The sequence below is a fragment of the Streptomyces sp. NPDC002054 genome, from assembly GCF_040296685.1.
Classification (GTDB): Bacteria; Actinomycetota; Actinomycetes; order Streptomycetales; family Streptomycetaceae; genus Streptomyces.
Map to the genome: position 1 here is coordinate 168,339 of NZ_JBEOXT010000005.1, position 55,188 is coordinate 223,526.

The 55,188-nt window shown below is 70.0% G+C and carries 56 protein-coding genes, 1 tRNA gene and 1 pseudogene (2 of these 58 running past the window's edge); 33 read left to right on the top strand and 25 right to left on the bottom strand.

Annotated elements, in window-relative coordinates; translation table 11 throughout:
* Positions 1-504, bottom strand: partial view of an aspartate aminotransferase family protein gene (locus tag ABT123_RS06550; RefSeq protein WP_351310423.1) — the start only. The gene continues 837 nt to the left of window position 1, outside the view; 504 of the gene's 1,341 nt are visible here — the first part of the coding sequence; its start codon is at positions 502-504; its stop codon lies off the left edge, out of view.
* Positions 505-621: 117 nt separating this feature from the next.
* Here ABT123_RS06550 and ABT123_RS06555 point away from each other — a divergent pair, with 117 nt between their 5' ends.
* The 3 genes from ABT123_RS06555 to ABT123_RS06565 all read left to right on the top strand — a co-directional run bounded on the left by ABT123_RS06555 (position 622) and on the right by ABT123_RS06565 (position 1,905).
* The gene (locus ABT123_RS06555; RefSeq protein WP_351310424.1) at positions 622-978 is read left to right on the top strand and encodes a PRC-barrel domain containing protein; all 357 of its coding nucleotides are present in this window, start codon (positions 622-624) and stop codon (positions 976-978) included.
* Positions 979-997: 19 nt separating this feature from the next.
* Complete coding sequence (locus ABT123_RS06560) at positions 998-1,375, top strand: STAS domain-containing protein (protein ID WP_351310425.1); 378 nt, start codon at positions 998-1,000, stop codon at positions 1,373-1,375.
* A gap of 203 nt (positions 1,376-1,578) precedes the next feature.
* On the top strand, positions 1,579-1,905 hold the full coding sequence (locus tag ABT123_RS06565; RefSeq protein WP_502970891.1) for an ATP-binding protein: 327 nt from the start codon (positions 1,579-1,581) through the stop codon (positions 1,903-1,905).
* On the opposite strand, the pseudogene ABT123_RS06570 reads toward ABT123_RS06565, so the two are convergent.
* From ABT123_RS06570 to ABT123_RS06580, 3 genes and pseudogenes are all read right to left on the bottom strand, one after another.
* A pseudogene (locus ABT123_RS06570) lies at positions 1,862-2,704 on the bottom strand (SigB/SigF/SigG family RNA polymerase sigma factor); the annotation flags it as partial. The gene ABT123_RS06565 and the pseudogene ABT123_RS06570 sit on opposite strands and share 44 nt — an antisense overlap.
* A gap of 189 nt (positions 2,705-2,893) precedes the next feature.
* Positions 2,894-3,490, bottom strand: a complete 597-nt coding sequence (locus tag ABT123_RS06575; protein ID WP_351310426.1) for a hydrolase — start codon at positions 3,488-3,490, stop codon at positions 2,894-2,896.
* Between the two features lie 33 nt (positions 3,491-3,523).
* Positions 3,524-4,039 carry a hypothetical protein gene (locus ABT123_RS06580; protein ID WP_351310428.1) on the bottom strand — a complete coding sequence of 172 codons (516 nt, stop codon included), beginning with the start codon at positions 4,037-4,039 and terminating at the stop codon, positions 3,524-3,526.
* A gap of 130 nt (positions 4,040-4,169) precedes the next feature.
* Between ABT123_RS06580 and ABT123_RS06585 the strand changes: the two genes are divergently transcribed.
* Entirely contained in the window at positions 4,170-4,886 is a 717-nt protein-coding gene (locus ABT123_RS06585) for a TetR/AcrR family transcriptional regulator C-terminal domain-containing protein (protein WP_351310429.1), read from the top strand.
* A gap of 16 nt (positions 4,887-4,902) precedes the next feature.
* Here the strand turns inward: ABT123_RS06585 and ABT123_RS06590 are convergent, their stop codons facing one another.
* On the bottom strand, positions 4,903-5,643 hold the full coding sequence (locus tag ABT123_RS06590) for a PP2C family protein-serine/threonine phosphatase (protein ID WP_351310431.1): 741 nt from the start codon (positions 5,641-5,643) through the stop codon (positions 4,903-4,905).
* A 183-nt stretch (positions 5,644-5,826) separates the two neighbouring features.
* Here ABT123_RS06590 and ABT123_RS06595 point away from each other — a divergent pair, with 183 nt between their 5' ends.
* Together ABT123_RS06595 and ABT123_RS06600 are read left to right on the top strand one after the other, a co-directional pair.
* Complete coding sequence (locus ABT123_RS06595; protein WP_351310432.1) at positions 5,827-6,132, top strand: hypothetical protein; 306 nt, start codon at positions 5,827-5,829, stop codon at positions 6,130-6,132.
* 91 nt (positions 6,133-6,223) lie between these two features.
* The gene (locus ABT123_RS06600) at positions 6,224-6,442 is read left to right on the top strand and encodes a DUF4287 domain-containing protein (RefSeq protein ID WP_351310434.1); all 219 of its coding nucleotides are present in this window, start codon (positions 6,224-6,226) and stop codon (positions 6,440-6,442) included.
* A gap of 35 nt (positions 6,443-6,477) precedes the next feature.
* Here the strand turns inward: ABT123_RS06600 and ABT123_RS06605 are convergent, their stop codons facing one another.
* Genes ABT123_RS06605 through ABT123_RS06615 form a run of 3 tightly spaced genes read right to left on the bottom strand, consistent with a single transcriptional unit; the run spans position 6,478 to position 8,479 of the window.
* A complete protein-coding gene (locus ABT123_RS06605; protein WP_351310435.1) occupies positions 6,478-6,864 on the bottom strand; it encodes a VOC family protein in 387 nt (128 codons plus the stop codon).
* Positions 6,861-7,433, bottom strand: a complete 573-nt coding sequence (locus ABT123_RS06610; RefSeq protein ID WP_351310437.1) for a dihydrofolate reductase family protein — start codon at positions 7,431-7,433, stop codon at positions 6,861-6,863. Before ABT123_RS06610 ends, ABT123_RS06605 begins: the two co-directional genes overlap by 4 nt.
* Positions 7,434-7,471: 38 nt before the next feature.
* A complete protein-coding gene (locus ABT123_RS06615; RefSeq protein ID WP_351310439.1) occupies positions 7,472-8,479 on the bottom strand; it encodes a GNAT family N-acetyltransferase in 1,008 nt (335 codons plus the stop codon).
* A 128-nt stretch (positions 8,480-8,607) separates the two neighbouring features.
* On the opposite strand from ABT123_RS06615, the gene ABT123_RS06620 reads away from it, so the two are divergent.
* Positions 8,608-11,352: an AAA family ATPase gene (locus ABT123_RS06620; protein WP_351310441.1), complete on the top strand. Its 2,745-nt coding sequence runs from the start codon at positions 8,608-8,610 to the stop codon at positions 11,350-11,352.
* 100 nt (positions 11,353-11,452) lie between these two features.
* On the opposite strand, the gene ABT123_RS06625 is transcribed toward ABT123_RS06620, so the two are convergent.
* Positions 11,453-11,677, bottom strand: coding sequence for a hypothetical protein (locus tag ABT123_RS06625; RefSeq protein WP_351310442.1), 225 nt, complete (start codon positions 11,675-11,677; stop codon positions 11,453-11,455).
* 77 nt (positions 11,678-11,754) lie between these two features.
* Positions 11,755-12,729 carry an RNA polymerase sigma factor SigJ gene (gene sigJ, locus ABT123_RS06630; RefSeq protein WP_351310444.1) on the bottom strand — a complete coding sequence of 325 codons (975 nt, stop codon included), beginning with the start codon at positions 12,727-12,729 and terminating at the stop codon, positions 11,755-11,757.
* 126 nt (positions 12,730-12,855) lie between these two features.
* Between sigJ and ABT123_RS06635 the strand changes: the two genes are divergently transcribed.
* The 3 genes from ABT123_RS06635 to ABT123_RS06645 all read left to right on the top strand — a co-directional run bounded on the left by ABT123_RS06635 (position 12,856) and on the right by ABT123_RS06645 (position 14,722).
* Complete coding sequence (locus tag ABT123_RS06635) at positions 12,856-13,242, top strand: hypothetical protein (protein WP_351310446.1); 387 nt, start codon at positions 12,856-12,858, stop codon at positions 13,240-13,242.
* Between the two features lie 106 nt (positions 13,243-13,348).
* Entirely contained in the window at positions 13,349-14,476 is a 1,128-nt protein-coding gene (locus ABT123_RS06640) for a methyltransferase (protein WP_351310448.1), read from the top strand.
* Positions 14,477-14,563: 87 nt separating this feature from the next.
* Positions 14,564-14,722 carry a hypothetical protein gene (locus tag ABT123_RS06645; RefSeq protein WP_351310450.1) on the top strand — a complete coding sequence of 53 codons (159 nt, stop codon included), beginning with the start codon at positions 14,564-14,566 and terminating at the stop codon, positions 14,720-14,722.
* A gap of 29 nt (positions 14,723-14,751) precedes the next feature.
* Here the strand turns inward: ABT123_RS06645 and ABT123_RS06650 are convergent, their stop codons facing one another.
* Positions 14,752-15,186: a hypothetical protein gene (locus ABT123_RS06650; protein WP_351310451.1), complete on the bottom strand. Its 435-nt coding sequence runs from the start codon at positions 15,184-15,186 to the stop codon at positions 14,752-14,754.
* A 155-nt stretch (positions 15,187-15,341) separates the two neighbouring features.
* Here ABT123_RS06650 and ABT123_RS06655 point away from each other — a divergent pair, with 155 nt between their 5' ends.
* Positions 15,342-17,435 carry an NB-ARC domain-containing protein gene (locus ABT123_RS06655; protein ID WP_351310453.1) on the top strand — a complete coding sequence of 698 codons (2,094 nt, stop codon included), beginning with the start codon at positions 15,342-15,344 and terminating at the stop codon, positions 17,433-17,435.
* Here ABT123_RS06655 and ABT123_RS06660 read toward each other — a convergent pair.
* From ABT123_RS06660 to ABT123_RS06670, 3 genes are all read right to left on the bottom strand, one after another.
* Positions 17,423-19,033, bottom strand: coding sequence for a translation initiation factor 2 (locus ABT123_RS06660; RefSeq protein ID WP_351310454.1), 1,611 nt, complete (start codon positions 19,031-19,033; stop codon positions 17,423-17,425). The genes ABT123_RS06655 and ABT123_RS06660 overlap by 13 nt on opposite strands.
* Before the next feature lie 343 nt (positions 19,034-19,376).
* Entirely contained in the window at positions 19,377-20,678 is a 1,302-nt protein-coding gene (locus tag ABT123_RS06665) for an NAD(P)/FAD-dependent oxidoreductase (RefSeq protein ID WP_351310456.1), read from the bottom strand.
* Positions 20,679-20,777: 99 nt separating this feature from the next.
* Positions 20,778-21,302, bottom strand: a complete 525-nt coding sequence (locus ABT123_RS06670; RefSeq protein ID WP_351310457.1) for an EF-hand domain-containing protein — start codon at positions 21,300-21,302, stop codon at positions 20,778-20,780.
* A gap of 438 nt (positions 21,303-21,740) precedes the next feature.
* Between ABT123_RS06670 and ABT123_RS06675 the strand changes: the two genes are divergently transcribed.
* On the top strand, positions 21,741-23,243 hold the full coding sequence (locus ABT123_RS06675) for a hypothetical protein (RefSeq protein WP_351310459.1): 1,503 nt from the start codon (positions 21,741-21,743) through the stop codon (positions 23,241-23,243).
* 283 nt (positions 23,244-23,526) lie between these two features.
* Entirely contained in the window at positions 23,527-24,672 is a 1,146-nt protein-coding gene (locus tag ABT123_RS06680) for a magnesium and cobalt transport protein CorA (RefSeq protein ID WP_351310461.1), read from the top strand.
* A 13-nt stretch (positions 24,673-24,685) separates the two neighbouring features.
* On the opposite strand, the gene ABT123_RS06685 is transcribed toward ABT123_RS06680, so the two are convergent.
* Positions 24,686-26,656, bottom strand: a complete 1,971-nt coding sequence (locus ABT123_RS06685; protein ID WP_351310463.1) for a potassium transporter Kup — start codon at positions 26,654-26,656, stop codon at positions 24,686-24,688.
* A 177-nt stretch (positions 26,657-26,833) separates the two neighbouring features.
* Between ABT123_RS06685 and ABT123_RS06690 the strand changes: the two genes are divergently transcribed.
* From ABT123_RS06690 to ABT123_RS06715, 6 genes are all read left to right on the top strand, one after another.
* The gene (locus ABT123_RS06690) at positions 26,834-27,271 is read left to right on the top strand and encodes a hypothetical protein (RefSeq protein ID WP_351310465.1); all 438 of its coding nucleotides are present in this window, start codon (positions 26,834-26,836) and stop codon (positions 27,269-27,271) included.
* Positions 27,272-27,441: 170 nt separating this feature from the next.
* Entirely contained in the window at positions 27,442-27,672 is a 231-nt protein-coding gene (locus ABT123_RS06695; RefSeq protein WP_351310467.1) for an anti-sigma factor family protein, read from the top strand.
* A 124-nt stretch (positions 27,673-27,796) separates the two neighbouring features.
* Positions 27,797-28,471 (top strand): RNA polymerase sigma factor, encoded by a 675-nt coding sequence (locus ABT123_RS06700; protein ID WP_351310469.1) that lies wholly within the window; start codon positions 27,797-27,799, stop codon positions 28,469-28,471.
* The gene (locus tag ABT123_RS06705) at positions 28,468-28,701 is read left to right on the top strand and encodes an anti-sigma factor family protein (protein ID WP_351310470.1); all 234 of its coding nucleotides are present in this window, start codon (positions 28,468-28,470) and stop codon (positions 28,699-28,701) included. Before ABT123_RS06700 ends, ABT123_RS06705 begins: the two co-directional genes overlap by 4 nt.
* Positions 28,702-28,732: 31 nt before the next feature.
* Positions 28,733-30,430, top strand: coding sequence for an NAD(P)/FAD-dependent oxidoreductase (locus tag ABT123_RS06710; protein ID WP_351310472.1), 1,698 nt, complete (start codon positions 28,733-28,735; stop codon positions 30,428-30,430).
* Complete coding sequence (locus ABT123_RS06715; protein WP_351310474.1) at positions 30,423-31,766, top strand: hypothetical protein; 1,344 nt, start codon at positions 30,423-30,425, stop codon at positions 31,764-31,766. The genes ABT123_RS06710 and ABT123_RS06715 overlap by 8 nt, the downstream gene beginning before the upstream one ends.
* A 98-nt stretch (positions 31,767-31,864) precedes the next feature.
* Here ABT123_RS06715 and ABT123_RS06720 read toward each other — a convergent pair whose 3' ends face one another.
* Complete coding sequence (locus ABT123_RS06720; protein WP_351310475.1) at positions 31,865-32,374, bottom strand: DM13 domain-containing protein; 510 nt, start codon at positions 32,372-32,374, stop codon at positions 31,865-31,867.
* Between the two features lie 146 nt (positions 32,375-32,520).
* Positions 32,521-33,447, bottom strand: coding sequence for a hypothetical protein (locus ABT123_RS06725; protein ID WP_351310477.1), 927 nt, complete (start codon positions 33,445-33,447; stop codon positions 32,521-32,523).
* 399 nt (positions 33,448-33,846) lie between these two features.
* On the opposite strand from ABT123_RS06725, the gene ABT123_RS06730 reads away from it, so the two are divergent.
* Positions 33,847-34,323, top strand: a complete 477-nt coding sequence (locus ABT123_RS06730; protein WP_351310479.1) for a cupin domain-containing protein — start codon at positions 33,847-33,849, stop codon at positions 34,321-34,323.
* 101 nt (positions 34,324-34,424) lie between these two features.
* On the opposite strand, the gene ABT123_RS06735 is transcribed toward ABT123_RS06730, so the two are convergent.
* Positions 34,425-35,690 (bottom strand): Vps62-related protein, encoded by a 1,266-nt coding sequence (locus ABT123_RS06735; RefSeq protein WP_351310480.1) that lies wholly within the window; start codon positions 35,688-35,690, stop codon positions 34,425-34,427.
* 443 nt (positions 35,691-36,133) lie between these two features.
* On the opposite strand from ABT123_RS06735, the gene ABT123_RS06740 reads away from it, so the two are divergent.
* Together ABT123_RS06740 and ABT123_RS06745 are read left to right on the top strand one after the other, a co-directional pair.
* A complete protein-coding gene (locus ABT123_RS06740) occupies positions 36,134-36,454 on the top strand; it encodes an SDR family oxidoreductase (RefSeq protein WP_351310481.1) in 321 nt (106 codons plus the stop codon).
* Between the two features lie 30 nt (positions 36,455-36,484).
* Positions 36,485-36,922, top strand: coding sequence for an NUDIX hydrolase (locus tag ABT123_RS06745; protein ID WP_351310483.1), 438 nt, complete (start codon positions 36,485-36,487; stop codon positions 36,920-36,922).
* A 171-nt stretch (positions 36,923-37,093) separates the two neighbouring features.
* Here ABT123_RS06745 and ABT123_RS06750 read toward each other — a convergent pair.
* Positions 37,094-37,164: transfer RNA gene (locus ABT123_RS06750), tRNA-Gly, on the bottom strand.
* A 460-nt stretch (positions 37,165-37,624) separates the two neighbouring features.
* Here ABT123_RS06750 and dcd point away from each other — a divergent pair.
* From dcd to ABT123_RS06765, 3 genes are read left to right on the top strand one after another with little or no spacing between them, the layout of a single operon-like run.
* Positions 37,625-38,215 (top strand): dCTP deaminase, encoded by a 591-nt coding sequence (gene dcd, locus ABT123_RS06755; RefSeq protein WP_351310485.1) that lies wholly within the window; start codon positions 37,625-37,627, stop codon positions 38,213-38,215.
* The gene (locus tag ABT123_RS06760; protein ID WP_150208889.1) at positions 38,208-38,720 is read left to right on the top strand and encodes a phosphoribosyltransferase; all 513 of its coding nucleotides are present in this window, start codon (positions 38,208-38,210) and stop codon (positions 38,718-38,720) included. The genes dcd and ABT123_RS06760 overlap by 8 nt, the downstream gene beginning before the upstream one ends.
* A 57-nt stretch (positions 38,721-38,777) precedes the next feature.
* Positions 38,778-40,409 carry an MFS transporter gene (locus ABT123_RS06765; protein ID WP_351310487.1) on the top strand — a complete coding sequence of 544 codons (1,632 nt, stop codon included), beginning with the start codon at positions 38,778-38,780 and terminating at the stop codon, positions 40,407-40,409.
* A 56-nt stretch (positions 40,410-40,465) separates the two neighbouring features.
* Here the strand turns inward: ABT123_RS06765 and ABT123_RS06770 are convergent, their stop codons facing one another.
* The 3 genes from ABT123_RS06770 to ABT123_RS06780 form a co-directional block, all read right to left on the bottom strand.
* Complete coding sequence (locus ABT123_RS06770) at positions 40,466-41,389, bottom strand: Yip1 family protein (RefSeq protein ID WP_351310489.1); 924 nt, start codon at positions 41,387-41,389, stop codon at positions 40,466-40,468.
* A 222-nt stretch (positions 41,390-41,611) separates the two neighbouring features.
* Complete coding sequence (locus ABT123_RS06775; protein WP_351310491.1) at positions 41,612-43,870, bottom strand: (Fe-S)-binding protein; 2,259 nt, start codon at positions 43,868-43,870, stop codon at positions 41,612-41,614.
* Positions 43,871-44,014: 144 nt separating this feature from the next.
* Positions 44,015-44,527, bottom strand: coding sequence for a sugar transferase (locus ABT123_RS06780; RefSeq protein WP_351310493.1), 513 nt, complete (start codon positions 44,525-44,527; stop codon positions 44,015-44,017).
* Positions 44,528-44,759: 232 nt separating this feature from the next.
* Between ABT123_RS06780 and dnaK the strand changes: the two genes are divergently transcribed.
* From dnaK to ABT123_RS06800, 4 genes are read left to right on the top strand one after another with little or no spacing between them, the layout of a single operon-like run.
* Positions 44,760-46,601 (top strand): molecular chaperone DnaK, encoded by a 1,842-nt coding sequence (dnaK, locus tag ABT123_RS06785; RefSeq protein ID WP_351310494.1) that lies wholly within the window; start codon positions 44,760-44,762, stop codon positions 46,599-46,601.
* Positions 46,601-47,251: a nucleotide exchange factor GrpE gene (gene grpE, locus ABT123_RS06790; RefSeq protein WP_351310496.1), complete on the top strand. Its 651-nt coding sequence runs from the start codon at positions 46,601-46,603 to the stop codon at positions 47,249-47,251. Before dnaK ends, grpE begins: the two co-directional genes overlap by 1 nt.
* Before the next feature lie 42 nt (positions 47,252-47,293).
* Positions 47,294-48,472, top strand: a complete 1,179-nt coding sequence (dnaJ, locus tag ABT123_RS06795) for a molecular chaperone DnaJ (RefSeq protein ID WP_351310497.1) — start codon at positions 47,294-47,296, stop codon at positions 48,470-48,472.
* 1 nt (position 48,473) lies between these two features.
* Entirely contained in the window at positions 48,474-48,938 is a 465-nt protein-coding gene (locus ABT123_RS06800; protein ID WP_351310499.1) for a heat shock protein transcriptional repressor HspR, read from the top strand.
* A gap of 76 nt (positions 48,939-49,014) precedes the next feature.
* On the opposite strand, the gene ABT123_RS06805 is transcribed toward ABT123_RS06800, so the two are convergent.
* On the bottom strand, positions 49,015-49,998 hold the full coding sequence (locus tag ABT123_RS06805; protein ID WP_351310501.1) for a helix-turn-helix transcriptional regulator: 984 nt from the start codon (positions 49,996-49,998) through the stop codon (positions 49,015-49,017).
* Between the two features lie 114 nt (positions 49,999-50,112).
* On the opposite strand from ABT123_RS06805, the gene ABT123_RS06810 reads away from it, so the two are divergent.
* The gene (locus ABT123_RS06810) at positions 50,113-50,331 is read left to right on the top strand and encodes a hypothetical protein (protein WP_351310503.1); all 219 of its coding nucleotides are present in this window, start codon (positions 50,113-50,115) and stop codon (positions 50,329-50,331) included.
* On the top strand, positions 50,328-50,642 hold the full coding sequence (locus ABT123_RS06815; protein ID WP_150208898.1) for a Rieske (2Fe-2S) protein: 315 nt from the start codon (positions 50,328-50,330) through the stop codon (positions 50,640-50,642). Before ABT123_RS06810 ends, ABT123_RS06815 begins: the two co-directional genes overlap by 4 nt.
* 133 nt (positions 50,643-50,775) lie before the next feature.
* Here the strand turns inward: ABT123_RS06815 and ABT123_RS06820 are convergent, their stop codons facing one another.
* Positions 50,776-51,183: a pyridoxamine 5'-phosphate oxidase family protein gene (locus ABT123_RS06820; protein WP_351310505.1), complete on the bottom strand. Its 408-nt coding sequence runs from the start codon at positions 51,181-51,183 to the stop codon at positions 50,776-50,778.
* Between the two features lie 100 nt (positions 51,184-51,283).
* Between ABT123_RS06820 and clpB the strand changes: the two genes are divergently transcribed.
* Both clpB and ABT123_RS06830 read left to right on the top strand, forming a co-directional pair.
* Positions 51,284-53,884 (top strand): ATP-dependent chaperone ClpB, encoded by a 2,601-nt coding sequence (gene clpB, locus ABT123_RS06825; protein WP_351310507.1) that lies wholly within the window; start codon positions 51,284-51,286, stop codon positions 53,882-53,884.
* Between the two features lie 136 nt (positions 53,885-54,020).
* Positions 54,021-54,557 carry a YbjN domain-containing protein gene (locus ABT123_RS06830; RefSeq protein ID WP_351310508.1) on the top strand — a complete coding sequence of 179 codons (537 nt, stop codon included), beginning with the start codon at positions 54,021-54,023 and terminating at the stop codon, positions 54,555-54,557.
* Positions 54,558-54,579: 22 nt separating this feature from the next.
* On the opposite strand, the gene ABT123_RS06835 is transcribed toward ABT123_RS06830, so the two are convergent.
* A protein-coding gene (locus ABT123_RS06835; protein WP_351310510.1) for a hypothetical protein crosses the window boundary here: on the bottom strand, positions 54,580-55,188 show its 3' portion. It continues 486 nt past the right edge of the window; the window shows 609 of its 1,095 coding nt (coding positions 487-1,095); the start codon falls outside the window, past its right edge; it ends in the stop codon at positions 54,580-54,582.

Below are 55,188 nucleotides of genomic sequence, written 5' to 3' on the forward strand. Positions count from 1 at the left end.
GCGGACGACCCCGGCGGTGGCGGAGTCGTTGCCGAAGCGCCGGGAGTCGCCGGTCAGGTTGATCGCGCCGGTGGTGGCGCCGTGGTACGAGCGGTAGGCGCTGAGCACCTTGGGGCGGCCGGTGTGCAGCCGGGCCATCCGTACCGCGTTCTCGACGGCCTCGGCACCGCCGTTGGTGAAGAAGATCTTGTCCAGGTCGCCGGGGGTGCGCTCGGCGATGAGGCGCGCGGCCTCGGACCGCACGTCCACCGCGAAGCCGGGCGCGATGGTGCACAGCTTCGCCGCCTGCTCCTGGATCGCGGCGACCACCTTGGGGTGCTGGTAGCCGATGTTGGTGTAGACGAGGGAGCTGCTGAAGTCCAGGTAGCGGGTGCCCTCGTAGTCCCAGAAGTACGAGCCCTCGGCCCCGGCCACGGGGAGCGGGTCGATGAGCTCCTGCGCGGACCAGGAGTGGAAGACGTGCTTCCGGTCCGCCGTTCTGACGGTCTCGACATCTGCGTTCATGGATCGAGCGTATGCGTCCGGGATGTGGACACCCGGCGAATGTGATTGGAGGTCCGGCGCCCGGGTAGGCGCGCATCGACAGAGCGGGAGCGACGCATCCGGGGGCTGGAGGCTCTCATGGGTACGGATGTCTGGGGTTACGCGAAGAGCACCGGCCATGTCGCGGGCGCGGATCTCACCGGGTTCCGGGTGGACGCGGCGGACGGACACATCGGCCGGATCGACAAGCACTCCGCGGATGTGGGCCGCTCGTACATCGTGGTCGACACCGGACTGTGGATCCTGGGCCGGCACGGCCGGCATGTGCTGGTCCCGGCGGGACTGGTGCGGCTGGTGGACCTGGAGAGCGAGACGGTGCACTTGTCGGCGACCAAGCAGCAGATCAAGTCGAGCCCGGACTTCGAGCGCGGGCAGCAGGACGACGAGGTCTTCATCCGCCTCACCGAGCAGCACAACATCGAGGGACACTCCTGAAGGGGGAGGCGGCCTGACGATGTCAGGAAACTTCTCCGTGGTGGCCATGGAGCTGAACGCCGGCACCGTCCTGGCGCTGTCCGGGGACCTCGACCGCGACACGGCCGCGCCGCTGCGTGAGGCCCTCGAGGCCGTCCTCGGCGGGGCTGACGCCCCGGCGACGGGGCGGCTGCTGGTGGACTGCGGCGGGCTCCGCTTCTGCGATTCCACCGGGCTGAACCTCCTGCTCCGGGCCCGGCAGACCGCCGAGGACTCGGGCGGTGCGCTGGAACTGGCCGCACTGCAGCAGCCGGTGGCCCGGATGTTCGAGATCACCGGCGCGGGCGGGGTCTTCACCGTCCACCGGGACCTGGCCGCCGCGTTCGCGCACGGCGACGGCGGGGGCGGTACGCCATGATCGACGTACCGGAACAGACACGACGGATGGTGCTCGGCGGCCAGGGCGGCCGGTTTGACGGGGTGGTGGGCCGCTGCCGCGACTTCACCCGGCGGGCCTTGGTGGACTGGCAGTGGACCGGCCACGCCGCCGCCCTGGACGAGCGAGACGAGGCTGCCGAGGACGTCCTGCTGATGGTCTCCGAGGTCGTGACCAACGCCTGTATGCACGCCGGCGGCCCGCGGGAGCTCGTCCTGCGGCGTACGGCGGACCGACTGCGGATCGAGGTCAGCGACGGGAACCCGGAGCCCCCGCGGCGCTGCCCGCGCGACGACCCCGCCGTGCCGGGAGGGCACGGCCTGCTCGTGCTGGAGCTGCTCGCCCGGAGCTGGGGCTCGGCACCGTCCGCGGACGGGCGGGGCGGTAAGACGGTGTGGCTGGAGGTGCCGTGTCCACCGGTTCCACCGGTTCCACCGGTTCCGTCCCCGGACGGTCACCGTGTGCGGGATCGGTCAGCAGCCCCGTCCGGAGCCGCGCCAGGGTCCGGGTGAGCAGGCGGGACACGTGCATCTGGGACAGCCCCAGGACGTCGCCGATCTCGGACTGGGTCAGCTCCCCGCCGAAGCGCAGCGACAACAGCGTCCGCTCGCGTTCGGGCAGCTCGGCCAGGAGCGGCTTCAGGGACTCCACGCACTCGATCCGGTCGTACGCCGCTTCCTCCTCGCCGAGACCGGGGGTGGTGGCGTACGCGTCGCCGTCCTCCTGCACCGGTGCGTCCAGGGAGCGCGTGGAATACGCGTGCGCGGCCTTGCGGCCCTCGGCGATCTCCTCCTCCGGCACCCCGAGGCGCTCGGCGAGCTCCGCGTCGCTGGGCCCGCGGCCCAGGGTCTGCTCCAGCGCGTCGTAGGCCTTGGCGGTGTCGATGCGGAGTTCCTGGAGGTGGCGGGGGACCTTCACGGCCCAGCTGGTGTCCCGGAAGAACCGTTTGATCTCACCGGTCACGGTGGGCATGGCGAAGGTGGTGAACTCCACCCCGCGCTCGGGGTCGAACCGGTTGATCGCCTTGATCAGGCCGATCGTGCCGACCTGGATGATGTCCTCGACCGGCTCGCTCCGGTTGCGGAACCGCCGGGCGGCGTACTTCACCAGGCTGAGGTTGAGCTCGACGAGGGTGTTGCGGACGTACGAGTACTCCGCGCTGCCCTCCTCCAGGGCCCTCAGCCGGCGGAACAGGGCCACCGACAGGGTCCGGGCCTCCGCCGTGCTCGTCCGGAGCGGCTCCTCGGGGATTTCCGGCATTCCGGCGGTGTCGTGCGCGCTGATCCTGGGGATACGGTCCACACGGTCCATGCGATCGCTCCTCCGGCGGCGGGTGGGTCGCGCCGCGCGCTGCGCGCGGCGAGGCCGTCGTGAGCTGTTCCTTCTGGGTATACCCGGCCGGTTGTCCGCATACCCGTGCGCGACTCCGGGCCCGGAACACCCATACCACCCATTACATGGGAAAACAGACGTCCGCGCCTGATTTCGGCCCGGCCCTGCTCAGCCGGGCGGCAGAGCGCGCAGGATCTGGGCCGTCGTACGGACGCGCCCCAGCCGGGGAAAGATCTTTGCGAACGAATGCGCGTGCGACTCCGCGTCCAGGTCCGCCGTCGCGTCCTCGGCGAAGACCAGCCGGTATCCGTGTTCCCACGCGCTCCGCGCCGTGGACTCGACCCCGGCGCTGGTCGAGATCCCCGCGAGCACGATCCGCTCGACGCCCCGCCGCCGCAGCTGGAGGTCGAGCTCCGTACCGGTGAACGCGCCCCAGTGCCGCTTCGTCACCACGATGTCGCCCTCGACTGCGAGCCCCGCCGGGAACTCGGCGAACCCGGCCGGCGGCGCGGCCACCGGCCCCGGCCGGTCGGTCTCGGCCGGCGGGCGGTCGCCGCCGTCCGCGGACCAGTCGACCCGGACCAGCACCACCGGCAGCCCGGCGGCCCGGAACGCCTCGGCCAGTTCGATCCCCTTCGCGAGGATCCGGTCCGCGGGGCGCGCCGTGGGCAGCGCGAGGATGCCCTGTTGCAGGTCGACGAGGACGAGCGCGGTCCGCCGATCCAGGCCCTCCAGGCCGTCCGGCTGCTGTGCTGCGTCTGCCATGACACGACCATAGATCGTTCCTGCCCGGCGTTCTCAGAGCGCCACGGCGGTCAGCGCGAGGGCCGAGGCGGCGAAGACCACGGTGTGGCGGAGGTTCTGCAGCGCGCCGACCCAGGCGGGGAAGGCGTTCTCGGCGGCCTTCAGCAGGGCCGGCACGTCGATGCGCTTCAGTACCGGGTCGCCCTTGCGCTCGAACGCGGTCGTCACGGCGGTGGCGGCGGTCAGCTGGCTGTGCAGGATCAGCACGTTCCCGAGGATCACGATCGACTGGAAGGCCCAGGTCAGCGGCTCGGCCCAGGAGTTACCGGTCAGGTTGAGCCCGGCCAGGGTCGCCATCACCGCGGCGACCGCGAGCGGTGCGTACGTCTCGTGGCCGCCGGCGTCGAAGCGGAGCCCGTTCGCCTCCAGTACGCCGGCGGGCACGCCTTGGCGCTCCAGTTCCGCCTCAGCGGTCGCCTTCGCGTCCGCGCCGTAGCGGTGGCGGACCAGCGGGATGCTCAGGAAGGCGACGGCGACGAGCAGCTGCAGGATCGCGGCACAGGTGTTCACGGGGGGCTCCTTCGGCGGGTTCCGAGTGACTTGCACTGTGTTCAAGTCGACGGTAGCCCCCACTTGAACGCTGTGCAAGTCATTCCTTGCACAATGTTCAAGTGGGGGGTGTGCGCCCTATCGTGTGTGCATGACGCGCGACACCCTCACCCGGGACCAGATCGTCCGGACCGCCATCGAGCTGCTGGACGAGGGAGGGCTGGAAGGCCTGAACATGCGCAGCCTCGGCCGCCGGCTCAACTCGGCCGCCACGGCTGTCTACTGGCATGTGAAGAACAAGGACGACCTCGTCACGCTCGCCGGTGACCGGGTGTGGGACGAGATCGGGCTGCCGGACCTGGACACGGTCGACTGGCGGACGGCGGCCACGGCCATGGCCACCGACCTGTACGCCATGTTCAACCGGCACCCCTGGCTCGTACAGGCCTTCGCCTCGCACCTCTTCTACGGAGCCGGCAAGGCCCGCCACGACGACCACAGCCTCGCCGTCTACGAGGCGGCCGGATTCGTCGGCGAGGAGGCGGACCAGGCCGCGGCCACCGTCTTCACCTTCGTCCTCGGCAATGCCCTCGGAACGTCCGCCACGGCCTCCCTGACCCGGAAGATCAGCCGCAGCGGCGGGGACGCGGACGAGGTGCTCCGCGACACCGTGAAGCGGGCCGGCGAGGTCGCGATGCGGTTCCCGCGGCTGCGCAGCCGGATCGAGGCGGCCGAAGGCTCCGGTGTCGAGGCCGGCGCCGCCGACTATGCCGCGGCGCCGACCAGCAGTTTCGAGTTCGGCCTCCGGGCGCTGCTCGCCGGGCTCGAAGCCGAGCACGCCGCCCGCCGCCCGCCTGCGGAGGCTTGACCGCTGCCCTATTCGCCTATTCGCCGATGCGTACCAGCGCCAGCGTGATGTTGTCGGGGCCGCCCGCCTCGATGGCGGCCTTCCACAGCTCGAAGGCGGCCCTGCCGTCGTCGTGCACCCGCAGCACCTCGTCGATGGCCTCGTCCGGCACCGGATCGGTCAGCCCGTCGCTGCACAGCAGGTAGCGGTCCGCTCCACCCAGCGCGGTGACGGTGACGTGCGGTTCGACGTCCCGGAACAGCCTGCTGCCGCCGAGGGTCTGCGTCACGGCCGAGGTGGTGCGCCGGCCGGGGGGCGGCGGCGGGCTGTCGTCCACGCTCACCTGCTGCAGCCCCGCCCCGCCCGCCGCGTAGACCTTGCTGTCGCCGACGTTGAACGTCACCCACGACTCGGGCAGGACCAGCGCCCCGGCCACCGTGGTGCCCATGGTGGCCAGCCCGGGCTCGCTGTCGGCCGCCGCGTACAGCTCCCGGTTGCAGAGGTCCAGGGCGTCGCGGATGCGCTCCTCGCCGTCCAGCGAGGTACCGAGCGAGGCGAGCCGCCGTACGACCAGGGCGCTGGCCACCTCGCCGGCCGGCTGTCCGCCGAGCCCGTCGGCCACCGCGACGACCAGCGGCCGGCCGAGGGGGAACAGCAGCGTCTGGGGATTGTCGGTGACGGTCCCGCACAGCGTCCACGGGCCGATGACCAGGCTGTCCTCGTTGTGCTCGCGGACCAGCCCGACATGGCTCAGTGCGGTCACGGAGATGTACGGCACCTGGGCCCTCCTGTCCCCGCAGCGGACGCCGTGCCCTCACCCCCATTGTCGCCCCGCGGGCCCCCGGGGCGCGGGGCGACGGGCGACTCGGCATGCGGCGGCCGGCCGGCCGGAGCACGCTGGACCTGGGGCTGACCGTCTCCACGGCCGGGCCGGCAGCGCGGCCAGGAAGGAGCGCCGGCGATGTTCGCGAGGCTGAGCACTTACCAGGGTTCACCGGTTCCTGCGGAGGGAGACCTGAGCGCGAAATCGGAAGCGATCGTCCAGCAGGTCAGGGATGCTCCCGGATTCCGGGGCGTCTACTACCTCGTCGACCGGGCCTCGGGAATGGCCGCCTCCCTGACCCTGTGGGAGGACGAAGCGGCGATGCAGGCGAGCGAGGACCAGGCCGCCCGCATCCGCGAGGAAGCTGCCCAGCGCGAGGGTCAGCAGATCCTCTCGGTCGAACACTTCGAGGTGGCCTTCACCTTCGCGCCACCGACCCTGTGACCCGGATCACTCCGGAGGTCCGATGAGTCCGGCCTTCCGTTCCGGTCCTCCCTGCAACAGAGCAGTCGGATCCGAACGGAAGGCGCAGGACATGACCAACACCCAGACCCCGAAGGGCCCGGCCTCCTACTTCCCCTCCATCGAGAAGAAGTACGGCCGCCCGATCGCGGAATGGAAGGACCTGATCCGTTCCGCCCCGCAGACCAGGCACATGGAGCTCGTCTCCTGGCTGAAGACCGAACACGGCCTGGGCCACGGCCACGCCAACGCCCTGGTCGCGCACACCCTGGCGGAGGACAACGCGGCCTGAGCCGGCCGGCCCTCAGCGGCCGGCCGTGGGGGTGATCACTGGTCGGGCGTGGCCCATTCGACGAGCTGGATGACGACCCCGTTGGGGTCGGTCAGCTGGAACAGGCGCTCGCCCCAGGGCTCTTCGCGCAGCGGCATGGTGATGGGGGCACCCGCCGCGCGCAACCTGGCCTCCTCGGCGTCGAGGTCGGTGACCGTGAACGCGAGGATCAGGCCGGCCGCCTCCCGGTCCCGCTGCTCGGCGGGGAGGACTTCGGTGCCCCTGCGGAGCAGAACGATGTCGACGGCGGCGTCCTCGCGGGTCAGGGAGGCGAAGCCGTCGGTGGCCATGGCCACCTGGTAGCCGAGGTGGGTGCAGAGGAACGCGCGGGAGGCGTCGACGTCGGCAACGGTCAGGGAGAGGGTGGAGGTGGCGACGTTCACTGCGGCTCCTTGGAGAAGGTGGTGATGGTGAGGCCGGAGTCGAAGGACCGGGTGCCGGCCGGGGTGAAGTGCGTCAGGGTGAAGGGGCCGTCGAACAGGGGGATGCCGGCTCCGATGACAACGGGGTGGCACTTGATGACCAGTTCGTCGATCTCGTCGCGCAGGGCGCCGGCCAGCTTGCCGCCCCCGCACAGCCAGATCCCCATGCCCTCCTGCGCCTTCAGCTCGCGGACCAGGGCGACCGGGTCGCCGACGACGGTCACCGCCGGATCCGGGCTGGTGAGCGTGCGGGAGACGACGTACTGCTTCAGGTGGGCGTACGGGCTGGTGAGGCCCACCTTCAGGCCCGGCTCGTACGCTCCGCGGCCCATGATGACGGTGTCGAACCGCTCGGCGGGCCGGTCGGCGATGCCCAGCGGCGCGCGGGCGGGGGTGGGCATGGTTTCGGGGAAGTCGGCGAGGATCGCCGCGGCTTCCGCACCCTCGAAGGGGAAGAAGTCGTACTGCCCGTCGGGACCGGCGATGTAGCCGTCGAGGGTGGTGTGGACGAAGTAGGTCAGCTTGCGCAAGCGAGTGCTCGTTTCTTCGGTGTGGAATTCGGTGTGGATCAGGCTGTGGGCAGGTCGAGTTGGAACTCGCGGGTGCGTCGGTAGGAGCGGAAGCCCAGCTCTCGGTTGACCGCGAGCATGTGGACGTTGTCCTCGGCGTTGTCGGTCTCGACCTCGACGACCGAGGGGTGCTCGGCGCGCAGCCGGCGCACCATCGCCGCCTTGATCCACAGCCCCAGGCCATGGCCGCGGTGCGCGGGCACGACCGCGGTGTCGTACTGCTGGGCCCGCGACGACGCGCCCTGAGGGAGCACGATCTCGGTGTAGCCGGCCATCGTGCCGTCCTCGTGGACGGCCGCGATGGTCAGCAGGGTGTCGCCACGATCGGCGACCACCTGTGCCATGGCCCGCACGCGGTCGGCGTCCCAGTCCACGCTGCCGTAGTCCAGGTCTCCGACGGGCATGTCGTTCATCGCGTTCTTGGCCGTCGCGAAGGCGTCGGCGAGCTCGTCGGGCACCGTGCCGGTCCAGCCGGTCAGCCGGTAGCCGAGGTGCTCGGCATCGCTATCGCCGACCTTGAGGATCCTGTTCTCGTCGACCTGGTCGAGGTCCAGGATCAGATGGTCCAGGCTCAGGGCCCGGCGGAAGCTCCACCGCTCGAGGAAGGCTTCGCCCGGGCTGTCGGCCGAGGCTTCGACGATCAGGCTGCGCCGGCTCTCGGTGCGGCAGGCCGCCACGACCTCCGACAGCAGGAGCGAGCCCGTCCCGTGGCGCCGGTGTGCGGGGACGACATGGAGTTCCAGTTCGGCCAGGTGATCCCGCCCCGGGGAGGTGAACAGCCGCAGGCCCGCGACCCCGACCGGGACGCCGTCCGCCCCGGTGGCCGTCCAGGTCAGCCGGTGGCTGTCCAGGGTGGGCTTGGTGAGCTGGGCATGGACCTGCCCGGGACCGGGTGGTGGTACGTCCGGCAGGTCATGGGCCATCGAGGCGGCGACGACCTGATGCCATGCGGCGGCGTCGGTGACGGAGATGCGGCGGAGCGGAGTGATGTGGACGTGCTCGGACAAGGCGGGGACCCCCGAAGTCGAATCGAACGAACTCCCCAGAAGGTAGGGGGGTCTGAGGATCCGGCACATCGGTCGGCATGACGTAACGCGATGATCGAAGACGTGCGGGCGTTAGGTAGGTTTACGCCATGCTGTACGGGCGGGGGACCGAGCAGGACCGGATACACCAGTTGCTTTCGCAGGCCCAGGAGGGTGCGAGCAGCGCGCTGTTGATCCACGGTGAGGCCGGAATCGGCAAGACGGCACTCCTGGAGTACGCCGCTGCCGCGGCCCCGGGGCGGGTGCTGCGGACTGTGGGCATCGAGTCGGAGATGGAGCTGGCCTTCGGCGGCCTGCACCAGCTGCTGCGACCCGTGACCGATCGACTGGACCGGTTGCCCGAGCCGCAGGCCGCTGCGCTGAAGGCGGCGTTCGGGCTGTCCGGCGAGGCGGTGCGGGACCGGCTCGCCCTGGGGACGGCGGTGCTGACGAGCCTGGCACAGGCTGCGGACGGCAGCCCGCTGCTGTGCGTGATCGACGACTTCCAGTGGCTGGACCAGGCATCCCTGGACGCCTTGGCGTTCGCCGCCCGCCGGCTCCACACCGAGGGTGTGGTGATGCTGTTCGCCCGCCGTGACGGTGTTCCGGGCGGGCAGATCACCGGCCTGCCGCAGCTGAGGCTGCAGGGCATCGACTCCGCGGCCGTCGACGCTCTCCTCACCGACCACGTCGCCGACCTGTCGCCCTACGCACGGGACCAGATCGTCGAGCAGGCGCAGGGCAACCCGCTGGCGCTGCTGGAACTGCCCGCGGCGCTCACCGTAGAACAGCGGGCCGGCCAGCTGAACCCCGTCACCCTTCCCGCCGGGCTGTCCTCGCCCTCCAGCCGGATCCAGGAGACCTTCCAGGAACAGGTCCGCCGGCTGCCCGATGCCACCCGGGCGATGCTGCTGGTGGCCGCCGCCGACGACTCCGGCGACCTCGACCTCGTCCTGCGGGCGTCGACCCGGTTCGGCGCGACGCTGGAAGACCTGGAGCCGGCCGAACACGCCACGCTCGTCCTGCTGACCGAGCACACCCTGTCCTTCCGCCACCCCCTCATCAGGTCGGCCACCTACCAGGACGCCGCCCTGACCCGGCGCCTCGCAGCCCACCGGGCGCTGGCCGAGGAGCTGGCCGCCGAGCTGGACGGTGGGAGGAGCGGCGAGCAGCATGCCGACCGCCGGGCCTGGCACCTGGCAGCCGCCACGACCGGAACCAACGAAGACGTCGCCGACGAGATGGTGGGCGTCGCGCAGCGGGCCGGCGGCCGGCAGGGCACGGCCTCGGCTTCAGCCGCCTACGAGCGGGCGGCGCAGCTCACCGCGGACCCGGCCAGGCGCGCCCGGCTGCTGGCCGCCGCGGCCTTCACCTCGGCCGAAGCCGGGCAGTTCCACCGCACAGCGGCCCTCACCGACCTCATCAATGGGCTCGCCCTGGACCCGGCGATGCTCGCCGACTTCGCCCGCGTCCGGGCCATCGTCGAGCTGGACCGGGGGTCGCCGCGCCAGGCCACCCGGATCCTGCTCGAATGCGCGGACCGGATCGGCCCGTCCGCCGATCTGGCCCCGGTGCTGGCCGAGGCCGCTTCGACGGCGCAGTCCTCGGGCGACCGGACGCTGATGGCCGAGGTCGAGGCCCGGATTCCCGCCTTGCCGGAGGATTCGACGATGCGGACGATGCGGACGATGGCGGGCCCGCTCGCCACGGCCGGAAACGCCGGATCCGCCGGATTCGCCGAGCGGATCCTGGCCGGGACGCACGCCCAGCTCTCCGCCGATCACCGCACCGCTCTCGAGATCGCCGCCGCCTGCGTACGCGACTGCCGGGCGCAGGACGTGATCGGCTGGCTGCACACCGCGCTGCACCTCCTCGCCGAAGCCCAGATCTCCCTGGGGCGCTACGAAGAGGCCGAGTCCGCCGCCGCGGAAGGGCTCGCCATCGCCGAGCAGTTCGGTCGGAACCACCGGGCGGTGTACCTGCGCGGAACCCTGGCGACCCTGGCCGCTCTCCGGGGGCAGCAGGAACGATGCACCCGCCTGAGCGCCGCGGCTCTGGACTACGCGGATGCCCACGGCATCGAGCTGGCCGCCGCCCACGCGCACCGGGCCCTCGGCCTGCTCGACCTCGGCCTGGGCCAGGCCGAGAGCGCGCTCACCCACCTGGAGGCGGCGCGGGCCCGCGTGGGGCACCCCGTACTGTCGGCCTTCCTCCTGCCCGATCTGGTGGAGGCCGCGATACGCGCCGGGCAGCGGGACCGCGCGGCGGAGTCGGCGAGGGCGCTGGCGGAATGGGCAGAGACCGCACACCACCCCGCGGCCCTCGCTCTCGCCCGCCGCTGCCAGGCACTGACCGGGCCGGACGACGAGACCGACCAGCACTTCACCACGGCCCTGCACCTGCACCTGCCCGTGCCCGTGCCCGTGCACGACGAAGGCGGCGCGACCGGCGCGACCCAGCCGTTCGAACGGGCCCGCACCGAGCTGCTGTACGGGGAATGGCTCCGCCGCGAACGACGTCGCACCGACGCCCGCCATCACCTGCGCACCGCACTGGAGACGTTCGAGACCCTCGACGCCCAGCCGTGGGCGTCCCGGGCCCGCACCGAACTCCAGGCCGTCGGCGGGACCGTCGACCCCGACAGTCAATCGAACGCGCTGCTGGGCCGGCTCAGCCCGCAGGAAAGGGAAGTCGTACGGCTCGCCGCCACAGGGGCCACCAACCGCGAGATCGCGGCCCAGCTCTTCCTGAGCCCCCGTACGGTCGGCCACCACCTCTACCGCGCCTTCCCCAAGCTCGGCATCACCTCCCGCACCGAGCTCCCCCTGGTCCTCGCCGAAGCCGAAGCCCACTGACGGAGCCGGTCCGGGCACCTCGGGCGGGACGTGACAGAGCCCGGCCGGGGCGACTGCGGACCGGCCGGGCTCTGGGTGTGCGGGCGAGCGGCGCTCTGGGTCAGAGCCTCTCGTCGTGCAGGTCCTCTTCGCGCAGCAGATCGTCATCGCGGCGGCGCGAGGTTTCCTGCTGGCCCTGCTTCTGGCCCTCTTTCTGGCCCTGCTTCTGTCCCCGCTCGCGGGACGCCTTGCCCGGCTGGGGGTGCGCGGGGTCTCCGGGGCGATGGTGCTCCTGCCCCGCGCGGCCCTTGCCCGGTTCCTGCTGCTTGTTCTGCTTAGCGTCCATGACGGCGACTCCTCTTGGTACGTGGTGGGGGACGGATTCCTCCCGGATCAAGCTGACACGCACCGTGATGATCTGCATCATTTCGACTGCGAAGTGAGGCACGCGGGTGACGCGAGGGCGGTCCACGGACGGAGTTTCTCCGGATTGCGGACCGCCCAGATGCGAGCGATGCGGCCGGCCGCGAGGCTGAACGCCGCCACGGTCACGGTGACGCCGGCGTGCTGGGCGACCAGGCCGGGCCGGCCGTTGACCGTCCGCTCCAGGAGCGTCAGCCCGGGGGCCTTGTCGGCGATGTGGATCAGGTACTGGGCGATGCGCTCGCTGCCCTCGACCGGGCGGAGGACGGTGCCGACCAGGCCGCCGCCGTCGGCGGTCATCGTGGCGTCGGGGTCGAGGAGGCCGACGAGGGCCTTGATGTCCTTGGCCTCCCACGCCTGCTTGAAATCCCGCACCAGACCGGCCTGCCCGGCCGCCGGAACCGTCGGAGCCGCCGGATCCGCCGGAACCTCCGCGGCGCGAATACGCCGACGGGCCGAGGACGCCAGCTGCCTGCAGGCCGCGGGCGTCCGGCCGACGACCTCGGCAATTTCGGCGAAGGGGTACCGGAAGACGTCGTGCAGGATGAACGCCACGCGTTCGGCGGGCGTCATCGACTCCAGTACGACGAGGAAGGCCATGTTCACCGACTCGTCCAGGGTGACCCGGTCGGCGGGGTCGGCCTGCTCGGCCCCGCCGCCGCCCACCCGCCCGCTGAACCACTCCGTATGGTCGGGCAGCGGCTCGGGCAGCCACGCGCCGACGTAGCGCTCGCGCCGGACCCGCGCCGAGCCGAGCATGTCCAGGCAGATGCGGCCGGCCACCGCCGTCAGCCAGGCGCCGGGCGACTCGATGGCCTCCTGCCGCTGCCGCGACATCGCGTACCAGCGGGTGTAGGTCTCCTGCACGGCATCCTCGGCCTCGGCCAGCGAACCGAGCAGCCGGTAGGCGAGATTGATCAGCCGGCGCCGCTCGCCGACGATCGCGCTCAGGTCCGGCTCGGATGGCGTGCTCATGGTCGCGACGCTCCCTGGTTCATCCCTCACCTCACATTTCGCGGGCCTGCGTCGTCGGACTACCGAGACCCGAGACCCGAGACCGTACCGATCCACCGCCGCGAGGCAGAAGACGAGGACCGCATCATGGCCACACAGACCACGGCAGTACCCGGCAGACGCACCACGTTCCTGCAGGTCGCGATCGCCCTGCAGACCCTGTCCCTGTTCTTCCAGGCGGTCACCGCCGGAATGCTGCTGTCCTCGTCCCACGGCGCAGTGCTGCACGACGCCGGATCGCGGGTGATGTACGGCGCGTCGATGCTGTACGTGCTCGCCGCGATCCTGGCGTGGCGCCCGGGCGGCGGATCGCCCCGCCCCATCCTGTACGCGTCCGGATTCCTCGTACTCGCCTCGGTGCAGGTGGTGCTGGGCATCGCGCACATACCGTCGCTCCATGTCCCCCTGGGCATCCTGATGTTCGCCCTGAGCCTGCTGGCACTGGTGGGCCAGGTGCTGAGGGCCCGGGAGTAAGGGCGGCATTTGCGGCGCGTCAAAATACCGCGAAGCATTCGTTACGAAACGGCCAGAACGCTCCAGGGCATCGAGGATCGACCCCCAAGGGAGTTGATGTTCGGTGATGACACAGGTCATGGAATCGGTGACCGGGAGCGAAGCGACGGCGCCCACCCGCTGGTACTCGGCCAATGGAGCCCCGCCACCCAGGCGCATCGTCACCGCCGACGACACCATCGGCGCCGCCGAGGCGTACCGGCTGATCGGCGAGGGCACCGCCCTGCTCTGGCGCGGCGACTACCCGTCCGCGCGCCGCCTCCTCGCCGCCCTGGGCCGTCGCATCGACCGCAGACACTCGCCCTCCCCCCTGCCCCCGACCCTGGCCGATGCGTACCGGCTGCACCGCAGCGAACAGGCGCGCCGCGCACGACTGCTGGGCATGCTGCTCATCCCGTACGAGGCCGGCTGGGCGATCCCGCTGCGCCGCGCCCCCCTGGTGGCGGAGGCCTGCATCCAGGCACACGGCCCGTTCGCGGGACCCGGCGTCGGCTCGCTGCGTGAGCTGCTCGGCGTGATCGGCGCGTACGAATGGCGTCGGAAGGGTGTGGTGATCCCGGCGCTCGGCGGCGATCGGATCCACCCGCACTACGGGGTCTTCTCCCCGGTCCGGGGGGAGTACCTGGACCTGGTCGCCGAAGCGGAACTCCCCGCGGGATACACGGCCTTCGACATCGGCACGGGTACGGGCGTACTGTCCGCCGTCCTCGCCCGCCGCGGCCTGCGCCACATCGTTGCCACCGACCAGGCAGCCCGCGCCGTCGACTGCGCCCGTGACAACATCGCCCGCCTCGGCCTGGCCCACAGGATCGCCGTACGGCATGCCGACCTGTTCCCGGCAGGCCGCGCCCACCTGATCGTCTGCAACCCGCCCTGGCTGCCGGGCCGTCCCCGTACGCCGCTCGATCAGGCGGTGTACGACCCGGACAGCCGGATGCTGCGGGGCTTCCTCACCGGACTCCCGGATCATCTGGAGCCGGGCGGCGAAGGCTGGCTGATCCTCTCCGACCTCGCGGAACGCCTCGGGTTGCGCAGCCGTACGGAACTGGGCGACGCGATCGCGGCGGCGGGGCTGCGTGTGGTGTCCCGCACGGTCACGAAGCCGCGTCACGCACGCTCGACGGACGCATCGGACCCCCTGCACAGCGCCCGCGCGGCCGAGGTCACCTCACTGTGGCGCCTCCGGGCCGACTGAGGCCCAGGTTTCACTCAGCGGATTCCGGAGTTGGGATGCTCGGCATCCCACTCCCGGCGCGCCCGGGCTATGGGGTCACGGTGCAATGTGGGCAAGGAGCTGCGTTCGCTGAAGGTCGTGGCGACGCTGTATCGGACGCTGGCCTCCCTCACGGCGCTCGCAACCATCGTCGGAGCCCGTCGCTGGGGTACACCGCTCGACGGAATGGTGATCGGCCGGGCGCGGGCCGCTCGCCTGACCTGGTGACGGCCGGCCAATAGGGCGACGTACGACCGCTACTCCCGGCCGGGGGCACCCGGGGCGCGGGTCATGTTGAAGGTGAGGCTGGAGAAGTCCCGGCCCTGGAGCACCGGGCCGTTCTGGGTCCCGCCGCTGATGCTGTTGTGGACCTCGCCGCCCGACGAGGCCTGGGTCTGTTGCCACCACTCTTCCAGGAGCGGGCGGAACTCCCCGTCGAGGGCGGCCCGTACCCCCAGAGCAGTGGCCAGTGCCTGGGCGCGCAGCGGATCGGCGGGTTCGGCCTCAAGTGCGGCGACTTCCAGTTCGCCGGAGCTGATCTGGGACGTTCCGCCCGCTTCATCCCCCTGCGCTGCTCCCCGCTGGAAGGGACGTCGTACCAGTGCGGTGAGTCCTTGCCACGCTTGGCGTCCCGCCTCACTGCCGAGGCCGCCGGCCAAGGCCGCGAGGGCCGCTGCGGTGATCGGGTCCATGCGGGACTCCCTCGGTTGACGTCGGATCGCCCTACCCTAGGTCTTTCCCGGCGGACGAAGGAGGGAATCCGTCGCTTCCGTCACCCGTCCGGTTGTGGTGTCCGGTCCGATGTGTCCGCATCGTCATGTCGCGCTCCAGCCCCTACTGTTGGCGCATGGCCGAGGAGACGCGGAACAGTCTGGACGGGCGTGCGGAGGTGGTCGTCCAAGCCGGCCGTATCGGGGAGCTTCACCAGCATCTGCACGGCGCGGAGGCGACCTTCCGTCCCGTCCCTGTTCAACTTCCGCCTGCACTCGTGTGGTTCGAGAACAGGCACGATGAGCAGCAGCGCATCAGTCGCGCGATCGATGACCACGAGGCTGACCGAGGGCCCCTGGTCGTCACACTGTCCGGTATCGGCGGCATCGGCAAGACGGCTCTGGGCTTCCACGTGGCCCGTGGCCTTGCCGACCGGTACCCCGATGGCGTGCTCTACGTCGACCTGGACGACCTGAGGCGGGACGGTGTCGTCGAGGTCTCCGATGCCGTCGGGGACCTTCTGACGGGCCTGGGTGTGGCTCCGGAATGGCTGGAGAGGTCCTTCGGCAGTCGCACGAAGCAGCTGTGGCACATGACTCGGGACAAGCGGATCCTGGTGGTCGTCGACAACGCCCGCTACGGGTCCGAGGTGACCCCGCTCCTTCCCTCGTCGGACGGCAGCCTCGTGATCGTCACCAGTCAGGGCACTCTGTACGACCTTGACGGCGCCGCTGCGGTCGAGGTGCCGGTGGGCCCGCTGGCCGAGGACGACGCCGTGCGGCTGCTGGGTCACTTGGTGGCCGACCCCCGGCTGTCGGAGGACCCGGACGCGGTGATCGACCTCGCGCGGGGCTGTGGCGGGTTGCCGGCGGCCCTCCAAGTGGCCGGGCAGTGGGTGCGCAAGTACCGCAGACGCAGCCTGTCCCGGCTCGTCGCGGAACTGACGGCAGAGTTGCACGGGAAGGGCATTCCCATGGTCGAAGCCGTGTGGGACGCCGCGTACACGGGCCTGGTGCCGGAGGTGGCTCGCTTGTACCGTCTGCTGCCCCAGCTTCCGGGGCCCAGGATCGAGGAGTCGGCCGCTGCCGCTCTGCTCGGGTGCGGTCCCGCTCTCGCGGGTGATGCCTTGGAGGAGCTGGAGTCCGCGGGACTGCTGGAATGCCTGGCCGAGGGCTGGCGCCTGCACGACCTCTTGCGGGGGCATGCCGAGCGCCGAGCGCAGCAGGAAGACCCGGACGGGGCGGAGCGCAGGCGGGCCCGCCGTTCACTGATCGCCTGGTACAGGCGCCAGGCCGCCCGCGCGGATCTGCTGGCAGCCGGCTCGCGGATGACCTTCGCGGAGATCCCGGAGCCTGTGTCCGCCGACGTTCCCGACGTCGAGTTCACGGGCAAACCGGAAGCGCTGAGGTGGCTGGAGTCCCACCGGCTGGCCCTGTACGGGGGTGTCCGGTTGGCTTACGAGGACGGGTTGTACGAGGACGCGTGGGCGCTGTGCGAGCCGTTGTGGACCCACTTCCTCGACCATCCGCACTACGCGGACGTCACGGATGCGTTCCGTACGGGGGTGGCCGCCGCCGACCGTGCGGAGCACCTGCCCGCCATGGTGCGGATGAGGTGTCAGCTGGCCCGCCCGTTGTGGGAGCAGGGGCTGTACGAGGAGGCAGCCGAGCAGTTGCGACATGCTCTCAACGCCTCCGAGGCGTTGGGGGAGTCGGTCTCGGAGCGCAAGCTGAGGGCCTCGACGGTGGAGTTCCGGGGGCTGCTCAAGGCCGAGACAAGGGACTGGTCCGGGGCCGCCGCGGACTTCGAGGCGTCGAAGGCGGCCCACGCGGAGATCGGCAACGCGTACGGAGTGCTGCTGCAGACCTATCTGCTGGGACGGACCGCGCTTCGCAGCGGGCAGCACCAGGAGGCTGTCACGTTTCTGCGGGAGGCCCACCGGATGGCCCGGGCGCAGGAGCGGGAACGCATGGCGGCCCGGACCGGGTTCGAACTGGGCCGCGCGCTGCGCTTGGTGGGCCGACCGGAGGAATCCCAGGCGCTGGTCCGTGCCGCCCTCGACGGTGCCCGGGAGCGGGGTTCGCGCACGGACGAGGCCCGCGTCCTGGAGGAGCTCGCGAACCTCGCGGAGGACCGCGGAGAGGCGCAGACGGCAGAAGAACACCGTACTGCCGCGCGTCGCATTGCGATCCTGCACGGGGGTGCCCCCTCCGACGGTCAGAGCACGTAGTCGAGGTCGACCGCGTCCGCGGGGTCCAGGTGTACGCGTACGGTGATCGGTCCCGTATCGCACAGGAGCGACACGGGTGGAACGCGTGTCGCGTCGTCGCCCAGCCAGGCGTGAACCGCGGACGCGACGGCTGCCGGATCGGCGTAGGAGACGCGGCCTGCGTCGTGATGGGGTTCCAGGCGGAGGCTGAGCAGCCCTGCCGTACGGTGCCGTACCAGGCTTCGCAGGGGTGTCAGTATCGCAACGGCCGTCCGGCAAGCCGGTGCCTCGGCCAGGACATGTGCGGTCCACCCGGCCGCCGTCCACGCGGTGGGCTGTCCGCGAAGGGGGTTCTCTGCGCGCCGCCACAGTACGGCGGCACTCTGCACGGCCCGCGGTCCGGCCGCGGGGTACTCGGCTGCCAGATGGTGCATGGGTCCCTGCGTCTGCACGGGGAAGCGCTGAAGGGCAATCCGCTGCCCCGATACCTCGGCCCGTACCGCGAAAGCCCGCGGCTGTGTGGGCGCTGTCGAGGGCCGAGGGAACGCCCGTGCCTCCAGCGGACCGTCCGGAGGGCGCAGCCCGAGGAGCCGGTAGAGGTGGTGCCGCAGCTGTGGGAGCGCTCGGCTCTGCTGAGCGAAGGCGACGGCCGCGTGGCCGCGAGTGTCCACTGCCAGGGCGTCCGGGAGCACGTCCGGCAGATCGGAGGCCGCCGAGAGCTTGGGCGTGGCGGCCAGCAACCGCGCCATCGGACTGTCGGGGATCATCTCGTGGCCGCCGTCGTAGGCGTCGATCACGGGGCGGCCGAGGGCTGCGGCATAGAGAGCTGTGGAACCGTGGTCGGTGACCACGGCGTCGGCGGCGACCAGCAGGGCGGCCCATTCCTCGTAGGGACGGGCGAGCACCAGGCCTGCGGAGAGGGCCGGAGCGAGGTGCCGGTTCAGGTCGAACATCCCTGTGCCGCTGTGCTCGTTGGGATGCAGGACCAAGGCGATCTGGAAGGCGTCGTGGGGCAGCAGACCGTTCAGGTCGGCCGGGAGTCCGGGCCGGCGTGCGATCAGTGACTCAGGTCCCCATGTGGACGTCAGGACGATGAGTCTGCGATGCCCGGTCCCCAGCGCAGCGCGGAAGTCGGCGCGGTGGGGGACCGACGCGAGGAGCCGGTCCAGGGTGGGGTCGCCGACCACGGCGGCCCGGTCCGCTGCGACGGGGCAGTGACGTGCGAGGCGGGACACCTGCTCCTCGTGCGCCAGGCCGTGCAGATCCGCCCAGGGTTTGCCGTCGGCCAACAGGTAGTGGGGGTCGAGGCCCGATGGGACATCGGCCGATCCGTCGTCGGTGACCGTCTTGTTGAATCCGGCTCCGTGGGGCAGCAGCGCACGCAGCCCCGACAGCCGTCGGAGGTCGCCCTTCGGGCTTGCCGCCAGGACCAGGTCGTGCCTGACGCGCAGGGCCTCGTCCCAGGGCAGGGTGCGGGCACCGGCGTGACTCAAGGCTGCAAGGGCGTCGATGTCGAAGCGCGAGCCCGGGACCAGCGTGAACCGGGTGATGATTCGGCTGTCCCCGTCGAAGGCAGGCAGTACATCGAGGAGTCGGTGCAGAGCTCCTGCGGAGCGCACGGCGACCAGCACGGCCCGCTGCCCGCTGCCCGCTGCCCGCTGCCCGCTGCCCGCTGCCCGCTGCCCGCTGCCCGCTGCCCGCTGCCCGCTGCCCGCTGCCCGCTGAATTGTCGATTCTACCGGTGGCAGGCGCTCGGCGGGCAGCAGACCGGCGGGATGGTTCAGGGGCGTCGTCGGGAGCCTGGTGCGGCATGCACCTGATCGTAGCGGCCGTGGAACGCCCCCCTCCTCGCCCGTGAGGCGGCCGAGCGCCCGTGACCTGGTTGTCGTCGTGGTGGTGTCGCAAAAATCGAAGTAGAGCTGGTAGACCCGGCCGGCTTCGGCCTCGACACCTCCGCCGACCTCAGCCCACCACAGGGTGCGGCGCCCCGCGGCGGGTGTGGTCCGGGTGGAGCTGTCCGCCTGGGCCGTTCGGGTGGGTTCGCTGGGGCGGGGGGCCGGTGTGGTGGGAGAGGATGCCTGCGATGTTGGCCGGGGAGAAGAACTCCGCCGGTGGCATGGCGCCGGCGTACAACCGGGCGAATCCGTCCATGGCCTCCTGGTTGCCTTGCATGGCTTCCAGCAGCTGAACGAGCTCGGCCGGGAGCGGGCCGCAGCGGGCCAGCTCGCAGGTGAAGTCGTACATGGGCAGAACCCGTGCGTCACGGGCGGAATGCCAGGCTTTCATGGCGTCGCCGTACGAGCGCCTCCCCGACAGTGCCTCGTCGACGGCCGTGGCACACATCTCGGCGTCCTGGAACGCGTCGGAAATGCCCTGGGCGGTGACGGCGTCCCGGGTGTACCCCGCGTCACCCACCAGCGCCCATCCCGGACCGTAGGGTTTGCGGAAGAAGTTGGGGATGGCGGCGCCGACGAAGCGTGCCTCCCGCGTGGCGGCCCTCACCCGTTCGGCGAAGGATGGCACCGCGTCGAACATCGCGCTGAAGGTGCTCTCGACGTTCGTCCTGTGGACCTGGAACTCCGCGTAAGGCCAGCAGCCCACGACCAACGTCAGGTCGTCGTGGGTGGGAAACGCGGTGAACGCCCGTCCAGGGCGGACGTACGTCTCCACCCGGCCGCTCATCGGCAGGCCGCTCCAGTAGCTGTAGTAGGCGGCCTCCAGACGTGGCCTCTCGTGGTACTGCTCCGCCTCCACGGCACGGGCGACGGACGAGTGCAGACCGTCGGCTCCGATGACCAGACGGGCCCGTTCCAGAACAGTGGTTCCACCCTTCCCGCCGCCTCGGATTCCGGCGACCCGGTCACGTTCGAAGTGGAGCCCCGTCACGCTGAATCCCTCGCGCACCTCCACCCCGGCCTCCGACGCGGCGTCCACGAGCAGCTTGTCCAGCACCGTCCGGCGTGGGGCGTAGGCGACAGGTGCGTGCTCCAGCCCAGGAGAGCCGGCGATGGCGGCACTGCCGAAGTCGAAGGCGTAGGTGGAGATCGGAGGGCATCCCGTCGCCCGCAACCGGTCCAGCAGGCCCCATCTCTGCAGAGCCGCGACGCCCGGCGTGTGGACGGCGTGCGTCGAGACCGTGTCACTCGGGAACGTCGCCCGGTCGACCAGGAGGACGTCATACCCCTTTCCGGCGAGAAGGGCCGCGGTCGGTGATCCGGCGCAGCGCGCGCCGACAACGATCACGTCGTACTGGTTCCTGGACATGGGGACTCCTCCTTGACGTTCCGGATGTTCCCCGCGGACATGCGCGTGCTCCGAGCGTCCTGTTCCGCTCGGAGCACGGATGGGCATGCCTGGCGGGCTTCAGTTCAGAAGCGAGACCTTCAGCCTGCCTTCGCCGTACGCCTCGACCGCGGCGTTCAGTTCGTCCATCGAGAGGTGCCCGTGGTTGTTCGTGTCGATCTGCCTGAACGCGTCAGCGGAGTCGTGCGTGCTGCCGACGGCCTTGAGCCACTTCGCGAACTCTTCCTGGCTGATCTTCCCGTCCCCGTCGGTGTCGCAGAGCTGCGCCACCGCGGCGATGTGAGGGCGCACCACGGAGGCCCAACCGGTGGCTCCCCGGCCGATGACGTCCTCACCGATCTGTTCGAACTGCTCGCGGGACACGCCCTGCGTGGAGCCGGCCTTCTCCGCGATGTAGTTCCACAGGCCCATGTACGTGCTCAGCACCGCGTGCCCACGGGGGGTGCTTTCTTTCTCGCCGAACGCCTTGAGAACCTTGCGCGCTTCCGCTTCGAAGTCGCTGCGCTCGAGCATGCCGTTGCCGTCGTTGTCCCACAGGTCGAACCGCTCGGTGAGCCGGCCCCGGACAGTTGGCGCTGTTGTCATGCGGTCACTCCTTCTACGAGGGGGGAGGCGACTGCTACTCGCGCCGATAGCGCAAAGTCGCAAGTCGACTACTTTGCGTGATCGGTCGCAGGTTAGCGCAGACCTCGCCGGTGGCGCAGCGATGGCGTGGGGTATCGGTGGCCGTCCGTCGGTCCGTATCGCCTGATCGTCGGCGTGCTTCACCTTGGCGAGTGAATCGGGCGTGGGTTCGTTCGTGTCACCCGTGCGGGTCACCCGCGTTCGGCGGAGGGGCTTGGGCCGAAGGGGGTGCCCCGCGGCAACCCCGGCCCACCGTCACTCACTGCATATGCTCGGCGACGTTGAGCGAGCACTTCTCGCGGGTGGACGACCAGCGGCACCGGCGCGTGCCGGTTCGCGTGCCGGTTCGGGGCCCGTGGCGCTCACAGCCCAGATCCATCCCGGACGGAGTGATCGACCGTGCAAGAGGTAATGGTCCTGCGGGACAGCCGGCAGGCGGACATCGGCAAGCATCCGTTCTTCGACTGGCTGCACGGGGACTCCGTGCATCTCGAAGACCGGTTGAAGTTCGCCCCCATGGCGGCCTTCTTCATCATGCAGTTCAGGGACATGAATCGCTGGGTGCTGCGCTTCCCCGAGCCGCGCGACGAGTTCGAGTGGGTCATCAACCTGGGTACGCAGGAGGACGAGCGGCACTCCCGCATGTTCCTGGAGGACTGGCGCGAGCAGGACCTCGACGGTCATCTGGGGTGGCGGGCCAGCGACACGCTCTGGTGGCTGTTCCTCTCCCCGGAGCAGGAGGTCTTCCGCCGCAGTGGGGTCGAGTTCGTGTCGCTGGCGGTCGACGACGGCGACGACGCGCTCGTCCGCTTCGGCCACTCCGAGGCAGGCGAGGCGACCGGCCACGTGATGCTCAGCAACACGGCGGCGATCGCCTCCGAGCTCGCCGAGCGGAACGGTCGGAAATACCGGTACTTCGGCCCCTACCACCTTGGCCTGGAATCCGGGCATGTCGCGAACACCGAGGGCGTGTTCGAGGAGGTCTGTCTCGATGCCGGCCGTCGAGAGCAGTCCAAAGAACTGTGTCATCGCATGTTCGACATCTTCGAGCGGCTCTTCGACGGATTCCACGAGTACGCGCAGAAGTACGTGGACTCGGCCACGGTGCCGCGACGCGTGGTGGAACCCTCCCGCGCGACGACCGAGTGGACCGCGCCGCCCATGCCGATCAAGCCGGGGAGCCGACGGGAAGAGGACGTGGCGCGCCGGCTCGCGCAGCGGAAGGCCCAGGTCGCCGCTCATCCCTTCTACGCGTGGCTGCGCGAGGACAACGGTCTCTCGGCGGAACGGAAGCTCAAGCGCTTCATCCCCATGTGGGTGATGGACATCCTGGGGTACCGCGATCTGAACCGGTACGCCATGACGTACGCGGCGCCGCAGAACGACGCCGAGCGCGCCGTCAACGCCTGGGCCGGCCGCCTGTCCGGGCACAGCGACCTGTTCCTGTCCGACTGGGCCGCCCTCGACATCGACACGCTGTTGGGCCACTCCGCCAGTGACACCCTGGAGTTCCTCTTCCTCGATCAGGACATGGACCTTCACCGGGAGAACATGATCGAGTTCATCAAGCTCGCCCTGCGCCACCGTGACCCGGCCGTGCGCTGGTGGATGATGGCCGCGCTCGAGTCGACAGGGGAAGAGTTCTTCGCGCACACCCAGCGGCTCGCCGCCGACGTCGAGAGGGAAACCGGCCTGAGGCTCGACTACCTCAGCGGCCGGCACGACCCGCCGGAGGCGGGCCTCAACACGGGGGGCGTGGTGGACGGCGTTCCCGTGGCCCCGCTCTCCGCCGACGGGGCGGACATCGCCCTCAAGCTGGTGGATCACGTCTTCGACGCGATGGAGCGCCAGCTCTGGCGTTCGCTGGCCGTGGCCCGCGCCAACAAGTTCAACGTCGCCTGAGGTGACGTGACAGGTGACGTGACAGGGGTGTGGTTCCGGCATTGCGCCGTAACCACACCCGGTCGGGAGAATTCATCCGGCGGGTATACCCTGCTGGCTGGCCTCTGTCCCGCGCGTACCGAAAGGAAGGTGAGATCCACGATGTGTGGTGAACCTCCCAGTCGCACGCCGCGGGACGCTGCCCCGACGACCGGACCCTAGCCCGGTCCGCAGGCTGCGTCTGCGGCGTGCCCTCGTGCATCCCGAACGCCTTCTCACCGCCTGCCTGCGGAAGGACTACGCCGTGTCCGAGCGTCGTCTGCGTGCCCTGCGCGCATTCAAAAACCCGGCCAAGCGCCCCGCTCAGCCCCGCCCCGCCGATGACCGGCCGAGCACGGCTGTAGCGGTCGAGCAGCAGCTGCCCCGTACCGACAGTGTGATCACCGCCGCGCTGTACCACGACGGCGTCCGCACCAGCACCCACGACTCACTCGCCGAGACCTTCGCCAAGCTGCGCGAGGCGGAAGGCGGCATGGCCTGGATCGGCCTGCACCGTCCTACCGAAGCCGAGCTGCTGTCCGTCGCGGAGGAGTTCGACCTGCACCCCCTCGCGGTCGAGGACGCCCTGGAGGCGCACCAGCGGCCCAAGCTGGAACGCTACGGCGACACCCTGTTCGTGGTGCTCCGCGCCGCCCGCTACCTGGACGCGGCCGAGGAGGTCGACTTCGGCGAGCTGCACGTCTTCGTCGGACCCGACTTCGTGATCACCGTCCGCCACGGAGCCGCCCCGGATCTGGCGGCGGTCCGGCGCCGTATGGAGAACACCCCGGATCTCCTCAAGCGCGGCCCCGAGGCCGTGTTGTACGCGATCCTCGACGCGGTCGTCGACGGCTACGCGCCCGTGGTGGCCGGCGTGGAGAACGACGTCGACGAGATCGAGACCGAGGTCTTCCGGGGCGACCCGAAGGTCTCGCGCCGCATCTACGAGCTCTCCCGGGAAGTGGTGGAGTTCGCCCGCGCGACCCGCCCCCTGGCACGGATCCTGGACGGGCTGACCGCGGGATTCGAGAAGTACGGCATCGACGAGGAGCTGCGCCGCTACCTGCGTGACGTGGCCGACCACGCCACCCACGTCACCGAACGCGTCGACGGATTCCGCCTGGCACTCCAGGACATCCTCGCCGTCAACGCCACCCTGGTCACCCAGCAGCAGAACGAGGAGATGAAGCAGCTGGCCCACGCCGGCCACGCCCAGAACGAGGAGATCAAGAAAATCTCCGCCTGGGCGGCGATCCTCTTCGCCCCGACCCTGGTGGGCACGATCTACGGCATGAACTTCGAGACCATGCCCGAGCTCGGCTGGGTCCTCGGATATCCCTTCGCCCTGTCGCTGATGGGTGTCGTGTGCCTGAGCCTGTACGTGGTCTTCAAGCGCCGGGACTGGCTCTAGACCGGGACTGGCTCTAGACGTCGATGTGCGAGCCCATGATCACCGTCTGGTCGCGGGGCAGGCCGAAGTACTCGGCGGCGTCGGCGGTGATGTAGGACGTCGCGATGAACAGCCGTTTGCGCCATGGCGCCATCGTGGGCGCCTTTCCTCGGCGGAGCTCGATCTTCGACAGGAAGTAGGAGGCCTCGTCGAGTCGGAGCCGCCCCTCGGTCGTGGCGGGGTCGAGCATCGCCAGAGCGCCGGGCACGTCCGGTGTCTCCATATAGCCGAACCGGGCGGTGACGTGGATGATCCCGTCGTCGGCGTAGCCGAGGTCGTCGACGACGCTCCGCCGGTCGTCCGGGACCCGGGGCACCGGCTCCGTCTCGAGTGACATGATCACGACCTGGTCGTGCCGTACGTGGTTGTGCTCGACGTTGGCCCGCATGGCCAGGGGCGCGGTCTGCTTGCCGCGATTGAGGAAGACGGCCGTGCCGGGGACACGGCTCGTTGCCGCCGTTCCGCTGCGCAGTTGCTCGATGAACTCGCGCAGCGAGCCCTCGTGCCGTTCCCGCTCCGCGGTGACGAGCTCGCGGCCTCGCCGCCAGGTGGTCATGACGGTGAATGCGATGACGCCGATCAGCAGCGGCAGCCACGCGCCGTGGACGAGCTTGGTCAGGTTGGCGGCCACGAACAGCAGGTCCACGAAGAGCAGTACGGACGCGCCGATGGCGAGCACCCACACCGGTGTGCCCCACTTCACCCGGGCGACGTAGAAGTACAGCAGGGTGGTGATGGTGATGGTCCCGGTCACCGCCATGCCGAAGGCGAAGGCCAGCGCCGTGGAGGTGCGGAAGGCGAAGACCAGGGTGAGGACCGAGACCATCAGCAGCCAGTTGATCCAGGGAACGTAGACCTGGCCCATGGTGGACTCGGAGGTGTACGCGATCCGCAGCCTCGGCAGGTAGCCGAGCTGAGCGGCCTGGGACGCGACCGAGTACGCGCCGGTGATCACCGCCTGGGAGGCGATCACCGTCGCCGCCGTGGCCAGAAAGACCATCGGCCATCGTCCCCAGTCGGGCACGAGCAGGAAGAACGGGCTGCTCGTGTTGGCCGGATCGGCGAGGATCAGCGCGCCCTGGCCGAAGTAGCTCAGCACGCACGCGGGGAAGACCAGGAACAGCCAGCCACGGGTGATCGACCGGCGGCCGAAGTGCCCCATGTCGGCGTACAGCGCCTCGGCGCCGGTGACCGCGAGCACGACCGCGGCCAGGGCGAAGAAGGCGGTACCGAAATGGCCGAACAGAAAGCCCAGGGCATAGGTCGGCGACAGCGCCCTGAGGATCTCCGGATGGTCGGCGATGCCGACCGCGCCGACCGCGCCGATGGCGAGGAACCACACGATCATCACCGGCCCGAACACCCGGCCCACCACCGCGGTTCCCCTGCGCTGCACCACGAACAGCAACACGATGATCACCGCGGTGACCGGCACGACCACGCTTTCCAGCGACGGCTCGACGACCTTGAGCCCCTCGACCGCGGACAGTACCGAGATCGCCGGGGTGATCATGCTGTCACCGAAGAACAGCGCCGCGCCGAAGATACCCAGCGCGACCAGCGTGCCCGTGGCCCGCCGGCCCTGCTGTGAGCCCCACCGCCGAAGCAGGGTGATCAGCGCCATGATGCCGCCCTCGCCGTCGTTGTCGGCGCGCATCGCCAGCAGCACATAGGTGACCAGGACGATGATGACCACCGACCAGAACACGAGCGAGACCACCCCGTACACGTTTTCCGTGGTGACCGGGACCGGGTGCGGGTCGCTCGGGTTGAACACGGTCTGAAGGGTGTAGATCGGGCTGGTTCCGATGTCGCCGAAGACCACGCCGAGAGCACCGACCACCAACGCGAGACGCACCGCCTCCCGCCCGCTCGGACCACTGCCCTCCGGCAGCCGCGATGCGGCCTCACCACCCGACTCCGTCCCGTGCCGGCGATCGGCCATGGTGCTCCTCCTCGGCGCGGGCGGCTGTGCCGCAGGCCAGATGCATTGCGGCGGACCCTACCGATCCCTGCGCAACCACCCGCAGATACGCGCCGCACCATTCGAGCGGCGGCGTCAAGGGCTACGCCCGCTACGTCCCCTGAACCGCCCACCCAGCACTGCCCGAGGAGCCCAACCGTGGACCCGTCCCAGCTCGCCGAACTCCGCACCATGTACGTCTTCACGCCCATCGAGGGACAGTCATGGGGCCTGACGTACGAATCACTGCGGGACCGGCTGCTGGAGCGGGATCCCGACGAGTTCATTCGCATCGACAACCACGGGCAGATCCGTGGCTCCGCCATGCACTACGGCATCACCCTCGACGACGAGGAACTGGAAGGGTTCGCCCGGCTGCAGCCGGAAGGCATTTCCGTCCTGGACTGCACCGCACAGTCCGCCGCGAACTTCGTTGGCTGGCTGCGGGAGCACGTCGTCCCCGACGGCATGGCGATGACCTTCAATACGGCCTGGGGGCTGGAGGAGGACCTGCCCGACGCCACGGTCCCCGACGTCACGCGCCCTCGGCTGGTCGCGGTCTTCCTCGCTCACCTCGAAGCCCTTGGCCTGGACTGAACCCACAGGCTGGGCGACCTGGAGATCGGGGGTGCCCACGGCGCAGCCCGCCGGGGCCGCCGTGGCTGGGTCCGGCGCCGCGACAGGCGCATGATAGGTGTTGGCTCCTCACCGGGATGAGTCGCTGAGGAGTCGGCCGTCCGTCCGCCGCGCGAGAACAGGCAGGTGCCATGAACTGCGCCGAGTTCGTTGAGCTGGTGACCGAGTTTCTCGACGGCGCCATGGGGGAGCCGACCGAGCTGCGTTGTCTCGTGCACCTGGCGCGGTGCGAGGGCTGCGAGACGTACCTCGGCCAGTTCCGGCAGACCGTCGCGGCTGTCGGCGCCCAGCCCGGCCCGGGCCTCGCCCCTGCGGCGCGCGATCGACTCCTCGGGGCGTTCCGCAGCCTGCCGCGCGACTGACCTCGGCTGCCGCCCGCAGTGAAGGTTCTTACTGAGAGGTGAACGAACGCACCCTGCGGATGTCCGCACGTGCCCTGCTGCCCTAGGCTGGCGCTTCCAGTTGACGTCCGGCAAGGAGAGACCAATGGCGGGCCCACGCGAACTGCCCCCGGACGAGGTCCTGGTGCAGCGCCTCCGCGCCGGCGACGAGGAGGCGTTCGCCCTGGTCCTGGATTCCTGGTCGGGCGGCATGCTCCGGCTCGCCATGTCGTTCGTGTCGACCAAGGACTCCGCCGAGGAGGCCGTCCAGGACACCTGGCTGGCGGTCATCAGGGGCATCAACGGTTTCGAGGGCCGCGCGTCCCTGAAGACGTGGGTGTACCGGATCCTCGTCAACACCGCCAAGGCGCGCGGCACGAAGGAGAGCAGGACCGTCCCCTTCGCCAGCCTGCTGCCGGAGGAGGAGGAAGGGCCGACGGTCGACGCCGAGCGCTTCCGCGCCCCCGGCGAGAGGTACGCCGGGCACTGGGTCGCCGGGCAGGAACCGCGCCCCTGGCACATTCCCGAGGACCACGTGCTGCGCGGCGAGGTCCGCGAGGTGATCGCGGAGGCCATCGACGAGCTCCCGCCCCGCCTCCGTACCGTGATCACCCTGCGCGACGTCGCCGGGTACGGATCCGAGGAGGTGTGCTCGCTCCTTGAGATCTCGCCGGGGAACCAGCGTGTCCTCCTCCACCGGGGCAGGGCCCTGCTGCGCCGTAAGCTGGAGTCGTACTTGTTCAGTGCCCATGGCGTCGAGGGCGGGAGGGGACACGCGTGAACTGCAACGACTTCGTTGAGCTGGTGACCGAGTTCCTCGACGGCGCGTTGTCCGAAGGGGACGAGCGGCGCTTCATCGAGCACCTGGCGGAGTGCTCCGGGTGCGAGAACTACCTCGACCAGTTCCGTCAGACGATCGCCACCACGGGCGAACTGACCCCGGACGGCATCTCGTCGGACGCCAGGCAGCACCTCCTCTCCGCCTTCCGGGACTGGCAGCGGGACGTGTAACGCTCGTGCGGCGCGCCCGCACTGAACGTGCATGACTCTGCTCAGAAGACTCTTGTTCGGCGTTGTCGCCGGACTGCCCGGTGGCGTGGTCGTCGCGCTCGCGACGGACCCGCCGTGGATCCAGTGGGCCGGGCACACGGTGGTGCTGGGTGCCGTACTCGGCCTCCTCTTCGGCGAGCACCGGCAGAGCAACGGCTCGGCCTTCTCCGTCGGTCTGCTCATCGGCCTGCTCGACTGGGTGACCTGGACCCTCACCCTCGCCCCCGTCCTTGAGGGGCACACACCGTCGTGGTCGATCGCGGTGGCCGTGGCGCGCTTCCCCGAGCTCGTCGGCGCCGCTCTGTTCGGCGCGATCACCGGGCTCCTGTTCCACGCCCTGTCGGCCTGGTTCCCGCCGCGCCCGGCACCCCAGCGGGCCAAACCCCATGTGGTGATCGTCGGTGGTGGCTTCGGCGGGGTCGGGGCCGCGCGGGAACTGGACCGGCGGATCGGCCGTGGGCTCGACGCCCATGTGACGCTGATCAGCGACTCGAATTCCCTCCTCTTCACCCCGCTCCTCGTCGGCGTCGCCTCCAGCACGGTGGAGGCCAGACATGTCAGCGCCCCGGTGCGGGTCGGGCTCGACCACGCCTCCTTCCTGCACGGGCGGGTGGCCTCCATCGATACGCGGGCGCGCAGCGCGTACGTCTCCGTCGGCAAGGAGGGGATGCTCCGGGTCCCGTACGACCATCTGGTCCTCGCGGTCGGCGGGGTGCCGCACTTCTTCGACCTGCCGGGAGTGGGCGAGCACGCCTTCCCGATCAAGTCCGTGGAGGATGCGACGGCGCTGCGCAACCAGGTCCTGGGCGCGCTGGAGCGGGCCGATCTGGAGCCGGACCCGGCCGAGCAGGCCCGGTTGCTGACATTCGTGGTCGCGGGCGGCGGATTCGCCGGTACGGAGCTGGTGGCCGAACTGTTCGACCTCGTCCATGACGTGCTCCACCTCTACCCGCGCCTGCACGGGCTGCGGCCCAGGTTCGTGATCGTGCACGCGGGAGAGCGGCTGCTGCCGGAGCTGTCACCCGAGCTCGGCCTCTACACGCAGCGCAAACTCGGCGGGCGGGGCATCGAGTTCCGTCTCGGCGCGCGGGTGAGCAGGGCCACCGCCGAGGAGATCACGCTGAACTCCGGCGAGACCATCCCCACCCGGACCCTGGCCTGGACGGCGGGCAACCGGCCGAACCCGCTGGTGCGGCAGATCGCGCAGGGGACCGAGGGGCCGGTCGCGGTGGAACCCACCTTGCAGGTCCCCGGCGCACCCGGGCTGTGGGCGCTGGGCGACTGCGCGCGGATCCCCGACCCGGCGGGCGGCTTCTACCCGCCGACCGCGCAGCACGCGATCCGCGAGGGCAAGGCGGTGGCGCGGAACATCGCTGCGGTCCTCGGTGGCCGCCGTCCCGCCCCGTTCCGCTTCGGCGGGCTCGGCGTGCTGGTCTCGCTGGGGCACCGTACGGCCGTCGGCGAGATCGGCGGGCGTCGGGTCTCCGGGTTCCTCGCCTGGGTCCTGTGGCGCGGGGTCTATCTGAGCAAGCTGCCCGGTGTGGAGAAGCGGCTGCGGGTCCTCGCCGACTGGACCCTCGACCTCGTCTTCCCCAGAGACATCGCCCTCTCGACCACCGCGACCACCGCGACCACCGCGACCGCCCCGACCGTTTCGACCGTTTCGAAGAAGGAGGACCGTCATGCGTAACGCCGGATTCGGAGCCCTGGCCGGCCTCGCGGGAGGACTGGTCTTCGGCGCGGTGATGGTGCAGATCGGCTTCCTGCCCACCGTCGCAGCCCTCGTCAGAACCGACTCGTCCGTCGTGGGCTTCGCCGTCCACCTGCTGATCGCCGCGATCGTCGGGGGCATCTTCGGGCTCCTCGTGGCGCGCCAGCGCGAGCTGCTGTTCTGGGGGCTTGCGTACGGTGTGCTGTGGTGGTTCCTCGGGCCGCTGACGCTGCTACCGCTCCTGCTCGGCAGGCCGGTGGCCTGGGACGTGGCGACGGCGCAGGCGTTGATCCCCAGCCTGCTCGGCCACCTGGCGTACGGAGCGGTCACGGCCGCCGTCCTCGCCCTGATGGCAGGCGGGGGGCGCCGGATCGGGCCCGGAATCCTGGTGCGCGCGTCGGTCGCCGGGCTGGTCGTCGCCCCGGTGCTGGGGCTCGGCTGGAACGGGCTGATCGTCGGGGTGGTGCTCGGCGCCTCGTACGCGGTGATGTTCGGCGACCCCGGCGAGGGCGGTGGCCCGGCGCTGGTGCGCGGCGCCTGCTTCGGCTTCGCGTGGTGGGTGCTCGCGGCCGTGACGGTCGCGCCCCTGCTGGCCGGCCGGGGCCTTCAGTGGACGCCGGACGCGGTGCGTACCGCGGTGGTGTCCCTGCCCGGTTTCCTGCTGCTGGGCGCCGGTACCGCCCTGCTCACCGGCTGGCTGGGCGGCCTGTCGCGGGCGGTGTTCTCGGACGACGTACGGCACGCGCTGGAAGGACGCCTGGCCGGTGGGCGAGTGATCTCGGTCTGGCACGGCGTCGTCGCCGGCCTGGCCGGCGGTGCGATCTTCACCGGGGTCATGGTCGCCGTGGGCTTCCTGCCGACCGTCGCCACCCTGGTCGGCTCGGAGTCCCAGGCCGTGGGCCTCGTCATCCATCTGCTGATCTCTCAGGTCGTGGGCGTCACGTACGCGGTCTTCTTCCGCCGACGCAGCTTCGACCCGGCCTCGGGAACCGGCTGGGGGGTGTCGTACGGCTTCCTCTGGTGGATCCTGGGCAACCTGACGCTGCTTCCCGTACTGCTCGGCGAGGCACCCCGGTGGGGCGCCGCCGCGCTGGCCGAGTCCTTCCCTTCGCTGGTCGGCCACCTCGCCTACGGCGCCGTACTCGGCCTGGTGTACCAGCGGTTGGAGGAGCGGGTCGGCCCGTGGCACCAGTCCCGCAGCGAGGCGGTTGCGGCGCGGGCGGCGGCGCGTCACGAGCAGACGCTGAGCACGGCGCCCGCGCTGTGGAGCCTGACGGCGTGCGTGGCGCTGCTCATCCCGATCCTGGTGTCGTAGGGGCTGTTGGTCCGGGAGGATCCGGAAAGCCGAGGAGCGGGTGGCATGTCGCCACCCGCTCCTCGGCTTTTCCGTGCGACCCGACTGACCCGACTCCGTCAGGCGCGCTGCTTCAGCTCGGCCGCGCCGAAGGAGACGCTGAAGCGCTCGCACCAGATGGTCACCGTGGAGAACTTGTTCAGGTCGGTGCCGGCGGGGATCGCGTAGTTCTGGTTGCCCTCGTTGCCCTTGAGGTCGCCGAGGTCGATGTGCTTGCCGTCGTCGAGGTTGCCGCCGCCGCCCTTGTTGACCGGCTGGTCGCTGAGCCACACGTGCAGGGCCGGACCGTCGGAGGTGCGCAGGTTCGTCAGGCGCAGGTTCGCCTTCCCGTCGGCGAGCTGCTGGATCTCGACCGAGCCGCTGGTCTCGTGCTCGTGCGAGATGAACGCCCCGTTCGCCACCTGCTTGACCGTGCCCGCCTGCTGGCCGGCTGCCGCGGGAGGCGCCTCGTCCACACGGTCCGTGGTGAACAGCTTCCAGGGCTGGAAGAGGTACAGCCCGACGGCTGCCACGATGACGACGGCGGCGGTGGTGATCCAGAGGGCGTTGCGGCGCTTGCTACGGCACATGAGGTTTTCCGCTTCTTCTCGGGTGTTCGTGGGCGCGGAGGCGGCATCGGCAACTGCCCCGGCGCCCTGGGCACTGGGCATTCAGAGACGGAAAGAGCGGCGAACGTTACAGATGAACGTCCGCCGCTCCGGTCCGTCTACGACGTTCAGCAGCCCGCGGCGGGCTGCGCCTGCTCGGCAGGGGTGCCCGGGGAGCTCGCGGCTGCGGGAGTGGCCACGCGGGCGCGGCGCAGCTCGTCGGCCTCGTCGCGGACGGCGTCGAGGCGGACTTCGAGCATGGCGACGCGCTCGCGGTAGCGCTCCAGCTCGGCCCGGACGAACTCGGCGTCGGCGACCTTGTGCGCGGCCTCCTCGCGGATCGCGGTGGTCTCCTGGGCGAACTTGTCGGCCGCGGTGTCGAGCGCGGTGACGGCCATGTCGGCCGCCTCCTCGGCGAGCGTGGCGCGCTCCTCGGCGGCGAGGATGCGCTGCGCGGAGGCGCGGGTGACCGTCTCGATGCGCGCCTCGGCCGCCGCGGAGTCGGTGATGATCGCCAACTCCTCGATGTAGGCGGGGAGATCGGCGGAGAGCTGCTTGATGAGCGCGACGACGGTGTCGCGGGACTGGGCGCCGTCGCCACAATCGGCCATCGCCATGGAAGCCACGGCCTCCATCGCCTCCATGGCCTCCTCCGTCGAGCCCATCTCACTGTGCACGGCTTCCGCCGGGGCCAGGGCCGGGGCCGGGGCGGGCTCGGACGTCTCGGCGGCGGGGGCGTGTCCGTGCTCCTGGGACACGACCTCGGCCCCGGGTACGGAGGAGGTGGGCCACGACTGCCCGGCGACCGGTGCCGCCTGAGCGGCTCCCTTCGCCTCCTCCTTGGCCGCCTTGGCGGCCTCGGCCGCCGCGCGCTTGTCCTCCTTGCGCTGCTGCCGCTTGGCGCGGAACTTCCTGAACGCGCCCAGCGCGTTGTGGTCGGGGTGGTCGCAGTAGCGGGAGGCCGGCCCCTCCGCGCCGGGCGCCTTCGGCTCGGGCGCGTGGGTGCAGCCCGGGTAGGCGCAGGTGGGAACGGTCTCGACGCTCTCAACAGTCATGATTCTCAGCCTTTCGCTGCAGGTCGTCATGGCTCATACCTGTCAGTGCCGCGAAACGGCCGAGCGTTACAAGCGGGTTCGGCGGAAGCACGACCGGGCAGTTCAGCCGGCCGGTGTGAGCTGTGCGGCGGGCGGACCCGACGGCGGTAGCGGCAGTCGACGACCTTCGTGTCACACCGGGCACACGCGACAGATCAGGCCGGACAGGTCTCCCCGCTGTGTTGCTCGTCGTAACCGGAGTGTGCCGCTCGGTACTCGATGATGGATGTGTCGCGTCGGCGCCTGGCCGGCGCGACTGGCATCGACTGTACGGACCCGGTCCACTACACGACCGGGCGCACCGCGGGATGTGGCAGCGGGCCGCGGCCGTGCATCGCCTCCGTCGACCGGGAGAGAAGTATGACCATCAAGGACATCGGGCCGGAACCTCAAAGCTTCGACCTCGAGAGGGCGACGCTTGAGAACACGAACTACCGTGCGGTCGCCTGGTCCGGGAAGTACCTTCAGCTGACCCTCATGTCGATCCCCGTGGGTGAGGACATCGGCCTGGAGGCGCACCCGGAGACCGATCAGTTTCTCCGGCTCGACGCGGGCCGGGGACGGGTCCAGATGGGCCAAACGAAGGACCGCCTCGACTTCGACCAGGAGGTCGAGGACGGCTGGGCGGTCTTCGTGCCCGCTGGCACTTGGCACAACGTCACCAACATCGGGGACGAGACGCTGCAGCTCTACGCCGTGTACGCGCCGGTCCACCACGCGCCGAACAAGGTTCAGGCGACGGCCGCCGACGCGGAGCGCGATGAAGAGTCGGGCAACGACGAGCCGCCAAGCTGGTCGGTCCAGCCTCCCCGCCAGCCGTCGGACGAGCACGCCTGACCAGCGAGGGCTTGTCGAGACAGCGGCCCTGTCCCCAGACGCCGGGGCGTGCGGCAGCCGGCCGCACGCCCCAGCAGGGCGGAACTCGTCGATGGAGAGGGCTACTTCGAGGCCGAAGCCTTGTCGGGGTACTGGTCGTAGCGGACGCTGTTCTTTCCCCTGAACTGCAGGGGCGAGCCGACGAGTGTGTGGTCCGCGCGCACTACCTGGAGGCTGTTCGAGCCGACCCAGACCGCCAGGGACGTGTCGGGCAGGACGTCCTTCTCCACGGTGACGGTCTTGGACTCCAGCTCCTTGACGGATGTCGACTGGGAGAAGCCGAGCTCCAGGCTGTACGTGGTGCTGACGGACGCGCTCGCCACAACGCCACTGACTCCCGCGGTCGCGTTGACCGAGATGCCCGTGGAGAGTTGGAAGGCGTGCGCGCTCTCCTTTTCCACGCCCGTCGTGATGGCCCTGGAGAGCTTGGCCGGTGATTCGGTGTTGTTGTCGATGTGGTCGACCAGCTCCCAGCTCACCTTCCGTTCGATCCGGTAGAACGGCGAGTGCTGGAGCTTCCAGGGAACCGACCGTTCGGAGTCGCTGACGGCGGTGAACGGAATCCACAGGGCGTTGGCGGTGACCGGATCCGTCCTTTCGGCCGGCCGTGACCTGCCGGACAGCTCGGGTGCGGGCGGCCAGGGTTCCTTCACGGTCGGCATGGGCAGACAGAGAACCCGCATGTCCGGCAGCGACTTGGGCTTGCCGTAGGCGGCGTGGGAGGTGAACGTGTTGGCGCTGATCAGGGCGCGCGTGTCGCCGCTCGTGTTGTCGACGTAGGCCGGCGGGACGTCGTTCCGCCAGGCGCTCACGGCCTCCTTTCCGCCGGTGCCCTTGTCGTTGTAGACCAGGGTCGCCGTGGACTGGTCGGTGAGGTCGGCGCGCACGCACGTCACGGCGTCCAGCGAGGGCTCCTCGTAGCTGTCCTTGGGCACCACGCACCCCATGGCCACGTAGCCCTCGGGCGGGATGGGACGCCACAGGGAGCCCTTGTACTTGCCGCCCGTGCCGACGTCCCTCCAGATCTTCTCGTAGGCGATCGGGGCGGCGAGCGGCGGCGCCATGTCCTTCGCGGTCGTGCCGCTCTCCTTCACGCAGAGGGCCACCACATGGTCCGTGACCTTCTTGGCCCCGGTCGTGGGGTTCAGATTTGCCGACCCCCAGGCCGGGATGGCCATGGTGCCCAGGGGCAGGAACCCCTTGGGGGCTTCGGGGTGCCAGAAGCTGACCCAGTGCTCCCCGCCGGTGTCCTCGTCGTCCCAGCACCACGAGAACTTGTCTGTGAAGGCCAGTTCGAGTTCACCGAACGCCATCGTCTTCGTAGCCATGTCCACCTCTCTCGCCGTCCTCCGACCGACGAGGGGCCTTGATCGCGAGGACGTACCGTATCGACGTGGTTACAAATAGCAGTGTTAACGTCGCTCTGTGTAGTGGCCGATCGGGTTGTCCACTGCGGCCCTCAGGAGGTCTGGGCAACGACGAAGGCCCTGGTCTCTGACCAGGGCCTTCGTTCAAGAGCGGATGACGGGAATCGAACCCGCGCTATAAGCTTGGGAACCACTCGGTACTTGACCGCCCGCAAGCTTCTGACCTGCTGGAATGCCTGCCGAGAGGTGCGCGCTGGAGGTCGGTTCAGGCCCTCTGGTGACCGCTGAGGACCGCTCCTACTGGCACGTAGTGGCACGGTCCCTGGCCACCGTCAGGATAGTCCGCTCTCCCGGCGGTCTCTTCGTCCTGCTGAGCGCACGTTGGCCTCAGCGCAGTTGGGCGAATGCTCCACTACCGCACCTGCCACGCGGTGACCCCCGGCATGATCGAACGCCGCTGGGGGCGGATCGTGAACATCGGCAGCGTCCACGCCCGCGGGGTCTGCGTCAACACGGTCATGCCCGGCGCCATCCAGGTCGAGGCGGAGAACACCATCCCCGCCCAGCACCGTGCACGTCCGGAGGACCAGATCAAGCGCCAGTGCGTCCCCCGCCGTGGACGGCCCGAGGATGTCGCGGCCCTGGTCGCGTTCCTCGGGGGTCCCTCCGCGTCGTTCATCACTGGGCAATCCGTCCACGTCGACGGCGGCTGGCTGCTGCACTGAAGACGCCAACAAGCAAGGAGACAGACCGAAATGAAGGAACGAGTCCGCGCCGTCCTCGTCACCGCTGACGACACGATGCTGGTCATCCGCCGTACGAAGCCCGACATCCCCGAGTACTGGGTTCTCCCCGGCGGCGGCGTCGAGCCCAGCGACGAGTCCCGGGAGGCCGCCCTCCACAGGGAGATCCACGAGGAGATCGCGGGGAAGGCTGACATCATCCGCCTCCTCCACACGATGGAGTCCGACGACGAGCGTCAGCTCTTCTATCTCGCCCGCATCACGACCTGGTCCTTCGACGACCGCACCGGTCCGGAGTTCAGCGCCGAGGGCCGCGGCGAATACGCGCTGGAGGAGATCTCGCTGACCGTGGAGGGGCTCGACGGCATCGACCTCAAGCCCGAGGAGATCGCCCACGTCCTGCGGGGCGCCATCAGCGCCGGAAGCCTCGGAGGCGAGGCAACGCGCTGAGCCTTCGACGCGTCAACACATCGCTGGGGCCGGCACTGAGATGAGCCGGCCCTGGTGGCATGCCCATCGTGGGCATGAGCGGGAGTTGGGGCACGCGGAGGGCGCGGCGAGGGGTTGACAGGTCTAGACAACGACGAAGGCCCAGGTCTGTGACCTGGGCCTTCGTTCAAGAGCGGATGACGGGAATCGAACCCGCGCTATAAGCTTGGGAAGCTCATGTTCTACCATTAAACTACATCCGCACAGCGGCTCGTTGCTTGATGCCGCATCGTTGCACACTTTACCCCATGCTCGACCCCCGGCGTGCGCGCCGGGGGTCGTTGTGTTGTCCGGGTCGCAGGAGCGGGTGTGGCGGCGGGAGTTGGGGCGTACCGTGGGGGGTCGGAGCGGCGGGTGGAGCGAGGTCCCGATCATCCCCTAATGTGGCGATTCGTCGCAGTACGGTTCATGGGGAAAGGGACTCGATGGAGCACACCGTCGTCCGTTGTGCCGAAGGGCACGTTTTCAGCACCGCTTCGTTCCCGCTGCGTCAGCTCGGCGCCGCCCGGCTCGGGCCCGGGCGGCTCATCCGGTGTCCTCGGTGCGCGCGGCTGCGGCATGCCGTGCCCGTCGGGGCCGTGAAGCGGTAGCAGCGGCGGGGTGGGGACGCGCGCGGCGGCTCTCGATTGGGGGTGGCCCGCGCGCTCTGCGTATCCTCGGGGCGTGCTTCTCTCAGACAAGGACATCCGGGCCGAGATCGACAGCGGACGGGTTCGCATCGACCCGTTCGACGAGTCGATGGTGCAGCCCTCCAGCATCGACGTGCGGCTCGACCGGTTTTTCCGGGTGTTCGAGAACCACCGTTACGCACACATCGACCCTGCCATCGAGCAGCCGGATCTGACCAGGATGGTCGAGCCGGAGGGGGACGAGGCCTTCATCCTCCACCCCGGGGAATTCGTGCTCGCCTCGACGTACGAGGTCATCTCGCTGCCCGAGGACATTGCCTCCAGACTGGAGGGGAAGTCGAGTCTCGGTCGGCTGGGGCTGGTCACGCACTCCACGGCCGGTTTCATCGATCCGGGTTTCTCCGGGCACGTGACCTTGGAGCTGTCGAACCTCGCGACGCTCCCGATCAAGCTGTGGCCCGGGATGAAGATCGGACAGCTGTGCATGTTCCGGCTCAGCTCGCCCGCGGAGTTCCCGTACGGAAGTGAGCGGTACGGGTCGAGGTACCAGGGCCAGCGCGGTCCGACCGCCTCGCGTTCCTTCCAGAACTTCCATCGCACCCAGGTAGGCGACCGGCATGAGTGACGTGGTACCCGAGAACCTCGACTACACGGCTTTCGGGCAGGCCGTACAGGAGCTCGCGCAGACCATTGCCGACGACGGCTACGAGCCCGACATCATTCTGAGCATTGCCCGCGGCGGCGTTTTCGTCGCCGGCGGGCTGGCCTACGCGCTCGACTGCAAGAACATCCACCTGGTGAATGTGGAGTTCTACACCGGCGTGGGGACCACCCTGGAAATGCCCGTCATGCTGGCGCCGGTGCCGGACGCGATCGACTTCTCCGACAAGAAGGTGCTGATCGCCGACGATGTCGCCGATACCGGCAAGACGCTGAAGCTGGTCCACGACTTCTGCCTCGGCACGGTGGCCGAGGTCCGTTCCGCGGTCATCTACGAGAAGTCGCACTCCCTCGTGAAGTGCGAATACGTGTGGAAGAAGACCGACGACTGGATCAACTTCCCGTGGAGCGTCCTCCCGCCGGTACGCAAGGCGGGCCAGGCGATCACGCCTTCCAAGGACGCGCTGTAGTCGACCGCACGGCGGGTCGTGGAATCGGGTAATTGGGACATCTGGGACGATGTGCCAATGAATTCCGGGGCAGGCTCAGTTGGCCGCGCGGCGACGGCGACGACGGCGGCAGCGGGATTCGTCCTGCTGACCCTCGCGTCCGGCCAGTTCCTGATGGCGCTCGACAGCTCCGTCATGAACGTCTCGATCGCGACGGTGGCCGACGACATCGGCACCACCGTGACGGGCATCCAGGGCGCCATCACGGCCTACACGCTGGTGATGGCCATGTTCATGATCCCCGGTGGCAAGATCGGGGGGCTGATCGGCCGCAAGCGTGCCTTCATGATCGGCTGCTGCATCTACGGAGCCGGTTCGCTGACCACGGCGCTCGCCCCGAACCTGACCGTGCTCATGCTCGGCTGGTCGCTCCTCGAAGGGCTCGGAGCCTCACTCATCCTGCCCTCCATCGTGGCGCTCGTGGCCGGCAACTTCACCACCGAGCGCCGCCCGGCCGCCTATGGACTCGTCGCGGCGGCGGGGGCCATCGCGATCGGGCTCGGGCCGCTCGTGGGCGGGATCGCGACCACGTACTTCTCCTGGCGCTGGGTGTTCGCCGGCGAGGTCGTGATGGTGCTCGGCATCCTCGTCCTCGCCCGCCGCATCGCCGACGCCGAGCTCGGCGCCCGCCCGCGCATCGACCTCTTCGGCGTCCTGCTCTCCGCCCTGGGCCTCGGGATCTTCGTCTACGGCCTGCTCCGCTCGGACGAATGGGGCTGGTTCCAGCCGAAGCCCGACGCGCCCGCCTGGCTCGGGATCTCGCTGGTCGTGTGGCTGTTGCTGGCCGGTCTGCTGCTCCTCTGGCTCTTCCTCCGCTGGGAGGCCCGCGTGGTGGAGCGGGGCCGGGAGCCGCTCCTGGACCCGGCCATACTGGAGAACCGGCAGCTCACCGGTGGCCTGACGATGTTCTTCTTCCAGTACCTCGTGATGATGGGCGTGTTCTTCGTCCTGCCGCTGTACCTGTCCGTCGCCCTGGGCCTCACCGCGATCGAGACCGGGGTGCGCATCCTGCCCCTCTCCCTTTCCCTGCTCGCAGCCGCGGCCCTGATCCCGCGCTTCCGCCCGGACGCCTCGCCGCGGCGGGTGGTGCGGCTCGGGCTGCTGGCGCTGCTCGCGGGAGCGGTGGCCCTGATGGCGGCGCTCGACCTGGGCGCCGGCCCGGAAGTGGTCACCGTCCCCCTGCTGTTCGTCGGGCTGGGCATGGGCGCGCTCGCCTCTCAGCTCGGGTCGGTCACCGTGTCCGCCGTACCGGACGAGCAGAGCACGGAGGTCGGCGGCGTACAGAACGCCGTCACCAACCTCGGTGCCTCGGTCGGCACGGCGCTCGCCGGGTCGATCCTGATCGCCGCGCTCACCGCCTCCTTCCTGGCCGGCATCGAGCAGAATCCGGCGGTCCCGGCCGAGGTCAAGAGCCAGGCGACCGTGCAGCTGCAGAGCGGTGTGCCGTTCCTCTCGGACGCGGACCTGACGGAGGCCTTCGAAGCTGCGGGGGTGAGCGAGGAGATGACCCAGGCCGCCCTCGACGCGAACGCCGAAGCGCGGCTCGACGGCCTGCGCGCCGCGCTCGCCATCCTCGCGCTCGCCTCGCTCGTCGCGCTGTTCTTCCTCCAGCGCATCCCGACCACCCAGCCCCAGTCGACGACCACGTAGCGGAAGGGGCGGCACGCGTTTCGCGTGCCGCCCCTTCCGGTAATCCGTCAGGTCCGTCAGAGGGTGCCGAGCTTGATGAGGGAGAGCAGGGCGATCAGCTGGATCGCCGACGCGCCCAGCGCCTTCAGCCAGGGCAGATCGTGCGACTTCGCGATCAGCGTGGTGAAGAGGAAGCCGGCCGCCAGCCAGGTCAGCCAGCCCAGGCCCTGGACCAGGGTGTGGTTACCGCCCAGGAACATGGCGAAGAGCAGGCGCGGCGCGTCCGTCACCGACATGATCAGCATGGACAGGCCCACCGTCGGCTGCCAGGACCCGTCGCCGCCCAGCTGGCGGGCCAGCGTGTGGGTGACGGCTCCCAGGATCAGGCCGCAGATCACGAAGGCCACACCGGCCGACAGGACGATCGGGACGGCGTTGGTGAGGGTCGCGTTGATCGCGTCCTCGCGTGCCTTGTCGAAGCCGAAGACGGCGAGCAGGCCGTAGAGGAAGGTGACGATCAGCGCCGGCGCCCAGACGGCGTGGTCCCGCATCCGCAGGAAGGTGTGCCCGGGCTGCGTCACGATGCCCCGGAGCAGGTCCTTCCAGCCCAGCCTGGGCCCGGCCGGCGGGGCTGCGTTCCCGCCCGCCTGGTAGGTCGCGCCCTGGCTGTACGGGTCCTCGCCGATGGCGAAGGCCTGGGTGTGACCGGGGTTGTTCGCGTACGACGCCGCGGGCGCGGGCCCCGGCCCGGGCTGGTAGCCGTACGCCGGGCCGCCGCCGGGGCCGCCCGGGCCCGGGTGGGCGTGCGGGTCGAAGTACTCCGGCTCGCCGTGACCCCCGGTCGGCTGCTGCCACGCCTGCTGAGGCGGCGGGGCAGCCTGCGGGTACGGCTGTCCGCCGTACGGCGCCTGCGGGTGCTGCTGACCGTACGGCTGCTGCCGCGGGGGTTGTTGAGGGCCGCGGTTGTTGTCCCGGCCGCGCCCGATCCTGAATCCAGCCACGTGATCGAACGTACCTGGTCTGACGGGCCGTTGCGTACGGGCGGCCCGAACCCGCGCCCTTTGCGGCTGAGCTGTGACATCCCTTAGGGGAACCCTGGGGGGATTTCCCCCGGTACGCTCTGTCCCGGTATGGGCCTTTATGTGTGAGCCCGTACGAAGGCGGCCGGCCCCCTCTCGCCGAGGGGGCCGGCCGCCTTCACGTACGTACGGAACGGAACGGAACTACTTCGCGGGCTCCGGCTCCGCCGGTGCCGCCTCCGGGGCGTCCGCCACCGGGGTCTTCACCGACTCCAGCAGCAGCTGCGCCACATCCACGACCTGCACCGACTCCTTCGCCTCGCCGTCGTTCTTCTTGCCGTTGACCGAGTCGGTCAGCATGACCAGGCAGAACGGGCAGGCGGTGGACACGATGTCCGGGTTGAGGGACAGGGCCTCGTCGACGCGCTCGTTGTTGATGCGCTTGCCGATCCGCTCCTCCATCCACATCCGCGCGCCACCGGCGCCACAGCAGAAGCCGCGCTCCTTGTGGCGGTGCATCTCCTGCTGGCGCAGGCCCGGGACGGCGGACATGATCTCGCGCGGCGGCGTATAGACCTTGTTGTGGCGGCCCAGGTAGCACGGGTCGTGGTACGTGATGAGCCCGTCGACCGGGGTCACCGGGATCAGCTTGCCCTCGTCGATGAGGTGCTGGAGCAGCTGCGTGTGGTGGATGACCTCGTACTCGCCGCCCAGCTGCGGGTACTCGTTGGCGATCGTGTTGAAGCAGTGCGGGCAGGTCGAGACGATCTTCTTCGCCGACTTCGGCTTCTTCGTCGACTCGTCCTCGTCGTCCTCGCCGAACGCCATGTTCAGCATCGCGACGTTCTCCTGGCCGAGCTGCTGGAACAGCGGCTCGTTGCCCAGGCGGCGCGGCGAGTCACCGGTGCACTTCTCCTCGCCGCCCATGATCGCGAACTTGACGCCCGCCATGTGCAGCAGCTCCGCGAAGGCCTTGGTGGTCTTCTTGGCGCGGTCCTCGAGGGCGCCGGCGCAGCCGACCCAGTAGAGGTAGTCGACCTCGGACAGGTCCTCGACGTCCTTGCCTACGATCGGGACCTCGAAGTCGACCTCCTTGGTCCACTCCACCCGCTGCTTCTTAGCCAGACCCCAGGGGTTGCCCTTCTTCTCCAGGTTCTTGAGCATCGTGCCCGCCTCGGACGGGAACGCGGACTCGATCATCACCTGGTAGCGGCGCATGTCGACGATGTGGTCGATGTGCTCGATGTCGACCGGGCACTGCTCCACGCACGCACCGCAGGTGGTGCAGGACCACAGCACGTCCGGGTCGATGACGCCGTTCTCTTCGGCGGTGCCGATCAGCGGGCGCTCGGCCTCGGCGAGGGCCGCGGCCGGGACACCGGCGAGCTGCTCCTCGGAGGCCTTCTCCTCGCCCTCCATGGTCTTGCCGCCGCCGGCCAGCAGGTACGGGGCCTTGGCGTGCGCGTGGTCGCGCAGCGACATGATCAGGAGCTTCGGGGAGAGCGGCTTGCCGGTGTTCCAGGCAGGGCACTGGGACTGGCAGCGACCGCACTCGGTGCAGGTGGAGAAGTCGAGGATGCCCTTCCAGGAGAACTGCTCGACCTGGGAGACGCCGAAGACGTCGTCCTCGCCCGGGTCCTCGAAGTCGATCTCCTTGCCGCCGCTGGTCATCGGCTGGAGCGCGCCCAGCGCGGTGGAGCCGTCGGCGTTCCGCTTGAACCAGATGTTCGGGAAGCCGAGGAAGCGGTGCCAGGCCACACCCATGTTCGTGTTCAGCGAGACCACGATCATCCAGGTGAAGGACGTGGCGATCTTGAGCGCTGCGAAGAAGTAGGTGAGGTGCTGGATGGTGCTCGGGTCCAGGCCGTCGAGCAGCGCGATCAGCGGGTACGAGGCGAAGAAGCCGGGCTCCCAGCTCGTCACGTGGTGCTGGACGCCTTCGAGGGCGCGCAGCGTCATGATGCAGACGCCGACGATCAGGATGACGGTTTCGACGAAGTACGCCTGGCCGGTCTTGGAGCCGGTGAAGCGGGACTTGCGGCCCGCCGCGCCCGGCCGGCTCAGCTGCCGGATCACGATCAGGGTCAGGATGCCGAGGACGGTCATCAGGCCGAGGAACTCGGTGAAGACCTCGTACGGCAGGAAGTCGCCGATGATCGGGATCAGCCAGTCGGCCTGGAAGAGCTGGCCGAAGGCGTTGACGATCGTGAGGAGCAGCGAGAAGAAGCCGATCGCCACGAACCAGTGCGCCACGCCGATGACGCCCCAGCGGTTCATGCGGGTGTGGCCGAAGAATTCCTTGGCCAGCGTGATGGTGCGCTGTTTGGGGTCGCCGGTGCGCGTGCCCGCGGGCACGGGCTGGCCGAGCTTCACGAAGCGGTAGATCTGCGCGATGGCACGGCCGAACAGCGCGACGGCTACCACCGTGATGACCAGCGACACGATGATCGCGGCGAGTTGCATGAGGGGCTCCTCGGGCGGGCCTGCGAGGCGGAGCGCCGACACAGTCCAGTATGGCGCTACTAAGCGGTAACTTATTCAGTCAAAAGCTGAGGTTACCCAGTTCTAGGGCCGCACTGTAGTTGTGCGGCCGGTGATCTGTGTCGCTCAGGGGACCCTTCGCGGGCCGACGGCGGCGCGCGGGGTCCGCGCGAGGATGCGCAGGTCCATGCCGAGCCAGTGGTGCTCGACGTAGTGGCGGTCGAGGAGTTCCATCTCCTCCCAGGGCATCCCGGTCCGGTCGCCGACCTGCCAGAGCCCGGTGATTCCGGGCCGTACGAACAGCCGGTCGGCGGAACAGATGCCTCCGGCGGCGCCGGGCGGCTGCGGGCGCGGCCCGACCAGCGACATCTCCCCCCGCACCACATTGATCAGCTGGGGCAGGCGGTCCAGTGCATGCCGGCGCAGCAGGCCATCCGGCGCCGTACGGAACCTCCAGGTCCGGAACGGCCGGCCACCGAGGCCCGCGGCCGGCTCGCGTACGAAGACCCGGCCGCGGTGGGCGGCGTACAGGGCGGCGCAGATCGCGAGCAGGGGGAGGGCGAGCGCACCCAGCAGCGCCAGGGCGCCGAGCAGGTCGAAGACCCGCTTGGCCGGGGGCGGGGTGAGCGGGAGCCGCATGCCAGCAGCCTGCCGCGCGCCCGGCCCGCCCGGTGTCCGGCGCGCGGCACCGTCCCCCGCTCGGCCGTATGGCCCAGCCGCCCGGTCCGGGCCCCGCCACACGGCCCAGCCGCCCGGCTTGCGCGTAAGGGGAGCCTAAAGGTTGAGCCCCCAAGACTCAGGTCTGTTGACGGCTGCGCGGCGATGAGGCATGGTTGAGTCTGTTCCACTCAAGTCAGCTGGAGGAATCAAAATGGCTCGTGCGGTCGGCATCGACCTGGGCACCACCAACTCCGTCGTCAGCGTTCTCGAAGGCGGCGAGCCCACCGTCATCACCAACGCCGAGGGCGCCAGGACCACGCCGTCCGTCGTCGCCTTCGCCAAGAACGGCGAGGTCCTCGTCGGCGAGGTCGCCAAGCGTCAGGCGGTCACGAACGTGGACCGCACCATCCGGTCGGTCAAGCGCCACATGGGCACCGACTGGAAGATCGAGATCGACGGCAAGAGCTTCAACCCGCAGCAGATGAGCGCCTTCATCCTGCAGAAGCTCAAGCGCGACGCCGAGGCGTACCTGGGCGAGAAGGTCACCGACGCGGTCATCACCGTCCCGGCGTACTTCAACGACTCCGAGCGCCAGGCCACCAAGGAGGCCGGCGAGATCGCGGGCCTGAACGTCCTGCGCATCGTCAACGAGCCGACCGCCGCCGCCCTGGCCTACGGCCTCGACAAGGACGACCAGACCATCCTCGTCTTCGACCTCGGTGGCGGCACCTTCGACGTGTCCCTCCTGGAGATCGGCGACGGCGTCGTCGAGGTGAAGGCCACCAACGGTGACAACCACCTCGGTGGTGACGACTGGGACCAGCGCGTCGTCGACTACCTGGTCAAGCAGTTCCTGAACGGCCACGGCGTCGACCTGGCCAAGGACAAGATGGCCCTGCAGCGTCTGCGCGAGGCCGCCGAGAAGGCGAAGATCGAGCTGTCCTCCTCCACGGAGACCACGATCAACCTGCCGTACATCACGGCGTCCGCCGAGGGCCCGCTGCACCTGGACGAGAAGCTCACCCGCGCCCAGTTCCAGCAGCTGACCGCGGACCTCCTGGACCGCTGCAAGACCCCGTTCCACAACGTCATCAAGGACGCCGGCATCGCGCTGTCCGAGATCGACCACGTGGTCCTGGTCGGCGGTTCCACCCGCATGCCCGCCGTCGCCGAGCTCGTCAAGGAGCTGACCGGCGGCAAGGAGGCCAACAAGGGTGTGAACCCGGACGAGGTCGTCGCCATCGGCGCCACCCTCCAGGCCGGTGTGCTCAAGGGTGAGGTCAAGGACGTCCTGCTCCTCGACGTGACCCCGCTGTCCCTCGGTATCGAGACCAAGGGCGGCATCATGACCAAGCTCATCGAGCGCAACACGACCATCCCGACCAAGCGGTCGGAGATCTTCACCACGGCCGAGGACAACCAGCCGTCCGTGCAGATCCAGGTCTACCAGGGCGAGCGCGAGATCGCGGCGTACAACAAGAAGCTCGGCATGTTCGAGCTGACCGGTCTGCCGCCGGCCCCGCGCGGTGTCCCGCAGATCGAGGTCTCCTTCGACATCGACGCCAACGGGATCATGCACGTGACCGCGAAGGACCTCGGCACGGGCAAGGAGCAGAAGATGACCGTCACCGGCGGTTCTTCGCTCGCCAAGGACGAGGTCGACCGGATGCGCCAGGAGGCCGAGCAGTACGCGGAGGAGGACACCCGCCGCCGCGAGGCCGCCGAGACCCGCAACCAGGCCGAGCAGCTCGTGTACCAGACGGAGAAGTTCGTCAAGGACAACGAGGACAAGGTCCCGGCCGAGGTCAAGACCGAGGTCGAGAGCGCCGTCGCCGAGCTGAAGGAGAAGCTCAAGGGCGAGGACACCGCCGAGATCCGCACCGCCACCGAGAAGGTCGCGGCCGTCTCGCAGAAGCTGGGCCAGGCGATCTACGCCGACGCCCAGGCCGCCCAGGGTGCGGCGGGCGCCGAGGCCGGCGAGGCCAAGGCCGACGACGACGTCGTCGACGCCGAGATCGTCGACGAGGACAAGCCGAAGGGCGGCGCTGTCTGATGTCGGAGGAGACCCCGGGCTTTGAAGAGAAGCCCGAAGTCCCCGCCGACGGCACGCCCGAGGAGCCGAAGGCCGCCGACTCCGCCGACACGGCGGAGGGGGCGGCCCCGGCCGGGGACAGCGCAGCGGCTGCAGGCCGCGAAACCGCTCTGCTGGCGCAGCTGGACCAGGCCCGTACGGCGCTCAACGAGCGCACCGCGGACCTCCAGCGGCTCCAGGCCGAGTACCAGAACTACCGTCGCCGGGTCGACCGGGACCGGGTCACGGTCAAGGAGATCGCCGTCGCGAGCCTCCTGACCGAGCTCCTCCCGACGCTGGACGACATCGGCCGCGCCCGGGAACACGGGGAGCTGGTCGGCGGGTTCAAGTCGGTGGCCGAATCGGTGGAGACGGTCGCCGCCAAGATGGGGCTGCAGCAGTTCGGCAAGGAGGGCGAGCCCTTCGACCCGACGATCCACGAGGCCCTGATGCACTCGTACGCGCCGGACGTCACCGAGACGACCTGCGTGGCGATCCTGCAGCCGGGGTACCGGATCGGCGAGCGCACGATCCGCCCCGCGCGGGTCGCGGTGGCCGAGCCCCAGCCCGGGGCGGCGGCCCCCAAGTCGGAGGACTCCGAGGAGTCCGCCGACAAGAAGGACAGTGAGTAGGAACAGCGGCAGGGCCGGCAGTACCTGGGAGGAGGGACGTCGATGAGCACGAAGGACTTCGTGGAGAAGGACTACTACAAGGTTCTCGGCGTCCCCAAGGACGCCACCGAGGCCGAGATCAAGAAGGCGTACCGGAAGCTCGCCCGCGAGTTCCACCCGGACGCCAACAAGGGCGACGCCTCGGCGGAGGAACGCTTCAAGGAGATCTCCGAGGCGAACGACATCCTCGGCGACCCCAAGAAGCGCAAGGAGTACGACGAGGCGCGCGCCCTCTTCGGCAACGGCGGCTTCCGCCCCGGGCCGGGCGCCGGCGGCGGCACGTTCAACTTCGACCTGGGTGACCTCTTCGGAGGCACCCAGGGCGGGGCGGGCGGCGGTTTCGGCGGCGGCGGCATCGGCGACATGTTCGGCGGGCTGTTCAACCGGGGCGGCGCCGGGACGGGGACCCGTACCCAGCCGCGCCGCGGCCAGGACATCGAGTCCGAGGTGACGCTCAGCTTCACCGAGGCGGTGGAAGGGGCCACGGTCCCGCTCCGGATGTCCTCCCAGGCCCCCTGCAAGGCCTGCTCCGGCACCGGCGACAAGAACGGCACGCCCCGGGTGTGCCCGACCTGCGTCGGCACCGGCCAGGTGTCCCGGGGCAGCGGCGGCGGCTTCTCGCTGACCGACCCGTGCGCGGACTGCAAGGGCCGCGGCCTGATCGCCGAAACCCCCTGCGAGATCTGCAAGGGCAGCGGCCGGGCCAAGTCCTCCCGCACCATGCAGGTGCGGATCCCGGCGGGCGTCACCGACGCCCAGCGGATCCGGCTGCGCGGCAAGGGCGGTCCGGGCGAGCGCGGCGGCCCGGCCGGCGACCTGTACGTGGTGGTCCATGTGGACTCGCACCCCGTGTTCGGCCGCCGGGACGACAACCTGACGGTGACCGTTCCGGTGACCTTCACCGAGGCCGCTCTGGGCGGCGAGATCCGGGTGCCCACCCTGGGCGGGCCGCCGGTCACGCTGAAGCTGCCCCCGGGCACGCCCAACGGCCGTACCATGCGCGCACGCGGCAAGGGGGCGGTCCGCAAGGACGGCACCCGCGGCGACCTGCTCGTGACGGTGGAGGTGGCGGTGCCCACCGCCCTGCCCGACAAGGCCCGCGAGGCGCTGGAGACGTACCGGGCGGCCACGCTGGACGAGGACCCCCGGGGCGCCCTGTTCGAGGCAGCGAAGGGAGCATGAGATGGACGGCCGACGACGCCAGTCGAAGTTCGGCAGCGGTGCCTACCAACTGACGGACGAGACTCCGGTCTACGTCATCTCGGTCGCCGCTCAGCTCTCCGGTCTGCACCCGCAGACCCTCCGCCAGTACGACCGGCTCGGCCTGGTCTCCCCGGACCGGACGGCCGGCCGTGGCCGCCGCTACTCGGCCCGCGACATCGAACTGCTCCGCACGGTGCAGGCGCTGTCCCAGGACGAGGGCATCAACCTGGCCGGCATCAAGCGCATCATCGAGCTGGAGAACCAGGTCGCCGCACTTCAGCAGCGGGTCGGCGAGCTGTCGGCGGCCGTGGACGGTGCGGCCGTGGCCATGCAGCAGCGCGAGGCGCAGGTCCATGCCTCGTACCGGCGCGACCTGGTTCCGTACCAGGACGTGCAGCAGACCAGCGCGCTGGTCGTGTGGCGGCCCAAGCGGCCACAGGACTGACCGCGCCGCAGCGTACGTAGTGCGTTCAGAAGGCCCCTGCCCGTTCGTCGGGCAGGGGCCTTCTCTGTTGCTACGGCTATTTCTCCGGGCCGTTGAGGATCCCGGACCGGGCGATGAGGAAGCCGAGTTGGGCCCGGCTGCCGCTGCCGAGGGTGATGGCCAGCTTGGCGATGTGCGCCCGGCAGGTCCGTACGTTCATGCCGAGGCGGCGCGCGATGGCCTCGTCCACGTGCCCCTCGACCAGGAGCTGGGCGATGGAGCGCTGCACCCCGGTGATGCCCTCCGGGGTGGGCCCGTAGCTGACTTCCTCGCGCAGCGGCACGGCCCGGTGCCAGAGCTGCTCGAACACCTTGATGAGGTAGCGGACCAGGGCGGGGTGCCGCAGTTCCAGGGCGACCTGCTGGTCGTCCCGGGCCGGGATGAAGGCGACCGACTCGTCGCAGATGATGAGGCGCTCGACCAGCTCCTCCAGGGTGCGGAACTCGACCTTCCCGCCCGCGATGCGGTCGATGTAGGCCATGGTGCCGCGGCTGTGCCGGACGGTGTGCTGGTAGAGGGTGCGCATGCTGACGCCCCGCCGGATCAGCGGTTGATCGCGTTCGATCGCCTGGTTGAGGATGTGTTCGGCACGGCCCCCACCGGGCTGGATGGTCAGCATTTCGGTGTGGCACTCGGCGGTCGCGACGTTGAGGGCGGCGTTGATCCGGTTGAATCCCTCCAACACGGTGATCGCGTGGGTGGGCGCGGGGCTGAGCGCGCTGATGGCCATGAATGGCTCAAAAGCTTCGGTGAGCTCGATGGATGCCCGCCTGCTCTGCAGGATCTCCCGTTCGAGCGGGTGCAGCCGCTGTGCCAGGGCCACCGAAGGGGGAACCGGACGGAGCCAGTTGGCGTCGTCCGGGTCGGGGTGCAGCAGCGCGAATTCCAGCAGGCAGGGCGTCTGCTCGACTTCCGCGCGGGCGAGTCGGCCCGAGCTCAGCGCGCTGGCGTAGAGCTCCGCACCCAGGTCGCAGAGTTCGGTGACCGGGTGGGGATGTGTCTGATTAGCACTCTTTACCACCTAATCTCCCACCCCCAGGGTCCTGCATCTACAGGAACATGATGCATCGCCACAGTGGCATCGACGTGGCTCGATAAGTCATCGTCTGTCATGCGGGGGAGAGGAATCCATCCAGTGAGGACGAAGTCGACCATGTACAAGAAATTGCTTCGCTCGGTGGTTGCCGTTGCTCTCTCCACGGTTGTGGCCTATGGGGTGGCGGGGGGCGACCTCGGAACGACCGACTCCGGCTGGGGCAGCGGGCCGGCCGACAGTGGTTGGGGCAGTGCCCCGCTGGACGGCTGGGACAGCGGCTGGGGCAGCGCTCCGCTGGACGGGAAGTTCGACGCATGACCCCCGACGACCGCGACTTCCGGCGGGAAATGGCCTCCGCCTACCGTTCCGGGTGGCAGTTCATCGATCTTGTCACGGCGATCCCCCACGCCGGCGACTCCTTGATGGTCACTCTCTTCGGCCAGCCCATCGTCATCGTTCGCGAGGAGGACGAAGACGTCCGCGCCTACCGCTGCCTGCGCCGCCCCCGAGGCGCCCCGCAACCCGTTCGTTGCGAGGTCCGGTACGGCATGGTCTTCGTCAATCTGGATCAGCGTGACCACCAGCTCTTCGAGCCCGATATCACCACCGCCACCCCCCGCAGTGCCTGAAGCGATTCCCCCGTCGTTGAAGATCGCTCAGGCGCTTCCCCCACACAACGGCGCCATCGTGGACCTGAACACGATGGCGCCGTTGTGATGTCCGCGTCCAGTACCGGAACCGGACAAGCCGCAACGTATAACTTCAGGCCCGGCCCATGGCCCGGTCCAGCGCGATCTCGATGACCACCCGGTCCGGGTTGGGCGACGGGGTCCGCCCGTAGCGCTCCGCGTAGCGCGCCACCGCCTCGGCGACCGAGGCCTCGTCCGTGCGGATCGTCGCGTGCCCCTCCAGCGTGGCCCAGCGGCGCCCCTCCATCTGGCAGACCGCCACCCGGGCAGCCCGGCCCGGCTGCGCCGCCAGCACGTTGCGGACCTTCTTGCTGTGCTTGTTGCTGATCACCCGTGCCAGTCCGGCCTCGGGGTCGTAGGTCACGCCCACCGGGACCACGTGCGGGGTGCCGTCCGGCCGGGGGGTGGTCAGGGTGCACACATGCCGCTCCCGCCAGAAGGCGAGGTACTCCGGCGTCGGGTTGAGTACGTCGTGGGACATGCGCCGAGCGTACGTCCCACTGCCTTGAGTGGAATAGACTCAACTTTGTGCACGTTGACCTTGTCAGTATCTGTACGGAGACGGAGAGGAGAAGCCGCACGTGGACGCCGAGCTGACCAACAGGAGCCGCGACGCACTGAACGCCGCCACCAGCAGGGCCGTGAAGGACGGCCACCCGGACCTGACCCCGGCGCACCTGCTGCTGGCCCTGCTCGCCGGCCAGGACAACGAGAACATCACCGACCTGCTGGCCGCCGTCGACGCCGACCAGGCAGCCGTACGCTCCGGAGCGGAGCGGATCCTCGCCGGCCTGCCCAGCGTCACCGGCTCCACCGTCGCGCCCCCGCAGCCCAGCCGCGACCTGCTCGCCGTCCTCGCCGAGGCCGACGCCCAGGCCGGCCGCCTCGGCGACGAGTACCTCTCCACCGAACACCTCCTCATCGCCGTCGCCGCCAAGGGCGGCGCCGCCGGGGAGGTCCTGGACCAGCAGGGCGCGAGCGCGAAGAAGCTGCTCGCGGCCTTCGAGAACGTACGAGGAGGACGGCGGGTGACCACCCCCGACCCCGAGGGCCAGTACAAGGCCCTCGAGAAGTTCGGCACCGACTTCACGGCCGCCGCCCGCGAAGGCAAGCTCGACCCGGTGATCGGCCGCGACCAGGAGATCCGGCGCGTGGTCCAGGTCCTCTCGCGCCGTACGAAGAACAACCCGGTGCTCATCGGCGAGCCCGGCGTCGGCAAGACCGCCGTGGTCGAGGGCCTGGCCCAGCGCATCGTCAAGGGCGACGTCCCGGAGTCCCTGAAGAACAAGCGCCTGGTCTCCCTGGACCTCGGCGCGATGGTGGCCGGCGCCAAGTACCGGGGCGAGTTCGAGGAGCGCCTGAAGACCGTCCTCGCCGAGATCAAGGGCAGCGACGGCCAGATCATCACCTTTATCGACGAGCTGCACACGGTCGTGGGCGCGGGCGCCGGCGGCGACTCCGCCATGGACGCCGGCAACATGCTCAAGCCCATGCTGGCCCGCGGCGAACTCCGGATGGTCGGCGCGACCACCCTCGACGAGTACCGAGAGCGGATCGAGAAGGACCCCGCACTGGAACGGCGCTTCCAGCAGGTGCTGGTCGCCGAGCCGAGTGTGGAGGACACCATCGCGATCCTCCGCGGCCTCAAGGGCCGCTACGAGGCCCACCACAAGGTCGTCATCAACGACAGCGCGCTGGTCGCCGCCGCCACCCTCTCCGACCGCTACATCACCTCCCGGTTCCTCCCCGACAAGGCGATCGACCTGGTCGACGAGGCCGCCTCCCGGCTGCGCATGGAGATCGACTCCTCCCCGGTGGAGATCGACGAGCTGCAGCGCGTGGTGGACCGGCTCCGGATGGAGGAGCTGGCGCTCAAGAACGAGTCCGACCCGGCCTCGAAGGAACGCCTGGAGAAGCTGCGCAAGGACCTCGCCGACAAGGAGGAGGAGCTGCGCGGGCTGACCGCCCGCTGGGAGAAGGAGAAGCAGGGCCTCAACCGGGTCGGCGAGCTCAAGGAACGGCTGGACGAGCTGCGCGGCCAGGCCGAGCGCGCCCAGCGCGACGGCGATTTCGACACCGCGTCCAAGCTGCTCTACGGGGAGATCCCCGCGCTGGAGCGCGAGCTGGCCGCCGCCACCGAGGCGGAGCAGGAGGCCGCCAAGGACACCGCGGCCAAGGACACCATGGTCAAGGAGGAGGTCGGCCCGGACGACATCGCCGAGGTCGTCGGCTCCTGGACCGGCATCCCGGCCGGCCGGCTGCTGGAGGGCGAGACCCAGAAGCTGCTGCGTATGGAGCAGGAGCTGGGCCGCCGGCTGATCGGCCAGTCGGAGGCGGTGCGCGCCGTGTCGGACGCGGTCCGCCGCACCCGCGCGGGCATCGCCGACCCGGACCGCCCGACCGGCTCCTTCCTGTTCCTGGGCCCGACCGGCGTCGGCAAGACCGAGCTGGCCAAGGCGCTGGCCGACTTCCTCTTCGACGACGAGCGGGCCATGGTCCGGATCGACATGTCGGAGTACGGGGAGAAGCACAGCGTGGCCCGGCTGGTCGGTGCCCCGCCCGGGTACGTGGGCTACGAGGAGGGCGGCCAGCTCACCGAGGCGGTCCGCCGGCGCCCGTACAGCGTGGTGCTGCTGGACGAGGTCGAGAAGGCCCATCCCGAGGTCTTCGACGTCCTGCTGCAGGTGCTGGACGACGGCCGGCTCACCGACGGCCAGGGCCGGACGGTGGATTTCCGGAACGCCATCCTGATCCTGACCTCGAACCTGGGATCCCAGTTCCTGGTGGATCCGGTGACCTCCGAGGAGCAGAAGAAGCAGCAGGTCATGGAGGTGGTCCGGGCGAGCTTCAAGCCGGAGTTCCTCAACCGGCTGGATGACATCGTGGTCTTCTCCGCGCTGGACCGGGCGGAGCTGGGCCGGATCGCCGAGCTCCAGATCGGCCGGCTGGCGAAGCGGCTGGCGGAGCGCCGACTGACCCTGGACGTCACCCCGGAGGCCCTGGCCTGGCTGGCGGAGAAGGGCAACGACCCGGCGTACGGTGCCCGCCCGCTGCGGCGGCTGATCCAGACGGCCGTGGGCGACCGACTGGCCCGGGAGATCCTGGCCGGCGAGGTCAAGGACGGCGACACCGTCCGGGTGGATGTGGCCGGGGACGACCTGCTGGTCGGCAGGGCAATGTGACGGGGCGGCCCCGGTACTCGGCCCCGCTGCATCCTTCCGCATCCTTTCCGCCGGGAGCGGATAGCGGTGCCGGGGCTTGCCACGGGGTAGGCGCGATGGGGGAGGATGACAACATCCGCACGAAGGGAAATACACGGTGAGCATCGACCCGGCCTCGATTCCGAATTTCGGGGGACAGCCCGAACCGCAGGCCTCAGGACCGGCGGGCCCCGTCGTCCCTGACCAGGATCTGGTCAAGCAGCTGCTGGAGCAGATGGAGCTCAAGTACGTCGTCGACGACGAGGGTGACCTCGCGGCGCCGTGGGAGGAGTTCCGTACCTACTTCATGTTCCGCGGAGAGGGCGAGCAGCAGGTCTTCTCGGTGCGGACGTTCTACGACCGCCCGCACGCGATCGACGAGAAGCCCCAGCTTCTCGAGTCGATCGACGACTGGAACCGCCGCACCCTCTGGCCCAAGGTGTACAGCCACACCCACGATGACGGCTCGGTCCGCCTGATCGGTGAGGCGCAGATGCTGATCGGCACCGGCGTCTCCCTGGAGCACTTCGTGTCCTCCACGGTCAGCTGGGTCCGCGCCTCCATCGAGTTCGACAAGTGGCTCGTGGAGCAGCTCGGCCTGGAGCAGGAGATCGACTCCGCCGACGGCGAGGACAAGGGCGAAGACGAGAACTAGGCAGTGATCACCCAGGCGGTGATCACAGCGGCAGTGGGGCGCTGATCAGCAGATACGTCCCGTAGCCGTACGAGAGCCCGGCCAGGGCGACGGTCACCGCGACCGCCGTCCGCGGCCGGGCTCGCGCCATTGCGGCTGCGACGGGCAGCAGCAGGGGGAAGGCCGGCAGCAGGAACCGGGGTTTCGACTCGAAGAACCCGGCCCCGCCGAGCGTGATCACCAGCAGGGTGCCGCAGTACACCAGCAGCGGCAGGGGCGCCCAGCCGCGCGCCAGCAGTACTGCCAGCACCAGGGCCACCACGATCACCACCGGCACCACCGCGGTGACCAGCTGGGTCCGGCCGGCCAGCACCCGCGCCACCGACCCCGCGACCCCGCGGCCGAAGTCGAAGTACGACCCCCAGTCGCGCTGCACCGCGAAATAGCCGCCGAGCGGATCCCCGCGCCGGATCCCCACCGCCAGCAGATGGGCCGCCCAGCCCGCGGGGGCCAGCAGCCCGGCCGCCCACACCCGCAGCGGGGCCCTCGGCTTCAGCAGCAGCTCGTAGAGCGCGGCCACCGAGACGGCAGCCGCGACGGCTATGCCGGTCGGCCGGGTCAGCCCGGCGAGCACCGCCAGCGCCGCCGCCCA

Excerpts from the sequence above, each read along its gene's own strand:
- ABT123_RS06720 (WP_351310475.1), bottom strand. The coding sequence starts at position 32,374 with ATGTGCCGTAGCAAGCGCCGCAACGCCCTCTGGATCACCACCGCCGCC.
- ABT123_RS06665 (WP_351310456.1), bottom strand. The coding sequence starts at position 20,678 with ATGTCCAGGAACCAGTACGACGTGATCGTTGTCGGCGCGCGCTGCGCC.
- ABT123_RS06710 (WP_351310472.1), top strand. The coding sequence starts at position 28,733 with ATGACTCTGCTCAGAAGACTCTTGTTCGGCGTTGTCGCCGGACTGCCC.
- ABT123_RS06595 (WP_351310432.1), top strand. The coding sequence starts at position 5,827 with ATGTTCGCGAGGCTGAGCACTTACCAGGGTTCACCGGTTCCTGCGGAG.
- ABT123_RS06620 (WP_351310441.1), top strand. The coding sequence starts at position 8,608 with ATGCTGTACGGGCGGGGGACCGAGCAGGACCGGATACACCAGTTGCTT.
- ABT123_RS06555 (WP_351310424.1), top strand. The coding sequence starts at position 622 with ATGGGTACGGATGTCTGGGGTTACGCGAAGAGCACCGGCCATGTCGCG.
- ABT123_RS06765 (WP_351310487.1), top strand. The coding sequence starts at position 38,778 with ATGAATTCCGGGGCAGGCTCAGTTGGCCGCGCGGCGACGGCGACGACG.
- dnaK (WP_351310494.1), top strand. The coding sequence starts at position 44,760 with ATGGCTCGTGCGGTCGGCATCGACCTGGGCACCACCAACTCCGTCGTC.
- ABT123_RS06600 (WP_351310434.1), top strand. The coding sequence starts at position 6,224 with ATGACCAACACCCAGACCCCGAAGGGCCCGGCCTCCTACTTCCCCTCC.
- ABT123_RS06700 (WP_351310469.1), top strand. The coding sequence starts at position 27,797 with ATGGCGGGCCCACGCGAACTGCCCCCGGACGAGGTCCTGGTGCAGCGC.
- ABT123_RS06565 (WP_502970891.1), top strand. The coding sequence starts at position 1,579 with ATGCACGCCGGCGGCCCGCGGGAGCTCGTCCTGCGGCGTACGGCGGAC.
- ABT123_RS06650 (WP_351310451.1), bottom strand. The coding sequence starts at position 15,186 with ATGGACCCGATCACCGCAGCGGCCCTCGCGGCCTTGGCCGGCGGCCTC.
- ABT123_RS06655 (WP_351310453.1), top strand. The coding sequence starts at position 15,342 with ATGGCCGAGGAGACGCGGAACAGTCTGGACGGGCGTGCGGAGGTGGTC.
- ABT123_RS06635 (WP_351310446.1), top strand. The coding sequence starts at position 12,856 with ATGGCCACACAGACCACGGCAGTACCCGGCAGACGCACCACGTTCCTG.
- ABT123_RS06730 (WP_351310479.1), top strand. The coding sequence starts at position 33,847 with ATGACCATCAAGGACATCGGGCCGGAACCTCAAAGCTTCGACCTCGAG.
- ABT123_RS06815 (WP_150208898.1), top strand. The coding sequence starts at position 50,328 with ATGACCCCCGACGACCGCGACTTCCGGCGGGAAATGGCCTCCGCCTAC.
- ABT123_RS06685 (WP_351310463.1), bottom strand. The coding sequence starts at position 26,656 with ATGGCCGATCGCCGGCACGGGACGGAGTCGGGTGGTGAGGCCGCATCG.
- ABT123_RS06670 (WP_351310457.1), bottom strand. The coding sequence starts at position 21,302 with ATGACAACAGCGCCAACTGTCCGGGGCCGGCTCACCGAGCGGTTCGAC.
- ABT123_RS06760 (WP_150208889.1), top strand. The coding sequence starts at position 38,208 with ATGAGTGACGTGGTACCCGAGAACCTCGACTACACGGCTTTCGGGCAG.
- dnaJ (WP_351310497.1), top strand. The coding sequence starts at position 47,294 with ATGAGCACGAAGGACTTCGTGGAGAAGGACTACTACAAGGTTCTCGGC.
- ABT123_RS06780 (WP_351310493.1), bottom strand. The coding sequence starts at position 44,527 with ATGCGGCTCCCGCTCACCCCGCCCCCGGCCAAGCGGGTCTTCGACCTG.
- ABT123_RS06640 (WP_351310448.1), top strand. The coding sequence starts at position 13,349 with ATGACACAGGTCATGGAATCGGTGACCGGGAGCGAAGCGACGGCGCCC.
- ABT123_RS06735 (WP_351310480.1), bottom strand. The coding sequence starts at position 35,690 with ATGGCTACGAAGACGATGGCGTTCGGTGAACTCGAACTGGCCTTCACA.
- ABT123_RS06560 (WP_351310425.1), top strand. The coding sequence starts at position 998 with ATGTCAGGAAACTTCTCCGTGGTGGCCATGGAGCTGAACGCCGGCACC.
- ABT123_RS06695 (WP_351310467.1), top strand. The coding sequence starts at position 27,442 with ATGAACTGCGCCGAGTTCGTTGAGCTGGTGACCGAGTTTCTCGACGGC.
- sigJ (WP_351310444.1), bottom strand. The coding sequence starts at position 12,729 with ATGAGCACGCCATCCGAGCCGGACCTGAGCGCGATCGTCGGCGAGCGG.
- ABT123_RS06740 (WP_351310481.1), top strand. The coding sequence starts at position 36,134 with ATGCTCCACTACCGCACCTGCCACGCGGTGACCCCCGGCATGATCGAA.
- ABT123_RS06575 (WP_351310426.1), bottom strand. The coding sequence starts at position 3,490 with ATGGCAGACGCAGCACAGCAGCCGGACGGCCTGGAGGGCCTGGATCGG.
- ABT123_RS06715 (WP_351310474.1), top strand. The coding sequence starts at position 30,423 with ATGCGTAACGCCGGATTCGGAGCCCTGGCCGGCCTCGCGGGAGGACTG.
- ABT123_RS06585 (WP_351310429.1), top strand. The coding sequence starts at position 4,170 with ATGACGCGCGACACCCTCACCCGGGACCAGATCGTCCGGACCGCCATC.
- ABT123_RS06775 (WP_351310491.1), bottom strand. The coding sequence starts at position 43,870 with ATGCAACTCGCCGCGATCATCGTGTCGCTGGTCATCACGGTGGTAGCC.
- ABT123_RS06625 (WP_351310442.1), bottom strand. The coding sequence starts at position 11,677 with ATGGACGCTAAGCAGAACAAGCAGCAGGAACCGGGCAAGGGCCGCGCG.
- ABT123_RS06820 (WP_351310505.1), bottom strand. The coding sequence starts at position 51,183 with ATGTCCCACGACGTACTCAACCCGACGCCGGAGTACCTCGCCTTCTGG.
- ABT123_RS06800 (WP_351310499.1), top strand. The coding sequence starts at position 48,474 with ATGGACGGCCGACGACGCCAGTCGAAGTTCGGCAGCGGTGCCTACCAA.
- grpE (WP_351310496.1), top strand. The coding sequence starts at position 46,601 with ATGTCGGAGGAGACCCCGGGCTTTGAAGAGAAGCCCGAAGTCCCCGCC.
- ABT123_RS06745 (WP_351310483.1), top strand. The coding sequence starts at position 36,485 with ATGAAGGAACGAGTCCGCGCCGTCCTCGTCACCGCTGACGACACGATG.
- ABT123_RS06725 (WP_351310477.1), bottom strand. The coding sequence starts at position 33,447 with ATGACTGTTGAGAGCGTCGAGACCGTTCCCACCTGCGCCTACCCGGGC.